Source organism: Bifidobacterium mongoliense DSM 21395, assembly GCF_000741285.1.
Classification (GTDB): domain Bacteria; phylum Actinomycetota; class Actinomycetes; order Actinomycetales; family Bifidobacteriaceae; genus Bifidobacterium; species Bifidobacterium mongoliense.
Map to the genome: position 1 here is coordinate 1 of NZ_JGZE01000026.1, position 57,671 is coordinate 57,671.

General features: G+C 64.7%; 45 protein-coding genes and 5 tRNA genes (1 of these 50 running past the window's edge). 44 read left to right on the forward strand and 6 right to left on the reverse strand.

Annotated features, from left to right (window positions below; all coding sequences use genetic code 11):
• The 7 genes from BMON_RS07790 to BMON_RS07820 form a co-directional block, all read left to right on the forward strand.
• On the forward strand, nucleotides 1–4,112 hold a 4,112-nt coding region (locus BMON_RS07790), incomplete at its 5' end, for a beta-ketoacyl synthase N-terminal-like domain-containing protein (protein ID WP_034885437.1).
• A 386-nt stretch (nucleotides 4,113–4,498) separates the two neighbouring features.
• Complete coding sequence (locus BMON_RS07795) at nucleotides 4,499–4,936, forward strand: holo-ACP synthase (protein WP_193345836.1); 438 nt, start codon at nucleotides 4,499–4,501, stop codon at nucleotides 4,934–4,936.
• A 378-nt stretch (nucleotides 4,937–5,314) separates the two neighbouring features.
• Nucleotides 5,315–5,388, forward strand: a tRNA-Gly gene (locus tag BMON_RS07800).
• 845 nt (nucleotides 5,389–6,233) lie between these two features.
• A complete protein-coding gene (locus tag BMON_RS07805) occupies nucleotides 6,234–6,596 on the forward strand; it encodes a TIGR02328 family protein (RefSeq protein ID WP_026647408.1) in 363 nt (120 codons plus the stop codon).
• A 417-nt stretch (nucleotides 6,597–7,013) separates the two neighbouring features.
• A complete protein-coding gene (locus BMON_RS07810) occupies nucleotides 7,014–7,658 on the forward strand; it encodes a hypothetical protein (RefSeq protein WP_033511799.1) in 645 nt (214 codons plus the stop codon).
• Between the two features lie 202 nt (nucleotides 7,659–7,860).
• Complete coding sequence (gene rpsO, locus BMON_RS07815; protein ID WP_033511494.1) at nucleotides 7,861–8,130, forward strand: 30S ribosomal protein S15; 270 nt, start codon at nucleotides 7,861–7,863, stop codon at nucleotides 8,128–8,130.
• 341 nt (nucleotides 8,131–8,471) lie between these two features.
• Complete coding sequence (locus tag BMON_RS07820; protein ID WP_034885440.1) at nucleotides 8,472–11,222, forward strand: polyribonucleotide nucleotidyltransferase; 2,751 nt, start codon at nucleotides 8,472–8,474, stop codon at nucleotides 11,220–11,222.
• A gap of 586 nt (nucleotides 11,223–11,808) precedes the next feature.
• On the opposite strand, the gene BMON_RS07825 is transcribed toward BMON_RS07820, so the two are convergent.
• On the reverse strand, nucleotides 11,809–12,939 hold the full coding sequence (locus BMON_RS07825; protein ID WP_156098635.1) for a sensor histidine kinase: 1,131 nt from the start codon (nucleotides 12,937–12,939) through the stop codon (nucleotides 11,809–11,811).
• A gap of 102 nt (nucleotides 12,940–13,041) precedes the next feature.
• Nucleotides 13,042–13,725 carry a response regulator transcription factor gene (locus tag BMON_RS07830; protein WP_033511500.1) on the reverse strand — a complete coding sequence of 228 codons (684 nt, stop codon included), beginning with the start codon at nucleotides 13,723–13,725 and terminating at the stop codon, nucleotides 13,042–13,044.
• A gap of 242 nt (nucleotides 13,726–13,967) precedes the next feature.
• On the opposite strand from BMON_RS07830, the gene BMON_RS07835 reads away from it, so the two are divergent.
• From BMON_RS07835 to BMON_RS07950, 24 genes are all read left to right on the forward strand, one after another.
• Nucleotides 13,968–14,543: a LemA family protein gene (locus tag BMON_RS07835; protein WP_033511502.1), complete on the forward strand. Its 576-nt coding sequence runs from the start codon at nucleotides 13,968–13,970 to the stop codon at nucleotides 14,541–14,543.
• Between the two features lie 242 nt (nucleotides 14,544–14,785).
• Entirely contained in the window at nucleotides 14,786–16,963 is a 2,178-nt protein-coding gene (locus tag BMON_RS07840; protein WP_033511800.1) for a DUF2207 domain-containing protein, read from the forward strand.
• Between the two features lie 245 nt (nucleotides 16,964–17,208).
• Nucleotides 17,209–18,072, forward strand: a complete 864-nt coding sequence (locus BMON_RS07845; RefSeq protein WP_033511503.1) for an aldo/keto reductase — start codon at nucleotides 17,209–17,211, stop codon at nucleotides 18,070–18,072.
• A 106-nt stretch (nucleotides 18,073–18,178) separates the two neighbouring features.
• Nucleotides 18,179–19,183, forward strand: a complete 1,005-nt coding sequence (locus tag BMON_RS07850; protein WP_033511505.1) for a purine nucleoside phosphorylase YfiH/LACC1 family protein — start codon at nucleotides 18,179–18,181, stop codon at nucleotides 19,181–19,183.
• A gap of 46 nt (nucleotides 19,184–19,229) precedes the next feature.
• Entirely contained in the window at nucleotides 19,230–19,910 is a 681-nt protein-coding gene (locus BMON_RS07855) for a pyroglutamyl-peptidase I (protein WP_033511507.1), read from the forward strand.
• 248 nt (nucleotides 19,911–20,158) lie between these two features.
• Complete coding sequence (locus BMON_RS07860) at nucleotides 20,159–21,811, forward strand: coiled-coil domain-containing protein (RefSeq protein ID WP_193345837.1); 1,653 nt, start codon at nucleotides 20,159–20,161, stop codon at nucleotides 21,809–21,811.
• A gap of 220 nt (nucleotides 21,812–22,031) precedes the next feature.
• Complete coding sequence (locus tag BMON_RS07865; RefSeq protein WP_034885449.1) at nucleotides 22,032–23,366, forward strand: C1 family peptidase; 1,335 nt, start codon at nucleotides 22,032–22,034, stop codon at nucleotides 23,364–23,366.
• A 119-nt stretch (nucleotides 23,367–23,485) separates the two neighbouring features.
• Entirely contained in the window at nucleotides 23,486–24,625 is a 1,140-nt protein-coding gene (locus BMON_RS07870) for a 3-deoxy-7-phosphoheptulonate synthase (RefSeq protein WP_033511511.1), read from the forward strand.
• A 130-nt stretch (nucleotides 24,626–24,755) separates the two neighbouring features.
• Complete coding sequence (locus BMON_RS07875) at nucleotides 24,756–26,027, forward strand: 3-deoxy-7-phosphoheptulonate synthase (protein ID WP_081883012.1); 1,272 nt, start codon at nucleotides 24,756–24,758, stop codon at nucleotides 26,025–26,027.
• Between the two features lie 17 nt (nucleotides 26,028–26,044).
• On the forward strand, nucleotides 26,045–26,737 hold the full coding sequence (mtnN, locus tag BMON_RS07880; protein ID WP_033511513.1) for a 5'-methylthioadenosine/S-adenosylhomocysteine nucleosidase: 693 nt from the start codon (nucleotides 26,045–26,047) through the stop codon (nucleotides 26,735–26,737).
• 12 nt (nucleotides 26,738–26,749) lie between these two features.
• Complete coding sequence (locus BMON_RS07885) at nucleotides 26,750–28,042, forward strand: sensor histidine kinase (protein WP_051918023.1); 1,293 nt, start codon at nucleotides 26,750–26,752, stop codon at nucleotides 28,040–28,042.
• Nucleotides 28,039–28,743, forward strand: coding sequence for a response regulator transcription factor (locus BMON_RS07890; protein ID WP_033511515.1), 705 nt, complete (start codon nucleotides 28,039–28,041; stop codon nucleotides 28,741–28,743). The genes BMON_RS07885 and BMON_RS07890 overlap by 4 nt, the downstream gene beginning before the upstream one ends.
• Before the next feature lie 216 nt (nucleotides 28,744–28,959).
• Nucleotides 28,960–30,090 carry a phosphate ABC transporter substrate-binding protein PstS gene (gene pstS / locus BMON_RS07895; RefSeq protein ID WP_033511517.1) on the forward strand — a complete coding sequence of 377 codons (1,131 nt, stop codon included), beginning with the start codon at nucleotides 28,960–28,962 and terminating at the stop codon, nucleotides 30,088–30,090.
• 150 nt (nucleotides 30,091–30,240) lie between these two features.
• Nucleotides 30,241–31,194 (forward strand): phosphate ABC transporter permease subunit PstC, encoded by a 954-nt coding sequence (gene pstC / locus BMON_RS07900; protein WP_051918024.1) that lies wholly within the window; start codon nucleotides 30,241–30,243, stop codon nucleotides 31,192–31,194.
• Nucleotides 31,191–32,183 (forward strand): phosphate ABC transporter permease PstA, encoded by a 993-nt coding sequence (gene pstA / locus BMON_RS07905; protein WP_033511521.1) that lies wholly within the window; start codon nucleotides 31,191–31,193, stop codon nucleotides 32,181–32,183. Before pstC ends, pstA begins: the two co-directional genes overlap by 4 nt.
• A 117-nt stretch (nucleotides 32,184–32,300) precedes the next feature.
• Entirely contained in the window at nucleotides 32,301–33,080 is a 780-nt protein-coding gene (gene pstB / locus BMON_RS07910; protein WP_033511523.1) for a phosphate ABC transporter ATP-binding protein PstB, read from the forward strand.
• Between the two features lie 301 nt (nucleotides 33,081–33,381).
• Nucleotides 33,382–34,776, forward strand: coding sequence for an NCS2 family permease (locus BMON_RS07915; RefSeq protein WP_033511524.1), 1,395 nt, complete (start codon nucleotides 33,382–33,384; stop codon nucleotides 34,774–34,776).
• A gap of 248 nt (nucleotides 34,777–35,024) precedes the next feature.
• Nucleotides 35,025–35,414, forward strand: coding sequence for a VOC family protein (locus BMON_RS07920; RefSeq protein WP_033511525.1), 390 nt, complete (start codon nucleotides 35,025–35,027; stop codon nucleotides 35,412–35,414).
• 292 nt (nucleotides 35,415–35,706) lie between these two features.
• Complete coding sequence (fucP, locus tag BMON_RS07925) at nucleotides 35,707–37,008, forward strand: L-fucose:H+ symporter permease (RefSeq protein WP_237745386.1); 1,302 nt, start codon at nucleotides 35,707–35,709, stop codon at nucleotides 37,006–37,008.
• A 386-nt stretch (nucleotides 37,009–37,394) separates the two neighbouring features.
• Complete coding sequence (gene rplJ / locus BMON_RS07930; protein WP_033511526.1) at nucleotides 37,395–37,916, forward strand: 50S ribosomal protein L10; 522 nt, start codon at nucleotides 37,395–37,397, stop codon at nucleotides 37,914–37,916.
• A gap of 109 nt (nucleotides 37,917–38,025) precedes the next feature.
• On the forward strand, nucleotides 38,026–38,406 hold the full coding sequence (gene rplL, locus BMON_RS07935; RefSeq protein ID WP_033511528.1) for a 50S ribosomal protein L7/L12: 381 nt from the start codon (nucleotides 38,026–38,028) through the stop codon (nucleotides 38,404–38,406).
• A gap of 214 nt (nucleotides 38,407–38,620) precedes the next feature.
• Nucleotides 38,621–39,946 carry an MATE family efflux transporter gene (locus BMON_RS07940; RefSeq protein WP_051918025.1) on the forward strand — a complete coding sequence of 442 codons (1,326 nt, stop codon included), beginning with the start codon at nucleotides 38,621–38,623 and terminating at the stop codon, nucleotides 39,944–39,946.
• A gap of 146 nt (nucleotides 39,947–40,092) precedes the next feature.
• Nucleotides 40,093–41,766, forward strand: a complete 1,674-nt coding sequence (locus tag BMON_RS10460) for a variant leucine-rich repeat-containing protein (RefSeq protein ID WP_237745387.1) — start codon at nucleotides 40,093–40,095, stop codon at nucleotides 41,764–41,766.
• A 5-nt stretch (nucleotides 41,767–41,771) separates the two neighbouring features.
• Nucleotides 41,772–45,392: a helicase gene (locus tag BMON_RS07950; RefSeq protein ID WP_033511809.1), complete on the forward strand. Its 3,621-nt coding sequence runs from the start codon at nucleotides 41,772–41,774 to the stop codon at nucleotides 45,390–45,392.
• Between the two features lie 203 nt (nucleotides 45,393–45,595).
• Here BMON_RS07950 and BMON_RS09335 read toward each other — a convergent pair whose 3' ends face one another.
• The 3 genes from BMON_RS09335 to BMON_RS07970 all read right to left on the reverse strand — a co-directional run bounded on the left by BMON_RS09335 (nucleotide 45,596) and on the right by BMON_RS07970 (nucleotide 47,488).
• A complete protein-coding gene (locus BMON_RS09335) occupies nucleotides 45,596–46,180 on the reverse strand; it encodes an SAF domain-containing protein (RefSeq protein ID WP_161786302.1) in 585 nt (194 codons plus the stop codon).
• 371 nt (nucleotides 46,181–46,551) lie between these two features.
• Nucleotides 46,552–46,743 carry an FmdB family zinc ribbon protein gene (locus BMON_RS07965; protein ID WP_033511534.1) on the reverse strand — a complete coding sequence of 64 codons (192 nt, stop codon included), beginning with the start codon at nucleotides 46,741–46,743 and terminating at the stop codon, nucleotides 46,552–46,554.
• Nucleotides 46,744–46,873: 130 nt separating this feature from the next.
• Nucleotides 46,874–47,488 carry a 5-formyltetrahydrofolate cyclo-ligase gene (locus tag BMON_RS07970; protein ID WP_033511813.1) on the reverse strand — a complete coding sequence of 205 codons (615 nt, stop codon included), beginning with the start codon at nucleotides 47,486–47,488 and terminating at the stop codon, nucleotides 46,874–46,876.
• A gap of 67 nt (nucleotides 47,489–47,555) precedes the next feature.
• Between BMON_RS07970 and BMON_RS07975 the strand changes: the two genes are divergently transcribed.
• From BMON_RS07975 to dapC, 11 genes are all read left to right on the forward strand, one after another.
• Nucleotides 47,556–48,221 (forward strand): GNAT family N-acetyltransferase, encoded by a 666-nt coding sequence (locus BMON_RS07975; RefSeq protein WP_420307863.1) that lies wholly within the window; start codon nucleotides 47,556–47,558, stop codon nucleotides 48,219–48,221.
• 40 nt (nucleotides 48,222–48,261) lie between these two features.
• Nucleotides 48,262–49,776, forward strand: a complete 1,515-nt coding sequence (locus tag BMON_RS07980; RefSeq protein ID WP_033511536.1) for a hypothetical protein — start codon at nucleotides 48,262–48,264, stop codon at nucleotides 49,774–49,776.
• Nucleotides 49,777–50,033: 257 nt separating this feature from the next.
• Nucleotides 50,034–50,327: a co-chaperone GroES gene (gene groES / locus BMON_RS07985; protein ID WP_033511537.1), complete on the forward strand. Its 294-nt coding sequence runs from the start codon at nucleotides 50,034–50,036 to the stop codon at nucleotides 50,325–50,327.
• A gap of 134 nt (nucleotides 50,328–50,461) precedes the next feature.
• Nucleotides 50,462–51,541 carry a histidinol-phosphate transaminase gene (locus BMON_RS07990; RefSeq protein ID WP_033511539.1) on the forward strand — a complete coding sequence of 360 codons (1,080 nt, stop codon included), beginning with the start codon at nucleotides 50,462–50,464 and terminating at the stop codon, nucleotides 51,539–51,541.
• A gap of 104 nt (nucleotides 51,542–51,645) precedes the next feature.
• Nucleotides 51,646–51,727, forward strand: a tRNA-Tyr gene (locus BMON_RS07995).
• A gap of 1 nt (nucleotide 51,728) precedes the next feature.
• Nucleotides 51,729–51,800, forward strand: a tRNA-Thr gene (locus BMON_RS08000).
• 4 nt (nucleotides 51,801–51,804) lie between these two features.
• Nucleotides 51,805–51,878: transfer RNA gene (locus BMON_RS08005), tRNA-Met, on the forward strand.
• A 45-nt stretch (nucleotides 51,879–51,923) separates the two neighbouring features.
• Nucleotides 51,924–52,094 (forward strand): 50S ribosomal protein L33, encoded by a 171-nt coding sequence (rpmG, locus tag BMON_RS08010; protein ID WP_033511541.1) that lies wholly within the window; start codon nucleotides 51,924–51,926, stop codon nucleotides 52,092–52,094.
• Nucleotides 52,095–52,159: 65 nt separating this feature from the next.
• Nucleotides 52,160–53,518 carry an FAD-binding protein gene (locus BMON_RS08015; protein WP_474843079.1) on the forward strand — a complete coding sequence of 453 codons (1,359 nt, stop codon included), beginning with the start codon at nucleotides 52,160–52,162 and terminating at the stop codon, nucleotides 53,516–53,518.
• Between the two features lie 31 nt (nucleotides 53,519–53,549).
• A complete protein-coding gene (gene fdxA, locus BMON_RS08020; protein WP_033511545.1) occupies nucleotides 53,550–53,873 on the forward strand; it encodes a ferredoxin in 324 nt (107 codons plus the stop codon).
• Nucleotides 53,874–53,885: 12 nt separating this feature from the next.
• The gene (gene dapC / locus BMON_RS08025; protein ID WP_051918028.1) at nucleotides 53,886–55,034 is read left to right on the forward strand and encodes a succinyldiaminopimelate transaminase; all 1,149 of its coding nucleotides are present in this window, start codon (nucleotides 53,886–53,888) and stop codon (nucleotides 55,032–55,034) included.
• On the opposite strand, the gene dinB is transcribed toward dapC, so the two are convergent.
• Nucleotides 55,010–56,347 (reverse strand): DNA polymerase IV, encoded by a 1,338-nt coding sequence (gene dinB / locus BMON_RS08030; protein WP_033511547.1) that lies wholly within the window; start codon nucleotides 56,345–56,347, stop codon nucleotides 55,010–55,012. The two genes, dapC and dinB, sit on opposite strands and share 25 nt — an antisense overlap.
• A gap of 129 nt (nucleotides 56,348–56,476) precedes the next feature.
• Between dinB and BMON_RS08035 the strand changes: the two genes are divergently transcribed.
• Nucleotides 56,477–56,563: transfer RNA gene (locus tag BMON_RS08035), tRNA-Ser, on the forward strand.
• 951 nt (nucleotides 56,564–57,514) lie between these two features.
• On the forward strand, nucleotides 57,515–57,671 hold the 5' portion of the coding sequence (locus BMON_RS09340) for an IMPACT family protein (RefSeq protein ID WP_081883009.1). Its footprint extends 689 nt past the window's final position; 157 of the gene's 846 nt are visible here — the first part of the coding sequence; its start codon is at nucleotides 57,515–57,517; the stop codon falls past the right edge of the window.

Below are 57,671 nucleotides of genomic sequence, written 5' to 3' on the forward strand. Positions count from 1 at the left end.
CCACCTCTGCCCCTGCGCCGACCGAGGTCGCCGCACCGTCGGCTCCCGCCGGCGACGGATCGCGTCCGGCCGACCTGCCGTACCAGGCTTCCGACGCCATCGGCACGCTGCTGGCCTATGCGGCCAAGGTGCGCCCCGACCAGATCGGCGACGGCGATACCACGGACACGCTGACCAACGGCGTCTCCTCCCGTCGCAACCAGCTGCTCATGGATATCAGCGCCGAACTCGGCGTGGCCAGCGTCGACGGGGCGGCGGAAGCCCCCATCGCCGACCTTGGTGCGCTGGTGAACAAGGCCGCGCCCCACTACAAGGCCTTCGGGCCGGTGCTCGGCGACATCGTGCGCGATCGCATCCGCTCGCTGTTCGGCGCCTCGGGCGTCAAGCTGGCGCAGATCGAGCAACGCGTCACCCAGACGTGGCAGCTCGAGCACGGCTGGTTCGCCAACGTCGTGGCGGCTCTGGTGCTCGAAACCCGCGAGGGCGTCTCCGCACGCGGCGGCGACCTGGCCGGATTGAGTGCCGATCCGGTCTCCACCGTGAGCGCCGCCAACGCGCTCATCGACGGTGCGGTCCAGTCGGCGGCGCAGGCCCACGGCGTGAGCGTCGCTCTGCCCATCTCCGGTGCCGCCGGCGGCGCGGTCGTCGATTCCGCGGCGTTGAACGCATTCGCGCAGAGCGTCACGGGTTCCGAGGGCGTGCTCGCCGCCACGGCCCGCTTCGTGCTCGGTCGTCTCGGTGTCGACAAGCCGCAGGATGCCCCGGACGATAATGACGACGCGGCCGTCGTGGCCGCCGTCCAGGCCGAACTTGGTTCGGACTGGGTCGATCGCGTCACGCCGAAGTTCGACGAGCGGCGCGCACTGCTGCTGGATGATCGCTGGGCCTCCGCCCGTGAGGATCTGGCGCGGCTCTTCTACGACCGCGATCAGAGCGTCGCTGAACTGCACTTCGATGGTGCGGGCAGCGCCGTGGCCGAGCAGGCGACATGGTTCGCCGACAAGGCGCAGGAGCGCGGCGACGAGACGCTCGCCTCCACGTTCCGTCGCATCGCCGACGAGGCCGTGGCCGATGAGCGCGAGGATCCGCAGGCTTTCCGCTTCGCCGGGGACGTCGCCGTGGTCACCGGGGTCTCCCCGCACGCCATCGCCGGCCAGGTGGTCCAGGGGCTGCTCGCGGGCGGCGCGACGGTCATCGCGACCTCGCATCGCTTCGACACCTCCGTCAAGGAATGGGCGAAGCTCGCCTATCGCACCCATGCGGTGCGCGGTGCGAAGCTGTGGTTGGTCCCGGCCAACCTGTCGAGCTTCCGCGACGTCGACGCGTTGAGCGAGTGGATCGGCACGGTGAGCAAGAAGACCACCGGCGCCACGACTACGATCCTCAAGCCGGCCTACGAGCCATCGCTGTTCTTCCCGTTCGCGGCCCCGCCCGTGCACGGCACGATGGCCGATTCAGGGGAGCTGTTCGAATCCCAGGCGCGTCTCATGCTCTGGGGCGTCGAGCGCTCCATCACCAAGCTCAGCGCCATCGGCGCCGACACCGACGTGCAGCACCGGCTCCATGTGGTGCTGCCTGGGTCGCCCAACCGCGGCGTCTTCGGCGGGGACGGAGCCTACGGCGAGGTCAAGAGCTCCTTCGACGCCATCGTCACGCGTGCCCACGCCGAACGCGACTGGTCATCGCGCGTGACCTTCGCGCACCCCAAGATCGGCTGGGTGCGAGGCACCGGGCTGATGGGCGGCAACGATCCGCTGGTCGAGGTGGTCGAGCGCCATGGCGTGCACACCTATTCGACCGAGCAGATCGCCGTCTCGCTGCTCGACTTGGCCACCGACGACGCACGCCAGCGCGCCACCAAGGCCCCGCTCGACGTGGACCTGACCGGTGGTTTGGGCAACGTCGAACTCAACATCTCGGCGCTCAGGGCCGAGGCGGCCCAGGATGCCGAGAACGGCGCCGCAATGGGTGGACAAGCAATGGGTGGACAGGCGTCGGGTGGACAGGCGTCGGGCGATCAGGCTGTGGATCGGAACGCGACGACCTCCACGTCGATCCACGTGGGCCGACATGCCGGCAAGCGCGCCGCATCCGTGAGGATCAAGGCGCTGCCCACGCCGCATATCGCCCACCAGGCGGCCGTCGATTTGGCCGATTGGCAGGACGTGAGCGCCAAGCCCGAGGATGAGATCGTCGTCGTGTCCGTCGGCGAGCTTGGTCCGTGGGGCACGGGGCGCACCCGTCGTGAGGCCGAACTCGGCATCCATCAGGACGGCACCGTCGATCTGTCGGCCGGAGCCGTGCTCGAGCTCGCTTGGAACATGGGCCTGCTCACCTGGCAGGACAGCCCCAAGCCGGGCTGGTACGACGCCGACGGCAACCTGGTGCCCGAGGAGGACATCGCCGAGCGCTACCACGACGAGGTCGTGGCCCGTTCCGGCATCCGTCCCTTCGACGAAGGCATGGGTCAGGACTACCGCGACGGCACCGACGAGGAGGAGGCCGAGGTCTTCCTGGACCACGACGTCGTCTTCTCCGTGCCCAGCGAGGCCATCGCCAAGGAGTACGTCGCCCTGGACCCGGAGCACACCTCCGTGGCCGAGGACGTTGAGGCCGGCGAATGGGCCGTCACACGTCACGCCGGATCCATGGTTCGCGTGCCGCGCCGCGCCGCCATGACCCGCACGGTCGGCGGACAGTTCCCCAAGGGCTTCGATCCGCTCAAGTGGGGCATCCCCGCCTCGATGGTCGGCGACGTGGATCAGATCGCGCTGTGGAACATCGTGACCACGGTGGACGCCTACCTGTCGGCCGGCTTCACCCCGGTCGAGATCCTGCAGTCCATCCACCCCTCGATGGTGGCGTCGACCCAAGGTACCGGGTTCGGTGGCATGAGTTCGATGCGCAAGCTATACCTGGACCGCTTCCTCAACCACGAGATCCCCACCGACATCCTGCAGGAAGCCCTGCCGAACGTCGTGGCGGCCCACGTCATGCAGTCCTACATCGGCGGCTACGGCGATATGATCCAGCCGGTCTCCGCCTGCGCCACCGCGGCGGTCTCCCTCGAGGAGGGCGCCGACAAGATCGCGCTCGGCAAGGCCGACTTCGTGGTCACGGGCGCCATCGACGACATCGGTGTGGAATCGGTGATCGGCTTCGGCAACATGAACGCGACCGCCGACTCCCAGGAGATGTACAACAAGGGCATCGCGCCCCGCTTCTTCTCCCGGGCCAACGATCGGCGCCGCGGCGGGTTCCTTGAATCGCAGGGCGGCGGCACCGTGCTGCTGACCCGTGGTGACCTGGCGCTCAAGCTCGGTCTGCCGGTGGCGGGCGTGGTCGGTTTCGTCCACAGCTACGCCGACGGCGCGCACACCTCGATCCCGGCGCCCGGCCTTGGCGCCCTCGCGGCCGGTCGCGGCGGCAAGGACGCGAAGCTGGTGCACGACCTGGCGGCCTTGGGCGTCACGCCCGATGACATCGCGGTGGTGTCCAAGCACGACACCTCCACGAACGCCAACGATCCCAACGAGTCGGAGCTGCACAACACACTGGCGCACGCCATCGGTCGTACCGACGGCAACCCGCTGTTCGTCATCTCGCAGAAGACGATCACCGGCCACGCCAAGGGCGGTGCGTGCATCTTCCAGCTCAACGGGTTGACGCAGCTCTTCGGATCCGGCACCATTCCGGGCAACATCTCGCTGGACTGCGTGGATCCGAAGCTGGCCCGCGACGACCACATGGTCTGGCTCACCAAGCCGTTGCATGTGGGGCTCGTCAAGGCAGCGCTAGCCACCTCGCTCGGCTTCGGCCACGTCAGCGGCTTCGTCGCCATGGTGCATCCGGGGGCCTTCGAGGCGTCGGTCGCACATACCGCCGGCGTCGATGCGCTCGAGGAGTGGAGGCAGCGGGCCGACCGTCGCCTCGCCCGCGGACAGCGCAGGCTGCTGGAGGGCATGATGGGTTGCGCCCCGCTGTACGAGCCGATCGACAATCGCCGCTTCCATGAGGACCACGGCGATTACGATGCGCACGAGGTCGAGAAGGCCATGCTCCTCGACACCGACGCGCGTCTGGGCAAGAGCGGCTATTACGAGGCCCGCTGATCGGTGATCGGTGATTGCTGATCGCCATGCCGGCGCCCGCGTTCGATCCCTACCGAGCGCGGCGCCGGCATGTGTGTATTCGGGGTGTGATGCGGTGCGGGCGTCGTGTGTATCGTGCGTGCGTCGTGTCTCCTCCGTCGTGCGGCTTGGTGCGAGCGGCACATCTCGTACGTCGTTCGGCTTGCCGTGTGTGGCGTACGTGGTGTGTGGCGTACGTCGTGCGGTGCGTGTGGCTTGCGGTGCCCGTCGAGGGTGCCGAGGGTGTCGGAATATGTGTTGGCGTGTCGGCGCGGTGCCCGGCTTGCGTCGTGCACCATGTCTTCGGGCGTGGTATACGTGTATGCATCGCAAAGACATGCGGCCGGTGTCGATGAGAGGAGTCGATCATGACGGTGTTGGGATTGGGCCATGACGTCGTGGACGTGGTGGCATTCAACGATCTCCTGGTCGAACCCGGCTCTCGTATGACCCGGGCCTTTTCGACGCGGGAACGACGTCAGTGCGCGATGCGCGCGCAGGGCAAACACGATGCCGAGAGCGTGCATCTCGCCGCCCGATGGGCCGGTAAGGAAGCGGCGTTCAAGGCTTGGTGCGAGGCTTTGGGGACGCGGCCGTACCCCTATGGTCTCGATGACGTCCCGTGGGCGGGCATCGAGGTTCTCGACGATTCCCGCGGGTGCCCCCATATCGTGCTCGCACGTGAAGTCGAGGAGGCATGGCGTACTTCGATGGGCGGGGGAGCGGGGCCGGGCGAGGCCCGCTGGCACGTCTCGCTGAGTCACGACGGCCCCGTCGCCTCGGCCGTGGTGGTGATTGACGGCTGATCGTCGGGTGGTCAGTCGGCTGGTCGACGGTGGTCTTCGGTGGTCGACGGGTGTGTGTTTGCCTGATGCTCGTCGACTGCTCGTCGGGTGAGCATCGGGTGATTGCACGCATGATTGTCCCCCGACCGCGCGGTTGAGCGCAGGCTGAGTGCAGATTGAGCACGCGGTGGCCAGGTCATGGCGGGTGGTGGGGCCATATGGGTGGTGGGGGCCTTATGGGTGGTGGGGCCTTACGGGCAGTGAGGCTTGCCGTCCGCTTCCGGCGCACCAGGTTGCCCTCGCCGTGAGGTCATGTATAATGGCTCAGGTTGTTTGTTGTGCACTCGGCGTGGAAAGCCGGCGCTGCGGTTGTCCGTCGATGCACACGAGCAGTCATATGCGGATGTAGCTCAATGGTAGAGCCTCAGTCTTCCAAACTGATTACGCGGGTTCGATTCCCGTCATCCGCTCCACTTTTTCTTCTCAACACTCGTTGTAAACCCTGATGATTTCTAGGGCTTCACGTTATCGACGCTGCCGTGCAACGGACCCCGGGCGTTGTCATATTTTCCAGTGCGCATACGGTTGAGGGGCACAAGGGTGTTGACAATCACAAGCGTGTCAGCAATATGGTGTGTCGAGTTCTTGGCCGGTGCGGTGGCGAATGGTCGGATAGGTATCGATAATGGAATGTTCCCTCTCATATTCGTCAGGCAACTGGGGGGATAGCAAAAAACAACCGCGGAATATGGCCGCTCGATTTTTGTATCACCCGACTTGTCTATGTGAATCGTTGACTTGCGTCAGTGAATCGTCGACTCTTGTCATCCAATCTGCGACTAGCGTTGCTGAATCGTCGACTCTTGTCGGGCAATCGTCGATCTGGGTGTGCGAATCTGTGACTCGTGCCATCCAATCGTTGACTTGTGCCATCCAAACGTCGACCCGCGTTGCCGAATCGTTGACTTGTGCGCGTACATCGCCCGTATGGGTGCCGCAACGTCTGCACGGCCCAAGTCGACGGTTGGATAATCCTTGTTGGACCGATAATCGGTACTTAGTCCCCTTACATGCCCCTCTCAAGCCGCATACGGTAACGGGGTACCATGAACATCGTGAAATCGCTGCACACCGGATCCGAACATAGGCGGTGCGTGTGGTGCGTGATGGTGCTGCGTGATGGTGTTGCGTGACGTCTTGCGTGATGACGTGATGACGTGATGATCTGATACGTGGCGATGATGCGTGGCGATGATGGCGTTGTGTGAGGGTGTCATGAGATGGCTCCGCGCGATAACGCCAAAGGTTGGAGATGGTCATGAGACTATGGCATGAATCGTTGATCCCGCGGTTGCCCCGGGCCCAGTTGCTGGGCCAGCACCGCGAGATCGCCGCCTTGCGCGGCAATGGGTGGGGACGTCGCCACGCGACCGTCAATTACGTGTTCACCCACTCGCCGTATCTTCTGTATCGATTCCATGTCCTGGTGATGGACGAGATGCACGCACGGGGATACCGGCCCAACGAACGTTGGTACGATCCGCTGTATCGTGGCACGTCCTGCGAGCCGTATGTGGAGCTCACCCCTTGCGACATCTCCACCCCGATTTATCCGGAGCACGATGACCGTTATCTGCGTGAATGCCTTGACAACCTGGCGGGCAAGGGCATCGTGTTGTGATGCCGGTCGGGCCGCCGGCTCAACGGTTGTCGAAGCTTGGTTCGTGATAGCATCGTCGACGGAATGTGGCGGGATTCGTGGCGTAGGAAGGTGAGCCATATGGTCGAGCGCGGTGCGGTCGGTGGTGCGGCCGGGTCGGATAACCGTAGGCGTGCGGCTGGAAACGATGGACGCGTTGATGGAGCTGCCAACGGTGGCCCTGCCAACGGTGGTCAAGCTCACGCTGACCATATCAACGGTGTCCCAATAGACGGTAACCAAGCCGACGGCAATGCGGGTCGTAACAGTGCGACCGAGATCGATGGTGATGCGGGGAGCGATGCAGGTAGCAACAGCGCGACCGAGGTCGACGGCGACGCAGGTAGCGACGCAGGTAGCGACGCAGGTAGCAATGCGAGTAGCAACACCGCGACTGAACTGGTCGGCGATCGACTGGAGACGGTCGACGTCTCGAAGCACCCCGACCCCACGATCCCGCCTTCCGATCTGTCACTGGCCGACATCGAGCGTCGGCACTTCAGGCCGATGTTGTGGTCGGTGTTCATCACGGTGCTGCTGGTCGTCCTGGTCGCTCCGTATTGGGTGGGTCGTTTCCTCGCGGTGCATCGCACCGAGGCGGTAGTTCGCCATCTGAGCGCCTATTCGTTGCAGGGGGTCGCCTTCTCCTCATGGGCGGTGACCGTGGTCATGGTCACCTGTCTGGCGATGTCCATCGTGGTGACCCGACGGATGGTCTGGACCGTGTTGTTCCTGCTCGCGCTCGCCGTGGAGCAGTTCATCGGCGGCGTGGCCCTGCTCCGGTTCGATTTCTGGTATTCCACCTACGTGGTCTACGGTCCCTCGGCCGGCCTGCTCAACGCCGTGAACCTGGGCATCGTCTCGGCCATGCTCGGGGTGGCCGTCTTCGCCGTCCTGTTCGTCGGGCTGTTGGTCATCATCCGCAAGGAATCACCCCTTAATGTGCTGACGCAGGGGTGGGCGTCGATGATCCTGTTCTTCGTGATCGAAGTCATCGCTTTGCTCATCGTGCTGATGGGTGGTCTGCTCGCGCCGACGGTCTAGGGTGCCGTGCGCCGCCGTCAACGGTCGTGTCGATACAGGTCGCGGCGGCGTGGCGTGAAGCCCGTGGCTCCGCGGCCGGTATTCCGGGCCCGCGCAATCCATGGGGATGTGTACACTGATGTCTCGGCGTGTTTCGCCCGCGGATAGAGAGCGCTTCGACATCGTGTCGTTGGCACCGCGCAGTAACCCCAAGGAGGATGCCGTGGCACTTACGGCTGATGAGAAGCAGGAAATCATTACGAAGTACGCGACGCACGAAGGCGACACGGGATCTCCCGAGGTACAGATCGCCCTGCTGACGAAGCGTGTGAACGATCTGACCGAGCACCTGAAGTCGCACCAGCACGACCACCATTCGCGTCGTGGCCTGCTGCTGATGGTCGGCGATCGTCGTCGTCTGCTTGACTATCTCAAGCGGGTCGACATCAATCGGTACCGTACCCTGATCGATCAGCTTGGTCTGCGTCGATAAGAGTTGAGCTTTCTGCCCGAGCATATCTGCTCGGGCACTTTTGCATGGGTGGGGTCCGGCAAGGACCCGAGCCGGGTGTGATGTCCGGGTGGCTGTGCACGAAAGGACAAGTCGTGCACGAAGCCGCACCGGAATGTGGTGGTGCGGCCGTGTCCGCCCTCGGGTGAGGGCGGTCCATGATATGGGTGCCGTGACGGCTAGAATTCGTATCGAGGGGAACGCGGCCGGGTTTGCCGCGTCAGGGCAGCGGGGAACCGCGAGATCGGGCCGGACAGGCCTGTTGTGATGTGCAGTTGCATATATGTAGTTGTTGGTATTGGAAGTAGACAAAGGAGGAACCCTTGGAGGGTCCCGAAATCAAGGCCGCAGAGGCCGTAATTGACAATGGTTCATTTGGTAAGCGCACGTTGCGCTTCGAGACGGGTCGTCTGGCCCAGCAGGCCGACGGTGCCGTAGCCGCTTATCTCGATGACGATTCGATGGTCCTGTCGACCACCACGGCTGGTTCGAGCCCCAAGGAGAACTACGACTTCTTCCCGCTCACCGTCGACGTCGAGGAGAAGATGTACGCGGCCGGCAAGATCCCCGGCTCGTTCTTCCGTCGCGAAGGCCGTCCGTCCTCGCAGGCGATCCTCGCCTGCCGCATCATCGACCGCCCGCTGCGCCCCCTGTTCCCGCACACGCTGCGCAACGAGGTTCAGGTCGTCGAGACCGTGCTGTCCATCGATCCGGAGGACGCCTACGACATGATCGCGCTCAACGCGGCATCCGCGTCGACGATGATCTCCGGTCTGCCCTTCGAAGGCCCGGTCTCCGGTGTCCGCCTCGCGCTCATCGACGGCCAGTGGGTTGCGTTCCCTCGTTGGAGCGAACGCGAACGCGCCGTCTTCGAGCTCGTCGTCGCCGGCCGTGTGGTCGACAACGGTGACGTCGCGATCGCCATGATCGAGGCCGGTGCCGGTGTGAACGCCTGGAAGCTCATCTACGATGAGGGCCAGACCAAGCCCGATGAGGCCGTCGTCGCCGAAGGCCTCGAGGCCGCCAAGCCGTTCATCAAGGTGATTTGCGAGGCCCAGAACGAACTCAAGTCCGTGGCCGAGAAGAAGACCAAGGAATTCACGCTGTTCCCGGAGTACACCGATGCGCTCTACCAGCGCATCGACGAGATCGCCCATGCCGACCTCGACGAGGCCCTCTCCATCGCGGAGAAGCTGCCCCGCCAGGAGCGCATCCACGAGATCAAGAACAAGGTCCGCGAGCAGATCGCCGGCGAGTTCACCGACATGACCGACGCGGAGAAGGACAAGGAGCTCGGCAACGCCTTCAAAGAGTTGCAGCGCCAGATCGTCCGTCGTCGTATCCTCACGCAGGACTACCGCATCGACGGTCGTGGCCTGCGCGATATCCGCACCCTGTCAGCCGAGGTCGACATCGTGCCGCGCGTGCACGGATCCGCCCTTTTCCAGCGTGGTGAGACCCAGATTCTGGGCGTGAGCACCCTGAACATGCTCAAGATGGAGCAGACGATCGACGCGATCTCCGGACCGCAGACCAAGCGCTACATGCACAACTACGAGATGCCGCCGTATTCGACCGGTGAGACGGGCCGCGTGGGTTCGCCCAAGCGTCGCGAGATCGGTCACGGTGCGCTCGCCGAGCGTGCCCTAGTGCCGGTGCTGCCGAGCCGTGAGGACTTCCCCTACGCGATTCGCCAGGTCTCCGAGGCCATCGGATCCAACGGTTCGACCTCCATGGGTTCGGTCTGCGCCTCCACGATGTCCCTGCTGGCTGCGGGCGTACCGCTCAAAGCTCCGGTCGCCGGCATCGCCATGGGCCTGGTCTCCGGTGACGTCGATGGACGCCACGTCTTCAAGACCCTGACCGATATTCTGGGAGCCGAGGATGCCTTCGGCGACATGGACTTCAAGGTCGCGGGCACGTCCGAATTCATCACCGCACTGCAACTCGACACCAAGCTCGACGGCATTCCCGCCGATGTGCTGGCCGCCGCTCTGCAGCAGGCCAAGGAAGCACGCACGACGATCCTCGAGGTCATCAACGAGTGCATCGATTCCCCGGCCGAGATGAGCCCGTACGCTCCTCGCATCATTACGACCACGGTACCCGTCGAGAAGATCGGCGAGGTCATCGGGCCCAAGGGCAAGATGATCAACCAGATCCAGGAGGACACCGGCGCCAACGTCACCATCGAGGACGACGGCACCGTATACATTTCCTCCGAGGGTGGCGAGGCCGCCGAGAAGGCCAAGGGCATCATCGACGCCATCGCCAACCCGCACGTGCCCCAGCCGGGTGAGACCTTCAACGGCAAGGTCGTGAAGACCACGAGCTTCGGCGCCTTCGTGAACCTCACGCCGGGCACCGACGGTCTGCTGCACATCTCGCAGATCCGTAACCTGACCAACGGCGAGCGCATCGACGCCGTCGAGGACGTGCTCAAGGAGGGCGATACCGTCGAGGTCATCGTCCAGAGCGTCGACGACCGCGGCAAGATCTCGCTGGCCATCCCCGGTTTCGAGGACCAGCAGTCCTCCGCTCCGCGCGGCGGACGTGACCGTGGCGATCGCGACGACCGTCGTGGTGGCCGAGACCGTCGCGACGATCGCGGATACCGCGGGCGTCGCGATCACGGCGATCGGGATTACGATGACCGCCGTGGAGGCCACGGCCGTCGTGACGACCGTGATGATTCCTATGGCGAGCGCCATGAGAGCCGTACCAACGACGGTAGCGACGACCGCAATGCCAGCCGCAACGACAGTCGTGATTACGAGGATCGTCCGCGCCGCAGCCATGAGGATGACCGCTCGGATGATCGTCGTGGTGATCGTGATGACCGGCGCGGCGAGCGTCGTGATGACCGTCGTGAGGATCGTGGTGGCGAGCGTCGCGAAGGTGGTCGTGGTGGTCGCGGTGGGTACCGTGGACGTCGCGATGACCGCAATCCACGCTATGCCACGGATGACAACTACGACGAGTATCGCGCCGATCGCGAAGAGCGTTCGGAGCGTCCGCGCCGCCGTGTGCGTCGCGACTTCGACCCTTTCGAGGCTGATCTGATGCTGTGCTAGGCACGGCAAGTCGGTATGTGGGGGATGCGCCTATGGCGGTCCCCCACATGCATATGTCGTTATACGTCGGTCACCGGGACGGGTCTGGGGGTGACGTGCGACACGTCTGCAGTTTCCTGCAGAAGGCCTTGCATCGAGTGTTCGAAACTTTTAGAACTAGTGACCGTGTGTGCTAGTTGGAGGATATGAGATCGACAGCGTGGTCTGATTTCACCCAAGGGAGGGAAGGCAATGAACGGTATCATCGCCATGATGGCGCGGGGTGCAGCGGTAGTCGCCGCGGTTGGTGCGACGATGGCTCCTGCCATACCAGTGGGAGCGGTGCAGAAGGTCGACGCGCCCCGCGCCGCCGTCGAACATGCACTCGCGGCATCTAAACGTGGGCAATCGTTGACCGACCCCGCATGTCCGCCGTGGTTGCAATGGGCGTGCGGTCCGCGTGTCGCGGGGGACGCGGCGCGTCGGACCGACTGAATAACCGCGCTGGTGATGGACGTGTCAGAAATGGGCGCTACGTTACGGCAGGGAGTATGGCGTTACGTCTGGTACCGTCGGACTCCACGGTATCGACGCATGGAGTGACCAACTACGCGGTTGGGCATGGACCTCCCATTCCCCCCCGCCTTGCGGTGATGGCGGCGGCGTAACGGCGCAGTCCGGACCCCAGGCCTGTCGGTGAGACGCCGGGCGACGGTGGATCGACGGGGGTGTCGGCGAGGCTGACGTCCAGCGCCTCGACATCCGCGCAGAGTGCCAGCGTGTAGCCCTGTGAAGGATCCGCATGGTGTGCCACGTTGCCCAGCAGCTCACGCACCAGCCCCACGATCAGGTCCGTGTTGTCCTCACCGGCGGGGGGCAGCGTGTTCGGCAACAGCACCGTGCCTTGGAATCCGAGTGACTGCAGGATGTCCTGTTGTTCGTCCAGCAGCGCGCAGACCTGTTGGTGCAGCGCCGAACGGCCCGACGTACCGGGCTGACGTCGCACGGTCGGTGCGCCGGCGTCTTCCGGTGCATCAACGTACTCGAGTGCGACGATGGCCTTTCTGGTCTGCGTGAGGGCGTTCACCGCACCGGTGCGGATTCGCTTGAGCGCTCGTCGCTCCGGTATGTCGGCATGTCGAGAGATGGCCTCGTCGAGGAGCATGATGACGTCGTTCATGTCGTTCATGGCGTAGTCGTGCAGCTGCTGGGTGATCGCGGTGTTGCGCCGTATCTCTCGGTTGCGTTTCTCCTGATCATGACGCCAGGTCGCCGTGCGCGTCGCCGTGCCGACGACCGTTGCGGCCAGCACCAAAGCGGCGTAGGAGACGATACCGCCGTCGTTCATGAAGGACGTGTCCCGCGACACCAGATTGCCCGCGGCTCCGGCGACGAGGATGAAGGCGACGCCCGCGCCGACCCGACGACGCAGGAAACCGGTGATGCCGGTCGCCAACAATCCCATGAACAACATGCTGATGGGCGTCGACCAAGGGCTGAGAAAATCCATGACCTGCGCGCACGCCACCGCGATGCCTCCGATGCCGGGGTCCAGAATGAACCACGCGATGGCGATGAGACGGATGGTGAACGTCGCGCCCCGCGCCCACGTCCACGGGGACGTGGTCATCCAATAGACGCTCTCCGTCACGGTCAGCAGCCCGGCGGCCATGGCCAAGAGCGACACGGTTGTATTACGGGTGTTCCACAGGCGTGCCAACTGTGCGCGTAGCTTCATAGAACATGGTCCCTTCCGGTGGGTGTCGTGCGTCCGACCAACACAATGTAACGCTAGACGATGTCACGGAATGTGAATCAGGCGATGTGACGGCAGCGTGAATCAGGCGATGTGCATGGATCGGCACAGATCCATGACGTCATACCAGGTGTTCGAATGCAGTTTGTTCTTGATGTTCCTGCGGTGCGAGAACACCGTGTCCGCGGATACGTGCAGGGTTTGGGCTATCTCGCGGGTGTTCATCGAGGACATGCTCAACGACAGCACCCGTCGTTCAGTGACGGTCAGCCAGACGACCTGTCGTTTCGCCGTCTCGTCGCTTGCGGCCATGCGAGACTGCACCACGGAATCGAACCCGCCGTCGGCGGGGTATGCCAGACCACGGCTCACCGCGTCGAGAGCCAGAGGCAACGTCTTTCTCAGCGTACTCTTGTCGAGCAGGGCTTGGGCCCCCGCGGCGTGGAGCTGTTCACGGTAGAGTTCGGGCTGATATGCCGTCATGCCGATGATGCCGATATCGGGTACGTCACGGCGAAGGCGGGCCGCGATCTGGGCGCCGGTCAAGCCGTTCAAGGCCATGTCGACGAGTATGACGTTGGTGCGTCGCACGCCGAAACGGCATTCCTGTATGGCTTGGGCCGGGTTGTTACTGGCCCAGGCGTCGATCTGACGGTTCGGGGTGTTCAGGCGAGCCAGTAATGCGACGATGCACTCCAAGGCGCAAATGTCGTTATCCAATACGCCCACACGAACCGGTGAGTACGGCGTTGTGGTGGATTCGCTCATGCCTTCCATGGTACATGGCCGCGTTTGAGGGTGTTCCCGGACGATCAGACAGCGGGCCGTGCCCCGCCGGGTCGGCATGGTCCGCTGGAGTGTCCGTGTGGCGCATTCAGCATTTGGTCAGCACGGGATGGTTGCCCTGTGCGACAATGGTGGGTAGTGGATATCCACGGCCGTCGCCCAATTGTTGGGTATGAAGGGCGTGGATGTCGCGAAATCAAGGACCATCATTGAAGGAGGAAGTCATGGGTGCTCTTATCGCTCTCGTGGTCGTCATCGTGATCATCGTCATCCTGTTGGTGTGGGGCATGGGTGCGTACAACGCCTTGGTCGCGTTGCGCAACCGCGTCGCCAACGGCTGGGCGCAGATCGATGTACAGCTCAAGCAGCGGGCCGATCTCATCCCCAATCTCGTGGAGACCGTCAAGGGGTACGCGAGCCATGAATCCGAGGTCTTCACCCAGGTCACCCAGGCACGGGCCCACGCCGTGTCGGCCGCGAGCGATCCGAACGCCACCATGGCGCAGCGCTCGCAGGCGGAGAACGAGTTGTCGCGTTCGCTCATCAATCTGCAGGCCACTGCCGAGAACTATCCCCAGTTGCAGGCCAATCAGAACTTCATGGATTTGCAGGACCAGCTGGCCCAATTGGAGCAGAAGATCGCGTATGCCCGCCAGTTCTACAACGACGTGGTCCTCAAGTTCAACACCAGGATCGAGACGGTGCCGAGCAACATCATCGCCGGAATGTTTCATTTCGCGCAGGCGCAGTATTTCGAGGCCGAGGAAGCGGCCAAGCAGGCTCCGCAGGTCAAGTTCTGATCAAGTTCTGATCGAGTGCCGTCCCCGGGTTCGGAGTATCTGCCGGTTCGGCGCATCACGGCGCGTCTGGGCGGCATACCATGCTTGGCCGGGACGCGACGTTCGGACGCAACCTGACGGTCCGACGTGGTCGTGATGGTTGGGCGCAGTCGGTCGGGCTGGATCGAGACGGGTCGATATGCCACCGGTGAGCGCGGCGTCGCCGTCGGGCCGTGGTGGGCAACGACAGGGAAGAGGTCGTGATGATACGAAGATGGGTACGTGCCGCGTGCATCTCCGCGGTGATCGTTGCGCTGGCGTTGTTCGCCGGTGTCCTCGCCACGGCGTTGAGGGGCGATGATGCCGATCTGAGCTACCGGCGTGCTGATTATGACGTGACCATCGCCGCGAACGGCGATATGAGGGTCGTGCAGCACCTCGACATCAGGCTCAAGGACCGCGACAACGACCGGCCGTGGCGTCAGCTGTTCCAGCAGTATCGCATCGATCCCTCGAATCTCACCGACATCAAGGACGTCAGCGTGACCAACGCCACGACGGGTGAGCGGTATGCCCGCATCGCACCGCGTTCGCCCTCTTCGGTGCCCTCGAGTCAGTGGGACGGCGAGTTCGCCCGACACTGGTATATCGCCGATGTCACGGATGGCGTCGATGACCCGCCGGAGTACGTGTCGCCCGCCTCACCCCACGATGATGTGCCGTCGAAACGGGTGGAGATCGGGTGGAATATCCCAGCCACCACCAAAGCCGATCATCTGCGTTTCGACATCGCCATGACCTTCGTCGGCACGGCGACCGCCTACGATGACGTCGCCGCGCTGCAGTGGGAGCCCGTCGGTGAGGACAACCAGATCCCTGTCGGGGAGTTCAGTGCGATGGTGCGTTTCCCGCAGGGGGTGACCCGCTCGAATTCATGGGCGTGGCTGCATTACACGGGTCGTTCGACCACGTCGCGTTCGGCCAACGGTGATCTGCACTTCACCGCCTCCGACATCCGCAACGGCCAATACCTCAATCTCGTCACCATCTTCGACGTCACCCATGCCTTGGGCGTGGTCCGTCATGGTGAGGGTGGGGCGAAGGACCGGATCATGCGTCAGGAGGCCCAGCAGGAGCAGGCCTGGCGCGAGCGTCAGCAGCGTAGGGCCCGCGTGCTGCTCATCTCGGCCGTCGTCGTGGCGGGCATCGGGCTCCTCCTGATCGCGTTGGGTGTCGCCGCCTCCGTGCGCAGCAATCGTGAGGTCAGATATCACGGCGACATCGAGTATTGGCGCGATCCGCCCGCGATGAGCCCGGCCAGCGCCGCGGCGTTGCTTGCGGTCATGGAGCCCGTGGGCTCATCGAAGCTCACATCGCGGCAGATGGCCGCCACGGTGCTGTCGTTGGCCTCGAAGAGGGCGATCGCCATCTATCCCGGATCCTCCGCGCGGTACCGGGGTTTCGACGCCGCGCCGTACGACCCTTCGGTGGTCGCCAACGCATTACGCGCCGATCCTTCGGACAGGCGAGAGGCCACGAACACCATCCTGCTGCTGCCTGCGATCAGGGAGCACCGCGCGGACCTGCGTCTGAGTGCCAGCGAGGACGCCGCCCTGCGGCTGCTCGAGAAAGCCGGGGAACGATCGGGGTCGACGGTCTTCGATCTCAATGAGATGCGTGAGGCCTTCAAGGGGTGGAGCGGCGGCTACCAGGTGCAGGAACGCTACCAGACCGCCGTCGGCACCGAGTTCGCCCGGCTCGGCGCGACCTCGTCGACCGGGGTGTGGGCCCGGGTCTGCGGCTTCATCGCCCTGACCGGGGCGCTGGTGATGGGCTTGGCCTACATCGGTCTCGGCGAGCTCGCCCTGGCTTGCCTGGTCGCCGGCCCGGTCCTGTTCGGATCGTGCCTGGTGATCTTCAGCGCCCGTTCGACTGGATTGAGCGCCACCGGCCAGGAACTGGCCGGCCAGGTGCTGGGGCTGAGGCGGTATCTTCAACATTTCAGCGATTTCAAGGACCGTGGCGCCGAGGACCTGGTGCTGTGGGACCGGTATCTGGTGTATGCCGCGGCCTTCGGCATATCCGAGACCGCCATGCGTCAACTGGCCAAGGTCTATCCCCAACTCACCGATCCACAGTGGCTCGACGCGCATGCCGGAGGAGCCATGCTCTATCCGCTGTACAGGCCGTATCTGCCGGCCATGTACGGAGGCGTGGTGGGATCTCAGGGCCTTGATGCGATGCAGGCGGCGCCTGGTACCCTCAGTGCGGGATTCGGCGACATCGGAGCCCAGTTGAGCTCCAGCTTCGCCGATCTGAGCAACACCATACAGTTGGCCGCCCCGTCCACTTCGTCCGGTTCGAGCGGGGGTTCGTTCTCCGGCGGTGGGTTCGGCGGTATGTCCGGCGGTTCGGGCGGCGGTTCCTTCGGCGGGCGCTGAGTCGGGCGACCACGGGTTCGGCATGGCATGGGTTCGCCGTGACACCGGTTCGGCAGGTGTCGACCGACCGCTTTCGTGCCGGCCCTGAGGCGACTGCCGGTGACGGCGATTCCTTCGGCCCGGGCCCCGCTCGCCCATGCCGTTCTTCCCGGTCGCCTACGCCGGGCGCATAGGACGGTCGTATATCATGGGTGCTGCATCTGTGAGACGGAATCGGCTGCGATCATCGACGAAAAGGAGTGCACATGATACTGCATCGTCATCTGGGACCCTACGACACCACGGCGGTGGGTCTGGGCGAGATGCCCCTGACCCTGGAGAACAATCTCGGCGAGGCGACCGGAATCGACACCATTCACGCCGCCCTCGACGCCGGGTGCCGGCACATCGACACCGCGTGGGCCTACTACCAATCGGGTGGCACCGAGCAGGCCGGCGAGCGGCTGGTCCGCAAGGCGCTCGATACGTGGGATGGACCGCATGATGAGGTCACGGTGGCGACCAAGGTCGGCCATTTCCGCAACTTCACCGATGGCGTCCCCACGTGGGACGTCGACGGCCGACCCGAACGGCTCATCCACGACGCCAAACAGTCGGCGCAGGCGTTGGGCGGGCACGCGATCGATCTGCTGTACTTCCACCGTCCGGATCCAAAAGTGCCGTACAACGAGTCGATCGAGGCCATCAAGCAGCTCGTCGACGAGGGTGTGGCGCGGTACGCGGGCATTTCCAACGCTTCGGTCGAACAGATCGACATCGCGCTCGGCATCCTCGGCGACCGTCTCATCGCGGTGCAGAACCAGTTCTCGCCCATCTACCGGCAGAGCGCCGACACCTTGGCCTATACGGCGAAACGAGGATTGTCCTTTGTGTGCTGGAGTCCGCTCGGCGGATACCGCAAAAAGAAGGACGCCCATAAGTTCGATCCATTCCGTGCAGTGGCGCAACGGCGGGGCGTGAGCTACCAGCAGGTGGTGCTGGCATGGGAACTCGCGCAGGGCGATCATGTCTTCGTGATTCCCGGCGCGCATCGTCCCGCCACCATCCTCGACAGTCTGCACGCAGGGGAACTCGAACTCAGCGCCGAGGATCTGGCCGGACTGCGATAGCCCGGCACCTGTTCCGGTGAGTCCGGAGGTTGGTCGTGCGGTGACCTCCGACGGTAGTCATATCCGCACGGTGAGCGTCGCATTCGGCGCGGAAGGACGGTGAGCCATGACCGGGTACGACCAGAATCCCGAAGCAGGGCAGCAGGATCGCGAGATCATCGACAGCAGCGCGATGTCGCCGGTGGATCGGGACGGCAATCCCATCCCCGTGACCATTCCCATCGAGATGGCGCCCGGAGTCAAGGCCATCTACACGACGCGCTTGGGCGGCGTGAGCGAGGGAGGGTTCGCCGACTGCAACCTCGGCGGCAAGGGCGGTGAGGATCCCGAACGGACCCTGCGCAACCGCATGGCCCTGTCGCGTACGGTCGGCGGGGCGCTGTCGATCGTGAGCCAGGTGCATTCCGCGGTGGTCGCCGATATGGACGAGGCGTACGAGCGCAATGCGCCCTTCGGGTGCGATCTGTCGGGTTCGGGGGATGCGCCGGCGTTGGAGGCCGACTCCCAGATCATCTCGAGACCGGGCGTGGCCCTGGGCGTGTTCGCGGCCGACTGCCTGCCCGTCCTGTTCGCCGATACGTGCTCCGGCATGATCGCCGCCGCGCACTGCGGCCGCAAGGGCTTGCAGCGGGGGGTCATCGAGGCCACCGTTGCGGCCATGGTCGCCAAGGGTGCGTCCCCGGTCTCGATCGTGGCCACGCTGGGACCGTGCATCTGCGGCGACTGCTACGAGGTCGGTGGCGCAATCGCCGATGACTTCGATGCGCAGTTCCCGGGGACGTACACGCTCACGCGTTTCTCCGGACCGGGCGTCGACATCGCCGCCGCAGCCCTGCAATGTCTGGGTCGGGCCGGCATTCCACGCGACAACATCATCGACTCGCGCCGGCGGGTGACCGCCGCTACCCAGTATCTGTCGGAGGACGAGGAGCTGGTCGATCTGTGCCGCCGGGATGACGAGGGTGCCCCCCAACTGGCGGAACGTCTCGCCGTGCTGCGGCATCCGTTGTGCACCTTCGAGAATCCGCTGTGGTATTCGCATCGGCGGGCGGTCCAGTCCAACAAGGCCGAGGAGGGACGTCTGCTCGCGCTGGTGATCCGGGAACGCTGATCCGGGACGGCGTCCGACCGAGCCATGGGCGGCTAGACTGAATGCCATGGAACAGATTACCGTCGTCATCTCCGGGTTCGGACCCTATGAGGGGGTCGAGGTCAACCCCGCCCATGAGGTCCCCGAGATCCTCGCCCGTGAGGGGCTCGAGGAACCCGACGTCGCATCGGATATCGACCTCGACGACGTGCGGGTGAGCATTCACGCCGTACCGCTGCCGATCAGCTTCACCAAGGCATGGCCGACGCTGCTTTCGACCATCGAGCAGACCCATCCCCACGTCGTCATCGCCACCGGCCTCAAACGGGCGGCGCGCGGCATGCTCCTCGAGCGGTGCGCCACGAATCTCATGGACGCCGATCGGCCCGACGCCGACAACGTGCTGCCCGACCGCGAACCCATCGACCCGCAGGGTCCGGCGGCGTATTGGACGGGACTGCCCTTGCGCTCGATCATCGGGGAGTTCACCAAACGCGACATCCCCGCATCCCTGAGTTCGGACGCGGGCACCTATGTGTGCAATTCGTTGTTCTACCGGCTGCAGCATTGGGCGACCGGCCAGGACCGCGTCCTCGCCGGATTCGTGAACTTCCCGACGGTGACCAACTCCGCCCACTCGCAGCACGGCCTGTCGCTGCGGCAACAGGTCGCCGCGGGGCGCAGCATCATCCGCCAAAGCATCAGGTATTATCTGCAGCCCGCGTCGAGCGACCTCCTGCGTCCCTGACTCCCGCCGGATCGCCATGACCCGTGACGGTCGCCGCCCGCCCGGGTGATGGCCGTGGTGCGGGCCTACCGCGGTCTTGGTGCGATTCGCTCGTCCGCCGGCGCGGCATGGTGCCGTGCACGTGCGTATTTCGGGGTATCTGTGAGGATTGCGCGAGTCGTGCGCCATAGACCACATGCATGATATACAGTGCAATCGGTTGTGTTATCGAGCGCTGGTTGTGGTGCCTGCGGTGAAAGGAAAACGACATGGTCGAGGGGTTCCCGGTGGTATTGAGGGGCTATGACAAGGACAGGGTTGACGAGGCCTTTGCCCAGTCCCGTGAGACGCTGAATCGTATGCGTGAGCAGGTCAAATCCAGCGACGATACGATCTTGCAGCTGCAGGCGCAGCTCCAGGAGGAGAAGAACAACGCGAAGAAGGCCTCGCAGGGCAATTCCTTCGCGTCCTTGGGCGCCAACGCGCAGCAGATGCTGGCCTCCGCCGAACAGACGAGCGGGGAATTGCTCAGCCGCGCGAAGCAGGATGCCGCCGCCACCCGGGCCAGCGCCCAAGATCAGGCGCAGACGTTGCTGAACAACGCCAAGCTCGACGCCAAACACATCGTCGACGACGCCAGCGCGAAGGCCAAGACGCTGTTGACCAGCGCCCGGAACGAAGCCGATACGGCGTTGACGGCAGCGCGTCAGGAGACCGAACAGCAGCGGTCCTCGACCGCGAAGGCCGTGGCGGAGCAGCGCGACACCGTCGAGATCGAGCTGAGCAACGCCCGTGAAGAGCACAACAAGCGGCTTGCCGCCGAGCGCTCCTCCCAGGAGCGTGAGATCGCCGAGATGAAGGCGCAGACCGCCGAGCAGATCGCCGCACAGCGCAAGGCGGCCAACGAGGAGATCACGAGGCTCAAGAGCGAGGCGAACGACCAGATCGAGAAGGCCTTGGCGGAGGCGAACAAGAAGCTCGCCGATGTACGCGAGCAGGTCGCGCGCATGATGACCGAGGCGAAGCGCCAGGCGGGCGAGATCGTCGATGCCGCCAACGGCAAGGCTCAGGAGATCAAGGACGAGGCCGAGGTCTACCGCACCAAGGCGCGCAGCCAGGTCAACGCCGAATCCGAGCAGATCCGCAAGGACATCACGGCCCAGCAGGATGAGGCGACCGCGAAGGTCAACGCGTTGCTCGACCATCTTGAGCAGCGTCGCAACGAGGCCAAGAAGGAGGCCGAGGAGCTCATCGAACAGGCGAAGACCGTCCGTGAGGAGGCCGACGCCTATGCCGTCAAGAAGCGTCAGGATGCCGACGATCAGGCGGCCCAGGTGATCGCCAAGGCCGGATACGACGCCGATCACCAGCTCGAGCAGCGTCGGCAGGCGGCCCAGAGCGAGCTCGACGGCCTCAACCGGCACATCGCGCAGCTGCAGGACCGGGAGTCGGCCATCACCCAACGCGTCACCGAACTGCGTTCGCTGTTCGCGAACGCCTTCTCGGGCATCAACCTGACCCCCGAGGCGGCATCCTCACACGACGCCGCCGACGTGCCGGTCGTCAATGCTGTGGCTCAGGACCACCCCGATGAATCCGACGCCGATGACGATCGTCACGACGATGGGCATGATGGCGACGATCACGCCGTCGATGACCATCATGACGGCGCCGACGATACCGAGCATGCCGCGGGTCCGGGTCGGTCCGATGACGCCGGTGAGGCCGGCGACGCCTCCGCTGCAACGCCGGTCGACGCGAGCGCGGACGAGGATACCGCCGACGGACTCGCGACATCCGATGGCGGCGACGTACCCGTCTCCCCGGCGCCCGCCGCGCCCGCATCCGATACCGGCGATGACGCGATGCCCGTATCCTTCGCGCCGCAGCAGCATCGCTACGATGACGGTCGCCAGGCCTGAATCCCTCGGATGGGACCCTGTTCGAGGCCCCCGACCCGCAACATGCCGGGTCGGGGGCCTCGTCGTTCCGACATCCATACCCCGTGACTAGACTCGGCAACGACTGTCCCGTGGCGCCGACACCCCAACCGGTGTCGGCGCCACGCCATACCGGGCCGCATCGGCGGTCCATGCCGACGATCGCGTGGCCGTGCCCGCATCGTCATGACGAAGGAGCTGTATGACTGCATTAGCACCGCTGGATGCCCGCACGCTGGGCACGTTGGACGAACACTTCAAGGCGGGCGATGCCCACCGTCTGGCCATGAACGCCGTCACGGCGTCCGGCATCGCCAACGTCGCGCGCAATTACGATCGCTCGCGGCTGCTCCAGCGTCGGTTCTCCGTCACCGTCGACAACGGCGAGGTCACCAACCAGCGCCGCTCCGGGCGTTGCTGGCTGTTCAGCTCGCTCAACGTTGCCCGGTTCGTCGCGAAGCGTTCGCTCAACCTCAAGGAGTTCGAGTTCTCGCAGAACTACGCGATGTACTACGACAAGCTCGAACGCATCAACTACTTCCTGCACGACGTGGCCGGCCTGGTGCGCGCCGGTGAGCCGAACGACTCACGGCTCATGCAGCACCTGCTCGCCGACGCGATGGGCGACGGCGGCCAGTGGACCATGGCCATGAACGTCTACCGCAAGTACGGTGCCGTGCCCAAGGACCTCTTCCCCGAGACCGAATCCTCGAAGAACACCGGTGAGATGAACATCCAGCTGCGCTCGATGCTGCACACCGCCGTGGCGCATATGTACGAAGACGGCGCCGACCTCGAGTCGGTCGTGGCCGAGGCTCTCGAGGCCGGCCATCGCATGCTCACGATCCACTTGGGCGAGCCCCCGAAGAGCTTCGACTGGGAGTGGACCGACAAGGACGACACGTTCCATCGCGTCGGCGAGATCACGCCCGTCGATTTCTGGAAACGCTACGTGGACGCCGGTCTGGAGGATTACGTCTGCCTGGTCGACGACCCGCGGCGTGAACACCCCAAAGGCAAGAAGATCGGCATCGAGCACCTGGCCAACGTCGCCGATGGTCAGGCGACCGAATATCTCAACGTCCCCAACGCCTTCATGAAGGAGTGCGCCCGCGAGATCCTCTCCGAGCAGGGCATTCCGGTCTGGTTCGGTTGCGATTGCCATCCGATGATGGACCGCCAGAACGGTGCGTGGGCCACGGATCTGTTCGAATACGGACGGGTCTACGATGTGGACTTCGATCTCGATAAGGAGCAGCGGGTGCGTTTCGGCGATTCCGCGATGAACCATGCCATGGCCTTCGTCGGCGTGGACGTCGCCGATGACCAGAAAACGACCCGTCGTTGGCGCGTCGAGAACTCGTGGGGCGACGCCGTCGCCGACAAGGGGTATTTCACCATGAGCGACGACTGGTTCACCCAATACGTCTACGAGGTGGCCGTGCCCAAGTCGATGCTGCCGGAGGAGTACCGCAAGGCCCTGGACGAACCGGCCATCATGCTGCCGGCGTGGGATCCGATGGGCGCATTGGCCTGAGGCCGATCGCACCACCGTCCGGCGGAGGCGACTGGACGGTGGTGGGGGATAATACGAGGCGGGGTGTCGATCGGCGAACGATGCGACGCTCCACCGATGAGGACGCAGGGAGTGTGGATATGAGCGAATACCGTGGTCCGAACAGCGCGGAGGATGCCCGCCGCCTCGACACGGGGGCGGTGTTGCCCGAGACCGTGGACGTCAACATCCGTCTGCTCGATCCCATCCCCGCGCCGCGTACCTTCCTGCGTGAGCTGCCGCCGACCGACGCCATGCGCGACGTTGTCCTCGCATTGCGCGAGGCGATACGAGACGTACTGGCGGGGCGGGACGACCGGCTGCTGGTCATCGTCGGCCCGTGCTCGGTGCATGACCCCCGTGCGGCGTTGGAGTACGCGAAGCGCCTCCTCGCCCTCAGGGATGAGCTGGACGATGAGCTGCTCATCGTGATGCGGGTGTATTTCGAGAAGCCGCGCACGACGATCGGCTGGAAGGGTCTGATCAACGACCCCGATCTCGACGGCCACGCCGACATCCGCAAAGGGATGTGGATGGCCCGCAAGATCCTCACCGACATCGTGTCGGCCGGGCTGCCGACCGCGACCGAATGGCTCGACCCCATCACGCCGCAGTATCTGTGCGATCTCATCAGTTGGGGCGCCATCGGGGCCCGCAACACCGAAAGCCAGGTCCACCGCGAGCTGGCCAGCGGCCTGTCGATGCCGGTGGGCTTCAAGAACTCCACCGACGGCTCGGTCAAGGCGGCCGTCGATTCCTGTTACGCCGCGTCCTTCGGGCAGCACTTCCTGTCCATCAATCTGGACGGACGGGTGATTTCGGCGCAGACCACCGGCAACCCCTACTGCCATCTGGTGCTGCGTGGGTCAAGCTCGGGTCCCAATTACGATGCCCATTCCGTCGCCGATGCGCTGGCGTCGTTCCGGCATGCCGGCTTCGATACGCCGGTGACCGGGTTGATCGTCGATGCGGCCCACGGCAACAGCGCCAAGAACGAGGTGCGCGAGGCTGAGGTCGTCGAGGAGATCGCCGACAGATTGGCCGGTGGCGAGCGCGGGATCCTGGGCGTGATGATGGAGAGCTTCCTGTTGGCCGGTCGGCAGGACCCCGCACCGCTGGATGAGCTCGTGTATGGCCGATCCATCACCGATCCTTGCATCGCGTGGCCGCGCACGGAGGCACTGTTGCGCACGCTTGCCGCGGCGGTCACCTCGCGCAGAACGGCCGGTTCCGACCGCTGAATAGCACCGTGTGCGGTCCGTGGTGACGCGGCCTCGGCCCCGACCGTGTCGGTGCCGTTATGAACCTCTGGTTTATCCTTGGGACAGGAACATGGCCAAGGAGCAGATGATGCAGGATCGCAGACCTATGATGCATGACGTTCGCCGTCGCGAGGACGTGGGGCCCGCAGGCCATCCTTCGCCGGATGAGGTGCCGCTCAACACCCCCGAGGACATCAGGGCGATCCACGACGCGGTGAACAGCGGCCGCAATCCGCTCACCGACATGGGCATCCCCCGATGGGAGGATGAGGTGGGTGTCAACCGCATCATCAACCGGCGCGTGCTGGAACTCGAGCCGCTGCCGACCCCCGCCCAGGTGCTGGCCGATCTGCCGATGTCCCGGCGTGCCCAGGATCTGGTGGCCTCGTCGCGCGACGATATCCGCGCGTGCCTCCACGGCGAGGACGATCGCCTGCTGGTCATCGTCGGGCCGTGTTCGGTGCACGACCCGAACGCGGCGTTGGATTACGCGAGTCGCCTGGCGCAACTCAAGGACGAGTTGGATGGCGAGTTGCTCATCGTGATGCGGGTGTATTTCGAAAAGCCGCGCACCACGATCGGTTGGAAGGGCCTGATCAACGACCCCGACATCGACGGCAGCCACCGGATTCGCAAGGGTCTGTTGGTCGCCCGACGGACGCTGCTGGGGGTGCTGGAGGCGGGGCTGCCCGCCGCGACCGAATTCCTCGAGCCCACATCCCCCCAGTACATCGCGGATGCGGTGAGTTGGGGCGCCATCGGGGCCAGGAACACCGAATCGCAGATCCACCGGCAGCTGGCCAGCGGCCTGTCCATGCCCGTGGGTTTCAAGAACGCCACCGACGGCTCGGTCAAACCCGCGGTCAACGGTTGTTTCGCCGCGGCGCAGCACCACACGTTCTTCGGCATCGATCATCTGGGCCGCGCCTGCGCGGTGGAGACCTTGGGCAATCCCGATTGCCATGTCGTGCTCCGCGGATCGATCCACGGGCCGAACTACGACGCGGAATCGGTGTGCCAGGCCATGGGCGAAGTGCGCGAGGAGATGCCCGACGAGTCCGCCGCGGCGCATGGCCTGGTCATCGACTGCTCGCACGGCAACAGCGGCAAGGACGAGCATCGTCAGGCCGGCGTCGTCGAGGATCTGGCCCGGCGCATCGCCTCGGGTGAGCCCGACATCACCGGGTTGATGATGGAGAGCTTCATCGAAGGCGGCAATCAGCCCGCCGCGCCGTTGGCGCAGCTCGTGTACGGCAAATCGATCACCGACCGCTGCATATCCTGGCCGGATACCGCCGCGTTGCTGCGCACCCTGGCCGGTGCCGTGGCTGTGCGGCGCCGGCATGAGGCCGGGTCGCCATCCGAAAGGGCCACATCGTGACGGGAAAGGACACATCTATGCGAACCGTAGCCGTGATCGGCGCATTGGACGAGGAGGTCGCCGGCATCGCATCCGCGCTGCATGGCGTGGAGCATCGTGACGAGGCAGGGCTGGATATCGTGCACGGTGCGCTGGCCACGAGGCAAGGGCCGGACATCGCCGTGGCGGCCACCGTCGGGGGCATGGGGCTGGTCAATGCCGCCGCGACCACGCAGCATCTCATCGACGCCTTCCACCCCGAGGCCGTGATCTTCTCCGGCATCGCCGGAAGCCTCAACCCTGCGCTGCATATCAACGACGTCGTGCTCGGCGGCACCCTGCGTTATCTGGACAGCGACATGCGACTCATCGCACAGTGGAAGCCCGGGACCGAGGAGTTCCACAGCGATCCGCATCTGCTGGATCTGGCCGATGCCACGCTCAACGACCTGGACGTCATCCACATCGTGGGCATCATCGCCTCGGGCAACACCTTCGTCGACACCCCCGAGCGCATCGACCAGGTCAAACGCCAGACAGGCGCCGACGCCGTGGAGATGGAGGGCGCCGCCGTGGCCCACGTTGCCGCCCGCAACGACGTCCCGGCGCTGGTGATCCGGGCGCTGAGCGACAACGCGGACACCGAATACGAGGTGTTCAAGGAGTTCGACATCTCCGCGTACGCCGATACGGCGGCCCGGATCACCCTCGGCATCGTCGAGCGGATGTAGACGGTCGTGGACATGTGGTGGCGATACGCACTATCGATCGGTGTGTTCCTCGCCGTGGTCCTCACCATCGCCGTTCGGGTCGGGCTGGTGTTGGGCAGGCGTTCGGCGCGTGAACACGGCGGGTCGCCGGCCGCACGGGCCGGCGTCCTCGTTGGCGAAGGCTGGTCGGATGACGCCGAGCGCCGTCTGATCGCCCTCATGCCGTACGCGATGCTGGTACTCACCGGACAGGGGCTGGTGCGCTATCAGAGCCCCGACGCCCGCGATCTGGGCATCGTCGAGAACGATCGACTGACCGATCCCGGCATCGAGGCCGTCCTGCGCCGGGTCGTCGCCGACGAGCGTGTCCGCGAGCTTGAGATCCACGTCAGGCAGTCGTCCCCGCGCTCTGTGGACGGCGGCGGCGAGGGGCAGGACCAGGATGTCGACGGCGAATACCTGCGGGTGCGCGCCGGTGCCGTCGGACCGAATCTGTACGCCGTGTTCCTCAGCGACATCACCGAACAGCGCCGATTCGCCTCGATGCGCCGTGACTTCGTCACCAACGTGTCCCACGAACTCAAAACCCCCGCCGGCGCGATCTCCCTCTTGGCCGAGACGATCTCCGACGCGTCGGACGACGCCACGGCCGTGCGGTACTTCGCGCAGCGCATCATCAAGGAATCCCAACGCCTGACCCAACTCGTGCATCGGCTCATCGACCTGCAGCGGGTCCAGGACCCGCAGGTCGTGAGGAATCCGGAGGTGCTGGACGTGGTGGCGCTCGCCCGCGACGCCATCGGCATGAACCTCACCCTGGCGCAGACGGGAGGGGTGGGTCTGCTGCTGGACCTGGAAGGCCGCCGCATCGCCGACGGGGACGTGGTGGCGCACGGGCCGTCGGTCCGCGCCGACCGCACGTCGCTGACCACCGCCCTGAAGAACCTCATCGAAAACGCGATCCGCTATTCGCCCGACCGCACCGCCGTGACGATCGACGTGCGGTCGCGGGGCGAACGGGCGCTGATCCGTGTCATCGACCGGGGCGAGGGCATTCCCAAGGAGGCGTTGGGGCGCATCTTCGAGCGCTTCTACCGCGTCGATGAGGCCCGTTCCCGCGCGACGGGCGGCTCGGGGCTCGGGTTGGCGATCGCCAAGCACGGCGTGGAGGAATGCGGCGGCACCCTGAGTGTATGGTCCCACGAGGGATTGGGGTCCACGTTTACCGTCAGTCTTCCCCTCGTCGCCGGTGATGACCGGCAGGGGGCCGATGCGGTCGGCGGCGGACCCGCCACTGCGATACAGGAGGAAGGACATCGATCATGACCAGACTGCTCATCGTCGAGGACGAGGAGTCCTACCGGGAGCCCTTGGTCTATCAACTCACCCGCGAAGGCTACGCCGTGAGCGCCGCGGCGACGGGGGAGGAGGCCTGGGAGATCTTCACCCGGGGCGGCATCGATCTGGTGCTGCTCGACGTGATGCTGCCGGGCATCGGCGGCATCGAACTGTGCCGTCGCATGCGTGAACAGAGCCGGTTGCCCATCATCATGGTGACGGCGAAAAGCACCGAGATCGACACGGTCGTGGGACTGGAGATCGGCGCCGACGATTACGTGACCAAGCCGTACTCCTTCCGCGAACTGCTCGCCCGGATCCGGGCGGTGTTGCGGCGCAATCCCGGTGCCGAGTCGCGCGATGCCGGCGACACGCACGAGGATCCGCTGCTGCGGTGCGGCGAGGTCATCATGAACGTCGCCGAACACGAAGTGAGCGTGAGGGGCGAGCAGGTGTTCTTCCCCCTCAAGGAGTTCGAACTGCTCGAATACCTGCTGCGCAACAAGGGCCGGGTGATGACCCGGCACCAGCTTATTAATCATGTGTGGGGTTCCGATTACGTGGGTGACACCAAGACCCTGGACGTCCATGTCAAACGGCTGCGCGCCAAGATCGAAGCCGATGCGGCGGTGCACCGGTATCTCACGACGGTGCGTGGGTTGGGTTACAAGATCGACGACCCGCGCTGACGAGCCGCTACCCTCGACTGTGTGCCAGGGGTGACATGCTGCGGTTGCGCAGAATTCATCTGCTGTTCATCCTGCGTCGGGAGTGGCCCTGCGCCGCTGCCTTAGGCTGGAGATGTCATGAACACCATGCGCCTCGGATCATCGGGGCCATCGATTGCGGCTCCGCCGTGGTGCACGACGACAGCAGTCGTCCGAATGATAAGAGGATAGGACAATATGCGTAAGAATACGCTCATCCGTTCCATCGCCGCAGTGTGCGGCATCACCATGCTGGCCGGCTTCGCGGCGTGCGGCGACAACACCGCGGCCACGAACGGCTCCGATGCCGGCGCGACGCAGAAGGGCGCCGCCAAGATCTCCGGCGAGTTCCAGGGCGCCGGCGCCAGTTCCCAGCAGACCGCCGTCGAGGCGTGGATCGCGAGCTACACCCAGCAGAACCCCGACGCCAAGATCTCCTACAACCCCACCGGCTCCGGCGCGGGCGTGACCACCTTCCTGACCGGTGCCACGGCATGGGCCGGGTCCGACGCATCGCTGAGCGCCGACGAGGTCAAGCAGTCCGCGAGCGTGTGCGCGTCGGGCAACGCCTTCGACGTGCCCGTCTACATCTCGCCGATCGCTATCGTGTTCAACCTCAAGGGGGTCTCCGGCAAGGACAAGCACGTGAACATGGACGGTTCGACCATCGCCAAGATCTTCGACGGCAAGATCACGAAGTGGAACGATCCGGCCATCGCCGAGCAGAACCCGAAGGCGACCCTGCCCGACACGCCCATCACGGTCGTGCACCGCTCCGACAAGTCCGGTACGACCAAGAACTTCCTGAGCTACGTCAAGGACGTCGCCGGTTCCGACTGGAACTACGAGGTCGGTGAGAACTGGCCCAACCAGATCGGTCAGGGCGGCAAGGGCACCGACGGCGTGATCAACACCGTGTCCCAGGCCGACGGCACCATCGGCTACGCCGACGCCTCCAAGGCCGGCGAGCTCGGCACCGTCGCCGTCAAGGTCGGTGAGGACTACGTGCCGTATTCGGCCGAAGCCGCGGCCAAGGTCGTGGACGCCTCGCCGGTCGACGCCGACGCCACGGGTGAGAACCGCGTGGTCATCGCCCTCAACCACAAGATCGACAGCGGCAACGCTTACCCGGTCGTGCTGGTCTCCTACGACGTGGCCTGCCCCGCCTACAAGGACGCCAAAACCGGTGAGTTCGTGAAGTCCTGGCTGAATTATGTGGTCAGCAAGGAGGGTCAGCAGACCGCCGCCGACGCCTCTGGTTCCGCTCCGATGAGCGACAGCCTTCGTCAGAAGGTCGTCAAGTCCATCGAGGCCATCAAGACCAAGTAGTCGCCCACCATCCCGCTTCGCCGTCAAGGGGAGCGGGCGGCCACCAGGATGGCGTTGCGACTGTGTCCAAAGAGTAAACTCGGGACCGGAAGCGGTGCGCACGGGATGCCCGTGCCCTGGTGGTCGAGGTCGTCAGCGGTAAGGAGAACCGTGAGTTTGCACAGTACAGCTACTGAGTCCCGTGGAGCGGACCGGCGAGGTGACGCGATATTCAAGGGCGTGGCCTACGGTTGCGGAATCCTCATCCTTATCGTGCTCGCCGCCGTGACCCTGTTTCTGCTGTTCCGGGCCTGGCCGCTCATCGGCGGCGACGGCAAGGCCAACGCGGCCACCGTCGAATCCTTCACCGGTGGCTTGGCCCATAACTTCTGGCAATACGTCGGCCCGCTCGTCTTCGGCACGGTGCTGGTGGCGGCCCTCGCCCTCGGCATCGCCTTCTTCATCGCCGTCGGGATCGCCCTGTTCATCTCCCACTATGCGCCCCGGCGTCTCGCCGCCGTGCTCAACTACATCGTCGATCTGCTGGCGGCCATCCCCTCGGTGATCTACGGCCTCTGGGGTGGTCTGGTACTGGTTCCCGCCATCCACCCGTTCTGGGATTGGGTGGCCCGATACTTCGGGTGGATTCCGATCTTCTCCGGTCCGGCGGCGAATCCGTCCCGTACCGTGGCCACGGTGGCGGTCGTGCTCGCCGTCATGATTCTGCCGATCATCACCTCTATGTCGCGCGACATCTTCGTGCAGACACCGAGGCTCCAGGAGGAGGCCGCCCTGGCCCTGGGCGCCACCAAGTGGGAGATGATCAAGCTCGCGGTCCTGCCGTTCGGCCGTTCAGGCATCGTCTCGGCCTCCATGCTGGGACTCGGTCGTGCGCTCGGTGAGACCATGGCCGTGCTCATGATCCTGTCGCCTGGGCTGCGGTACTCGTTCAAGCTGCTGCAGGCCTCGCAGAGCCAGACGATCGCCGCCAACATCGCGGCGCAGTATCCCGAGGCGAACAACCTCGGTGTCTCCACGCTCATCGGCACCGGTCTGGTGCTGTTCCTGATCACGTTCCTCGTCAATTTTCTGGCCCGTAAGATTACCAGAAAGATAGGTGCATGATGGCTTCTTCGTCGGATTCCCCCATGGACGGGGCGCCGGTCATCGATTTCGACCGCTTTGTACCCACCCGGTCGGCCATCGCGGCGCGCAAACGCAAGGACCTGCTCATGCGCGTCCTGGTGGCGGCGGCGTTCGTCATCGCGCTCGTGCCGCTCGTGTCGGTTCTGTGGACCACGATTGCGAGCGGCGTGCGACGGCTCAACCTCAACTTCCTGTCCTATAACATGTCGGGTGTGATCGGCGGTCGCCCCACGCCCTCGGGCGGCTACGGCGGCATCCTCCACGCGGTGATCGGCACCCTCGAGATCACCTTGGGCGCGGTGGCCATCTCGGTCCCCATCGGCATCATGTGCGCCGTGTATCTCGTCGAGTACGCCCATGGCGGCCCCCTGTCCCGGATCATCGCGATCCTCGTGGACGTCATGAGTGGCATCCCCTCGATCGTGGCGGGCCTCTTCGCGTTCTCCATGTTCAGCATCGTCTTCGGGCCGGGCACCATCAACGGCATCTCCGGTTCGGTCGCCCTCTCCCTGCTCATGCTGCCCACCGTGGTGAAATCGAGCGAGGAGATGCTCAAGATCGTCCCGGACGATCTGCGCGAGGCCTCGCTCGCGCTGGGTGTGACGAAACAACGGACCATCACCAAGATCGTCCTGCGCACTTCACTGCCGGGCATCGTCTCCGGCGTCATCCTGGCCATCGCCCGCGTGATCGGCGAGACGGCGCCTCTGCTCATGACGGCCGGTTACATCGCCACGACGAACTTCAATCTGTTCTCCGGACAGATGACGACGCTGCCCGTCTATGTCTATCAGGAGTACAGCAAGCTGTCGGTCACCTGCCCCGCGTCGGCGGGCGCCGACTGCATCACCTCGATACCGATGCAACGGTCCTGGGCCGCGGCGCTTACGCTCATCATCCTGGTGCTCATCCTCAACCTCGTCGGGCGACTCGTGGCACGGGTGTTCGCCGTGAAGACGGAGCGGTGAGCGGCATATGAGCGACCGAGCCGCGGCGTCGATGGCACCCATCACCAGGGACCGGTACCGTTCCCACACCATCCATCAACTTGAACACACGATCTGAAGGGAACCGAAGACCATATCATGGGACAACGCATCGATGTGAACCATCTCAACATCTACTACAGTGATTTTCTCGCCGTGGAGGATGTCAACATCGCCATACAACCCAATAAGGTGACCGCCTTCATCGGTCCTTCCGGTTGCGGCAAATCGACCGTGCTGCGCACCCTGGATCGTATGCACGAGATCATCCCCGGCGCCCACGTCAAGGGCGAGGTACTGCTCGAGGGCCGCGACCTGTACGCGAAGGGCGTCGATCCGGTCGCCGTGCGGCGAGACATTGGCATGGTCTTCCAGCGCGCGAACCCGTTCCCGACCATGTCGATCAGGGAGAATGTCCTGGCAGGCATCCGGCTCAACAACCGGCGCATCGCCAAAAGCGACGCCGACGATCTGGTCGAATGGGCGCTGCGTGGCGCCAATCTGTGGAACGAGGTCAAGGACCGCCTCGACAATCCCGGCATCGGACTCTCCGGCGGGCAGCAGCAGCGTCTGTGCATCGCCAGAGCCGTGGCCGTCCACCCCCAGGTGCTGCTCATGGACGAGCCCTGCTCCGCGCTGGACCCGATCTCGACCCTCGCCGTCGAGGACCTCATCAACGAGCTCAAGCACGACTACACGATCGTCATCGTGACGCACAACATGCAGCAGGCCGCCCGCATCGCCGATTACACCGGGTTCTTCAACCTCAAGGCCGTGGGCCAGCCCGGGCACCTCGAGTATTTCGCCGACACCACCACGATGTTCAACAACCCCCAGAACGAGGAGGCCGAGCGCTACATCTCCGGTCGCTTCGGCTGATTCCCGACAGCTCCACGAGCCCCGCCACCGCTTCGGACCATCGCCATGCGAGCCGTTGCGGTGACGGGGCTCGTCGCGTTGGAACGGTGCACATCGCGGTGCCTCCCATACGACGACCGGCCCGCATCTCGGTGCCGAGCGGTGGCATCCGGCGGCGGGTCGAAGGGCGCAGCGGCCCCATGTGAGCATGACATCTTCATGACGCATACCGGTGCTATGGTCGCTCTTGTCCGCTTGCGGACGAGTCGCAGTAACCTCGGCACGAGGCAATCGTGCACAAACCAAGGAGAGAAAAGAAGGAATGGAACATTTTTTCCATTTGAAGGAGAACGGCACCAGCGTACCCACTGAGATCGCCGCCGGACTGACCACATTCTTCGCGATGTCCTACATCATCGTCGTCAACCCCCAGATCCTGAGCCAGACCGGCATGCCGTGGGGTGGCGTCTTCCTCGCCACGATCATCGCCGCCGTCATCGGCACTTTGGTCATGGGTCTGTTCGCCAACGTGCCCTACGCGCAGGCCGCCGGCATGGGCCTCAATGCGTTCTTCACCTACACCGTCTGTTTCGGGCTGGGCTTCCCCTGGCAGCAGACGCTGTGCATGGTGTTCCTGTGCGGCCTGATCAACATCATCATCACGGTCACCAAAATCCGTAAGATGATCATCACCGCCATTCCGCCGGTCCTGCAACACGCCATCGGCGGCGGCATCGGCCTGTTCGTCGCCTACGTCGGCATGCTCAACGTGGGTCTCATCACCTTCACTCCGAAGGACACCAAGGCCGCGGGCAAGGGCCTGCCGACCGAGGCCGTCCCCGGGCTGGCCGTGCTCGACAAGCCCGTGCTGTGGGTCTTCCTCATCGGCCTGCTGCTCGCCATCGTCTTCACCCTGCTCAACGTCAAGGCCGGTCTGCTGCTGACCATCGTCATCACGGCCCTCATCGGCATCCCGCTCGGCGTGACCACGATGTCCAACTCCGTCTCGATCGGCCAGACCTTCTCGCAGCTGCCCACCACCATGGGCGCCATCTTCACCGCGAAGGGCTTCCCGGCGCTGTTCTCCGACGTCTCGCGCCTCCCGATCGTGCTGGTGACGATCTTCGCGTTCTCGATGTCCGACACCTTTGACACCATCGGCACCTTCATCGGCACCGGTCGGCGCACCGGCATCTTCTCCAAGAAGGATGAAGAGGACATGGCCAACGGCTCCGGCTTCAGCTCCAAGATGGACCGCGCCCTGTTCGCCGACTCCATCGCCACGTCGATCGGCGCCATCTTCGGCACCTCGAACACCACCACCTACGTCGAGTCCGCAGCGGGCATCGGCGCGGGCGGCCGTACCGGACTGACCTCCGTGGTCGTTTCCATCTGCTTCATCCTGTCGATCTTCTTCGCCCCGATCATCTCCGCGGTTCCCGCCGCGGCGACCGCCGGCGTGCTCGTCGTCGTCGGATGCATGATGGCCGCGAGCCTCAAGGAAGTCAACTGGAACGAGATCACCGAGGCGATTCCCGCGTTCTTCGCCGCCGTGTTCATGGCGTTCTCCTACTCCATCTCCTACGGCATCGCGACCGGTTTCATCGCGTACTGCCTGGTGATGGCGTGCAAGAAGAAGGCCAACAAGGTGCACCCCATCGTGTGGGTCGTCGCCGTGCTGTTCGCGATCGATTTCGCCCTGCAGGCGGTGCTCTGACCTTCGTGTCCGCCCACGGGTGCCCTCACTCGTCATCGTTCGACTCGGCGGTGGCGCGGGGAGTGGTGCCCCAGTGAACACATGGGTGTTCGTCATGCCCCCGACGCTTGCCGCCGGGGGCATGACGCGTTCTCGGGGTTCGTGTTGGTCGAGCCCCGCGCCCATACTGGAGGGGAGAAGGTTTCGGTCTCGTCCCCGCGCCCGGCGGTGGTCTGAGCGACGTTACACGCAGGACCAAGAAGGTTAGCATGGCGATCGCATCGTATATCAACGGCATCCAGCACGTCGGGATTCCCACCACGGATCTGGAGGGAACGATCGACTACTACCGTCGCCTGGGCTTCGAGGTCGCGGGCATCTTCCCCAACGGGGAGAGCAGGTGTGCCTTCCTGAGGTTCGGCAATCTCACGCTTGAGGTGTGGACGGTCGACAAGGCCGCCGGCGTCACCGGTGCGGTCAATCACTTCGCACTCGACATCACCGACATCGAGCAGGCGTTCGCGGAGGCCCAGCAACTCGGCCTGGACTTCGTCGAGGGCTCCATCCAGTACATACCGACGTTCTGGAAGAAGGGCATCCGGTACTTCAACGTCCTGGGCCCCAACCACGAGACCATCGAGTTCTGCCAGATCCTCTGATTCAATACGGACGGCGGATCGTCCCCGTCGGATCCACGGCCGGTGGCAGGCGTAACGGGTCGCTGCAGCCCCGGGGCCCGTCCCTGACTGTGACACTCCCGGTGTCGATCTCCCGTTCGATCGGTGCCCCTAATCTTCGTCACCATATGCTTCACCTCAATCACCACATCATTCACGACACCATCCCTGGGGCAGCCCGGCGGACCGCGTCACGTTCGTAAAGGAGCGACATCATGAGCGCATCACACACCGCATGGAAGGAGCAGTCGGATGGATATCTCGACCGCACCCCATGCTGCAATTCGTGCTCGTTTCCATTCTCTTCGCCATGTGGGCCATCTCATCGAGCCTCAATGACATCCTGATCACCCAGTTCAAGGCGGTCTTCCAGCTGAGCGATCTGGCCACGGCCTTTGTGCAGAGCGCATTCTATGGCGGGTATTTCGTCATCGCCATCCCCGCTTCCCTGTTCATCAAGAAGTCGAGCTACAAGATGGGCATCGTCGCCGGCCTGGCGTTGTTCGCCGTCGGATGCTTCCTCTTCTTCCCCGCCTCGACCCTGGCCACCTATTCGATGTTCCTCTTCGCGATTTTCGTCGAGGCCATCGGACTGAGCTTCCTGGAGACCTCCTCCGAGACCTTCACCACGCTGATGGGCCCGAAGCGTCTCGCCACCGTGCGGTTGAACATCTCGCAGACCATGAACGCCGTCGGTCTGATCGTCGGCATCCTGCTGGGCAAATACTTCGTCTTCCAGAACTCGAATCTCAAGACCGAGATGGAGAAGATGTCGCCTGAGCAGGCCCGTCTGCACGGCGTCGAACAGCTCTCGCGCACCTTGGTGCCTTATCGCTATCTGCTCATCGTGCTGGTCGTCCTTATCCTCGCCTTCGCCGTGACCCGGTTCCCCTCCGGCCGTGCCCGGACCGCGACCGGCAGCGTCAAGTCGGCCTCGCTGGGTGAGACGTTGGGGTATCTCGTGCGCAACCGCCGGTATCTCAAGGGCATCGGCGCACAGTTCGTTTACATTGGTGCGCAGACTGGTATCTGGTCGTTCACCATGCGTTTGGCGCTGACGATGTTCCCACACTACACCGATAGGGACGCCTCCGACTTCATGCTCTGGAGCTACGCGGTCTTCTTCGTCGGTCGTTTCCTGGGCAGCTATCTGCTTTCCAGGTTCCGCGAGACGCGGGTGCTCACCGTATATATGGGTCTCGCGGTCGTCGTGCTTATCGGCACGATCGCCCTGTACAGCGTCGCGGCGGTGTGGATGGCCGTTATCGTGAGCCTCTTCCTCGGACCGGGCTGGCCCACCATCTATTCCCGTACGCTCGAAACGGTGGGGGACCGCCGGTACACCGAAACCGCCGGTGCCGTCATCGTCATGTCCATCGTGGGCGGTGCGGTGCTCCCGGCATTGCAGGGCGCGCTGTCCGACGCCATGGGGATGCAGTTCTCGTTCATCCTGCCGGCAATCGAGCTGTGCATCGTGGCCGTGTATTTCGTCTCCGAAATGCGTTACGACCGTTTGACCCCGAAGCAGATGAAGGAGCTGTCCACCACGGAGGGCGCCGAGTCCGCCCAGGCCTGACGCCAGACCGGTTCCCTTGCGCCCTGCGGCGCCGAGTCGATTGTTCGGCCCGGCGCCGCACGTCGTTTCGGACGGTGGGATGTTGTGCACAGCACGGCATGTCATTCGTCCCGGGGGGGCTTCGGCCCAACACCGCGTGAGTCCGGCGTGTCGGATGCGGGGACGTCCACCCACCTGCGTATGCTTCTTGACTTGTACACCACAGACCGTTGGTTGGAGGCGCAAGTCTCCCGAAGTTTGGTTCGCCAAGCCAGCGCAGGTAAGGGAACGCCCGTGAGGGAAGGCTGCATGCGGCCGACAGATGCTCTGCCTGTGTTGCAGGGCTTTTTTCATGCCCGGCGAGGGGAGCCGGCTTCACGTCAATGGTCGACTTAGGAAGGAACGCCATGAAAAGGCCCGAAAAGGAAGCGGTGATCGCCGCGCTTACGGAGCAGTTCCGTAACGCCGACGCGATTTACCTGACCGAGTACCGCGGGCTTACCGTTCCGCAGATCTCCGATCTGCGTGAAAAGCTAGGCCGCGATACTTCCTATGCCGTGGCTAAGAACACGTTGGCTCGCATCGCCGCCAATGAGGCCGGGGTCGAGGGGCTTGATGCCACTCTCGCCGGTCCCACCGCCATCACCTTCGTCAAGGGTGATTACGTTGAGGCTGCGAAGACGCTGCGTGACTTCGCCAAGACAAACAAGGCCCTCGTCCTCAAGGCCGGTTTCGCCGATGGAACCGTCTACGACGCCGAGGGTGTGCAGAAGCTTGCGGATCTGGAATCCCGCGAGGTCCTGCTCTCCAAGATGGCTGGCGCGCTCAAGGGCACGATGGCCAAGGCCGCTTATGCCTTCGTTGCACTGCCCACCAAGGTCGTGCGTACGATCGACGCCCTGCGCGACAAGCAGGACAAGGCCGCCTGATTGCCTGAGGCCCATGCCGCGGACGATTTGCCGATTAACCACAACCCAAAGATTTGGCGATGAGACGGTTACCCCCGCTCGTCATCGCCCATAAAGAAAGGAAGCCATTATGGCTAAGCTCTCCAAAGAGGAGCTCCTCGACTCGTTCAAGGAAATGACCCTGGTCGAACTCTCCGATTTCGTGAAGGCGTTCGAGGATGAATTCGACGTCGAGGCCGCCGCTCCGGTCGCCGCCGTTGCCGCCGCCCCCGGTGCCGCCGCTCCGGCCGAAGAAGAGAAGGATGAGTTCGACGTCATCCTCGCTTCCGTTGGCGACAAGAAGATCCAGGTCATCAAGGCCGTCCGCGCCATCACCTCCCTCGGCCTGGCCGATGCGAAGGGTCTCGTGGATAGCGCCCCCAAGGCCGTCCTGGAGAAGGCCAAGAAGGACGACGCCGAGAAGGCCAAGTCCCAGCTCGAAGAGGCAGGCGCCACCGTCGAACTCAAGTAGTTCGTCGGTCCGTGCGCGTGACGCACGGGCTTCGTTTCTCGTGATGCCCCGGCATCCCATCGAACCCACGATATGTGGTCGTTCATGCGGATGGCGGGGTTTCGCATATTCGGATAGGTCGGGCGTTGCCCGTGGGGGTTACACTGTGCGTGTGTCGAGTAGAGCGCACCTTGCCGGCTTCCAGAAAGCGACCGCCGCCGCACAATACCTGCGGATGACCAGAAGGCCGGTGCCCGCTCTCATCCTTTCGTTGTGTTTCCCGGCGGTGGTCTCCAACCTGGTCACGACCGCGTACAACCTGACCGACACCTATTTCATCGGCCGGTTGGGCACCGCGCAATCGGGTGCCATCGGCATTGCATTCTCCATCATGACGGTCATGCAGGCCTTCGGGTTCTTCTTCGGCAACGGTTCGGGGAATTCGATGAGCCGAGAGCTGGGCAAACAGCATAACGACCGCGCCGCAAGGCTGCTCGCGGTGGGTTTGGCGGGCGCCGTGCTCGCGGGTCTGACGATCGCACTGCTCGGGCTGGTCACGCTGCCCCGGTTGGTGTTCGTGCTCGGCTCGACGCCGACGATCGCGCCCTATGCGATTTCGTACCTGACGCCCGTCCTGTGCGCGGCCCCCATGGTCTGCGGGTCCTTCGCCCTCAACGGACTGCTGCGGTATGAAGGCCAGTCGGTCTTCGGCATGATCGGGCTCGTGACCGGGGCATTGCTCAACTTTCTGCTGGCGCCCCTCTTCATCTTCATCCTCCATATGGGTATCTTCGGCGCTGGGCTGGCGACCGCGGTGTGTCAGACCATCAGTTTCGTGATTCTGGTGACGTTGAGCGCTCGCCTGGGGGTCATCCGGCTGGATCTGCGTCGATGCCGACCCGACGCACTGCTCAATCGCGAGATCCTCGGAGGAGGATTGCCGTCGCTGATCCGACAGTCCGCCGGATCGTTCGCGGCGACCTGCGTCAATCTCGCGGCGAATCCCTTCGGCGATGCGGTGATCGCGAGCATGGCGATCGTCATGCGCGTCATGCTGGGGGCCAACTCGGTCATCATCGGGTTGGGGCAGGGATTCCAGCCCGTATGCGGATACAATTACGGCGCCGGTCGCTTCGATCGGGTCAGGCGAGGCTATTGGTTCTGCGTGCGACTGGCCACCGCGACGCTGCTGGCGCTCGCCGTGGGGATTGGGGTGTTCGCCCCGGACCTGGTGGAGCTCTTCCGCTCCGACCCCGCCGTCGTGAAGGTCGGCTCGGCGGCGTTGCGCATCCAGTGTGTGACGATGGCCCTCGGCGGGTTCAACATGATGTCGAACATGATGCAGCAGACCATGGGCAAGACCGTGATCGCCTCGTTCCTGGCACTGAGCCGGTTGGGGCTGTTTTTGGCTCCCGCGGTGCTGATTCTGCCGCACGTGTTCGGGGTGACGGGCGTCGAGATGGCCCAGTCGGTCTCCGATGTCCTGACGTTCGTGGTCACGATTCCGTTGCAGCGGCGGGTCCTCATGGGGTTGCGTTCGGGTAGGATCACCCGGCATTGATGGGGGTTGGTCACGCGGTGACGGGCGGGGTTCGTATGGTGGAATGCGCGAAAGTTGTCAATTCCTAGGCGCAAACCGCACCCGGTGGCGGAAAACATGACAGAATGGCAGATAGTGTGTGTGGTGGCGAAGGAAAGGCCGGTACGGTGACAGAGCGAATCGAGCGATATTGGATGGTGAAGACCAATGGTGCCGAGCAGATCAGCGTCAGACCGGGCTCCAGTGTCGAGATCGGTCGGCGGCCGTTGCGACCCATGGCCGATGACGGTTTCGTGCGATGGGAAGTGACGGACGAGACCCGCTCCATGTCGAAACGCCACGCGATATTCGCCGTGGACGATGAGGGTGCGGCCCTGGTCCGTGATCTTGGTTCCACGAACGGCAGTTACCTCGTCGGTTCCGACGGTACGCTCAAGCGCCTTGAAGCTGGCACTGATCTGCGGTTGTCCGGTTCTCCGGTGCGCATGCAGTTCGGGGACGTGCCGGTCGATTGCATTCGCATCGACGAGCCGGTCGTCGAGCAGCCCGAACCGGAACCCAAGGTCCCCAACCTCTTTGAGTACGCCGCTTCCGATGAGGTGAGGCAGGAGCCCGACGCTTCGGACATGTCGGTGGACGACATCCTCAACCTGCGTGCGGGCGAGCCGACCACGGCCCTGCGCCAGAGTGCGGTCGCGCACCGACTCGAGGAGGTCGCCGCCGCGGCCGCACGCAGCTTCCCGCCGCAGGACGGCGACGGCGGAGCGGATGCGGATGACGCGGTTCACGATGACGTCGGGCACGCGGGCACTGCTGTCGATGGCAGTGCGGTGACTGATTCCGGCGCAGCGGCGCCCAATATGTCCGCTCACGATGGTGACCACGGTGACGGGGCTTCCAACGCTGAGGATCATGGCGACGGCGCGAGGCCGACTGGTGTGACCGGTGCGGGTGCCTCACGGGAGGACAAAGCGTCCTCCGCCGAATCTTCCGAACAGCAGGTGGATCAGTCTGAACAGCAGGTGGAACAATCGGAAGAACGGGTAGAGCTGTCCGAACAACGGGTTGAACAGTCCGAACGACAGATAGAACAGTCCGAACAGTCTTCCGAACAGCCGGCGGAGCAGCAACTGTCCTTTGCCATCATCCCCGACCGGGACGCGGGTGAGCGCGAAGAACGTGACCTCTTCGTCGACGCGCTCCGTGAGTCCGACGATGATAGAACCGATGGTCCGGGGTCCCAGGTCGCCGACGACGCTGCAGGCGCAGGCGAGGGCGATGCCGAATCCGTCGCCGCACATGCGGCGCGATTGGCCTCCGACGCATCTCATGCCGCTCATTCCGGGAACATCCCGGTACGTGAGGTGTTCGGCGCGCAGGCCTCGGCGTCGCACACCGAAGCCGGGAATGACGAGGATACGAACACGCCGGATGCAGACGTCACGGACACCGGTGCGGCCGCGCCCGCCGACACCTCCGCGCAGGAGGATGCCTCAGCATCGAGGGATGCGTCGGACTTCCCAAGCGACGCCACCGTGGTGTTCACGCCGGCGTTCGAACCGGGGTCGGTGTTCGACCGGGTCACGCACGGGCAATTCGGTCCTCGGGAACCGGCGGTGCAGGTCAATGGCCTGACGTCGGATCAAGCCAAGAGCACTACTGATTTCACGGAGCAATTCGAGATCGCGCGGCACCCGCAGTTGCTGCCGTTCCTGGCCATGAACCCTTCGTTATACGACGATCTGTACGCGTGGCTGTCGGCGCAGGGCAATGCGGATATCGATACGGCGTTGTCCAAGAACGCGGGGTATAGCGAATACCGCACTGCGGTAGGGAAGTGAAGACCATGACTGAAACCATGCAGGTCAATGCCGGTTTGGAACGGATTCGTCGATGGAGCGACGACTATCGCAATGACATGAATCCCTCTCCGTTAGAGGATGTCAGTCAGCTGTCGGCCCAACTCGACATGACCCATGCCCATCCTTCCGGCATCGCCCAGCTGTTTGCGAGCGGGCGGGTGTTGCTCGAGGCGCTGTTCCGCGATGCGGGCATGCTCCGCGCCGCGGGGCGCCGGTTGGAGCGGGTGTTGGACGATCAGGCCGCCAAGCGTCGGATCACCGGGGTGGCGGAGCTCTCGCTCATCGTCGGCATCGCCAGCTGGAAGGGCAACGCCATGCCCGTGCTCATCTATCCGGTATCCGTTTCACGCAAAGAACACGGACGGGAGACCGACGCCACCATACGGTTCACGGGTCACGTCGGGCTGAATCAGAACTTCGTGGCGGCGATGCGCGAACAGGGCATCACGTTGAAAGAGCAGGAGCTGTTCGACGGTTCCCGATACGAGAGCGGTACGCCCGAGACCTCGGCGGTGTTCAAGGCCATCATCGAACAGGGACGAGAGGCGTTCCCCGATTTCGATATCGAACGTGACATCATACTCGGCTGCTTCATCGACCCCGCATCGCAGATTCTGCTGGAGTCGCGAACCTTGGTCGATCGTTTGCAACATGGCCCCAGCGACAACACTGTGCTCGATGCGCTGGTGGGCTACGGCCCGGCCTTGGAGACGCTCAAGGGTGAGACCCTCGAGGAGTACAGCCCGTTCGACGGCGACCCCCATGGGGAATTCGAAGTCGGTGACGTCGACAACAGCGTGCGGTACGCCGCGGCGATGGCCGCCGAAGGCCACAATCTTTTCGTCGATGCGGCCGCGGGTTCGGACACCGCGGCCCAAAGCGCGGCGATCGCCTCACGGTGCATGATGAACGGCCGTTCGGTGTTGTACGTGCCCTGCATCGCGCAGCAACGCCGCAGATTCATGACGGTGATGTCCGCCAACGAATTGTCGGGGCAGGTCCTCGACGTCGCCGACGTCCATGCCGGCACCGGTCTGGACCGCCAACTGATCGAGGCCGTGGGCTTCCAACCGGGCGTGGCCTCCTCGCGCTACGATCAGCTTTCCGACGAGTTGGTCGGCGTGCGTTCGCGGTTGACGCGGTATCTCGGCGATCTGCACGGCGTCAATGCCCAGTGGGGCGTCTCCGCCTATCAGACGATGCAGAACCTCGCCACGATCGCGGCGACGCCGACGCATCCGGCCACCCATGTGCGGTTGAGCGATTCGACCGCCCATGCGCTCATCGGCCACCTGGACGAGTGGGTCGACAAGCTCAAGAAGGCCGGCGAGCTCGGCGAGTATGTGGTGGGGCCGGAGGACACGGCCTGGTACCACGCCTCCATATCCTCCGAACAGGAGGCCGTGCGGTCCTACCAACGGGTCGTCGACGTGTTGCGGAAGCTGCTTCCCGCCACGCGCGAGCAGGTGGCGCTCACGGTCAAGACCTGCGGTTTCCCCATTCCGACGACGGTGCAGGAATGGGGCCGTCAGGTCATCGTCCTGCGCAACCTGCGCCGTGTGCTCGACGTGTTCCAGCCCGAGATCTTCGAGCGCGACCTGGATGCGATGATCGAGGCCAGCAAGCCGAAGGCCGAGCGCAAAGCCGAGGGCACCTCGATGGGCTTCTGGGAGCGGCGCCGGCATGTCAAGGAGGCCAAGAGCCTGCTGCGTGTGGGTGCGCAGGTCGAGGACCTGCATGAAGCGCTCAAAGTCGTGGCGAAGCAGGGCGAGCAGTGGCGCGTCTTCGTGCCGCATGGCGGCTGGCCGGTGCTGCCGGCGAAACTCGACGCGATCCTCGCCACGCAGGAATCCCTCGTCGACAACATCACCGCATTGGATACCGTGCTGGCCACCACGCCGCATGGCGATGGTCTCGAGGCACTCGATTTCAATACGCTGGAGTTGCGGCTCAAGGCGTTGTACGACGACCATCTGGCACTGGATACGGTGCCGGGGCGTTTCCGGCTGGAGCAGGAGTTCCGGTCCGCCGGTCTCGAGGAACTGGTCGATGACCTGCGCAATCGGCATGTGGACATCGACGCGGTCGAAGGCGAGTTGCACCTGTCGTGGTGGACGACGGTTTTCGACGACATCGTCCGTTCGTCGGCGATCATATCCAACCAGGACGGTTTGGCCATGCAGGCGGCGGCCGACCGATTCGCCCAAGTGGATGTCGAGCATGTGCGCTCGATCGGGCCCATGCTCAGGCAGGAGGCCATGCGCCATCTGTCCGATCTGCTGTTCTCCAGAACCCAGGAGGCGAACCAGCTGCATACGGCGCTGGCCGGCTCCTCGAGGATCGCGCTCAACCGCATCGCCCGCGATCATCCGCAGATACTCAAGGCCGCCAAACCGATCGTCGTCGCCACACCCTCGACGCTCGCGGCGCTGACCGACCCGCAGCCGCTGTGCGATGTGGCGATCATCGATGCCGGTGCGCACCTTCCCGCGATACAGTTGCTCTCGATCGTCAGCCGCGCCCGTCAGGTCGTCGTCATCGCCCACCGCAACACCGTGACATCCGACAGCGTGGACGCCCTGATCGGGCTGCTGCCGCGGGTCGAGACCGCCGGCACGCCCTCGGCGCGTTGCCCCGGTCTCAACGCCTTCCTGACCAGCTATGGGTACGGTGAGTTGGCCAACGATGTGGCCGTTGAATCCATGCAGGGCACGGTGCGGATGCATCATGTCGAAGCGACCGGAGCCCCCGTGCTGACCACCGGGTTGGTGGAGAGCAGCCAGCAGGAGATCGATGCGGTCATCGCCATCATCACGGACCGCGCCAAGCAGTTCACCGTGGTTCCCTCCGGGTACATGCTTACGGTCGTGACCTTGACCGCGGTCTTCCGTACGAGATTGGGCGCGGAGCTCAAATCGTTGGCGACGCGCCATGCCGCCATGGGCAAGTTCCTGCGTCACGTCCGGCTGATCGGCATCAACGAGGTCGCGGGCGCGCGTGGCGACGATGTGATTCTCTCGCTGTGCTACGCCAAGACCTCCCATGGTCGTCTGCTGCAGCAGTTCGGTCATCTCGAGACGGCCGGGGGCAAGGGCATGCTGCTCGACGCCTTGGCCCTCGCCCGCCATAACGTCGACATCGTCGCCGCGTTCGGTTCCGAGGATATGGATGATGACCGGCTGCACCAGCCCGGCACCCGGTTGCTCAAGGCGCTCCTGCAGTGGGCCGAGGCCGCCGATGACGATCGTGACCGGCGGCCCGCCGCCGACGCGACGTCGGAGAACGTGCTGTTCAACGACATCGCGGATCGTGTGCGTGCACGCGGCCTCGAGGCGGCCGTGAACTATGGGTTCGACGACGGTCTGCACGTCCCGCTCGTCGTCGGGCTCAAGGACAAGCCCTTCGCCCTAGCGGTGTTCACTGACGATGCGCCCCTGATGGGCATCCAATCGACCAGGTGCCGCCACCGGCTGCTGTTGGAGCATATGGAGGTGCTCGGGTGGTCCGTGATGAGCGTCTGGAGCGTTGGTGCCTTCGTCAATCCCGACAAAGAGGTCGACCGCATCGTTGACCGCATCAGCGAGATCTATCGGGGCGTGCAGTGAGTGGATACGATCCGCGACGACGTCACCCGCGCGGTCACCGCAGGGTTGACCGTGGGGGCTCCGAGCGTTTCGAGGCCGACGGCGCGGACGCGCAGGAGTGCGACCAGCGACCGCAGGCCAACCGGGATCGTGACGACGATCAGCGTATCCTCTCCGAGCTGCCACCCCATTGGGGTGTGTTCAGCGAACGGGCGTAGCGATGCTCACCCGTTTCCGGCATCGGCCCTCAGGCGCGTAACCACGATGACGGTGGCCGATTCCCGTGCGGTGAGCACGCGGCCCGCCGACTCCTGGTCGACGGCGAAGGGCATGGAGGTCATTCCGTCGCCGGCGTTGATTCGTGAGGGGCCCATGACCACGGCCCTGCCCGCCAGCATGTGGCGCTCGTCCGCGCAGCCCTCCCGCACACACGCCTTCGGATCGGTCAGGGCGACCTCATCGCCCGGTCGCAGGTCGGCCACGCTGCCGGATATGGGGATGTCGAGCACGGTGAAGTGTTGCGGCACTTCCGGTACGGAACCCACCAGGCTATGGAACAGCGGTGTTCCGGCGCCGATATCGATTTGGGCCACCCGTCCGACGACCTGCGTGATGGCGCCGAAGGTGCTGCCTTGGCCCATATACACCGGCATCTCGCGTATGACGAGATCACGTGCCGTGATGGTGCGACCCCGCCGCAGATCGTGCGCCGTCATGACCACCGGTCGCGTAGCGACGCCTGACGTTACCGCGGCGAGCGTGAAGAACACGGCCATGCCGGTGCACAGCGCGATCGCGATACGCCGCATCGTGCGCACCATCCTGCGCTGGCGGAGTGTGGGCGACCGCCATACTGCGATCCAGGAATCGGGAATGGGCGAGCGAGTTCCGGCTGGGCCGCGTCGACGTCCGGAGCCTCGGCGCCTCGGGGTGGTGATGATCGTTGCATGCCCTCATCATGGATGACGATGGGGGTTCATCGGGCGCCGGATGGGCGCTGTGGTCGAAGGGATGGCCGCATGCCGCTCCTGGTGTCGTGTCCCGACTCGGGCCGCACCCCTCTGTCTGGGAGTAGGGCTCTGCGGTCGATGGCCTCAGTGACGCAGGCCTCAGTGACGCAGGTAGATCGTGTCCGTCGAGCGGCGGACATCATCCGCGCGTTCGCCGACCTGCGCCGGTGTCAGTCCTTGCCGCCGGAGCGGTCCGTGCGGTAGAAGCCGTGGCCTTTGAACTCTATCGGCACGGCCGAAAACACCTTGCGTACCTGCTCCTGGTGGCATTGGGGGCACACGGTGATGGGGTCGTCGTCGAAGCTCTGATACTGGCTGAAATCGTATCCGCAGTTCTTACAACGATAATGGTAGCTGGGCAAGGCTCTTCCTCCACGCACGGTCAATGACCCGTTGACAATGACATCCGTTCATATCCTAACCCGGGAGGCGACAGCGCCGTTCACCGGGCGCGAAGGGCGCAGTTCGCAGCGTATCGGCTCAGCCCCTCCGTCACAGCCGTATCACATGGTCGACCGGCACGTCGTGACCTTCGCAGGGCACTGCCGCGACGACGATTTCCCAGGGCCAGCACACCGCGACGGTGGTGGCCTCGGGGGAGCGGTGCAGCAGGGCGCGGTCGTACCATCCGGCCCCTCTGCCCAGGCGCAATCCGCGTCCATCGACGGCCAGGGCCGGGATGAGGATCGTGCGTGCGCGGCGCAGGGCCTGCGGTCCGCGATCATCGCCACGCGGTTCATCGGGGCGCAGTCCCCCCGAGGCCATGCGGGGCATGGCCTCCAGATCGCCTGAGCCGGTGTATTCACCCCAGCGGATCTCGCGACCTGTGCCGAGCCGTGGCACGAGCACGGTCAGTCCCCGGGCCAGCCAATCGTCCAAGGTCGGCGTGGTCGGAATCTCGTGCCCCATGGCGATGTAGCCCGCCACCACCGTGCCCGGCCGCAACGCCTCGACATAGCGCGCGGCTCGCCGCGCCAACATGAGGCCGGCCCGCTCGAGCTGGTCCGGGGTGATGTCCCTTCGGCGTCTGAGCGCCGCCGACCTCCAGCGGCGTTTGCGCCGGGCGGTCGTGGAGGGGTCGGTATCCGGATCGTGGTTGCTGCTCATGGTGCCATGGTAAACCGTGGAGGTCGTGTCGGCGCTTTCCCCGGATAAACGTGCCACAATGGGGGCCATGTCGTTCCTGCATCGCCTGCACACCGTCATGGTCCATGCCCCGGTCCGACCCATCGTGATGCCGTCCGTGTTGGCGGCGCCCCCGGGGGCCGTCGGCATTACGCTGCGGCCGATGTCGGATCGTGACCTCCCCGAATGGAACGCCGTGCGCCAGGGCAATCGCGAGTGGCTCGAGCCGTGGGAATCGGGGGATCCGGAACGGGCCGCCGGGATGACCTTCGCCGAGTGGATCGAACGACAGCGGCAGGATGAGCGACAGGGAGCGGCCGCCCAGTTCCTCATCGAATATCAGATGCGGATCGTCGGGCAGATATCCGTGGGCGCCATCAGCTATGGCGCCATGCGGTCGGGAATCGTGGGGTACTGGGTGTCCCGCGATGCAATCGGGCACGGCATCGCCCCCATGGCGGTGGCCCTGTTGGCCGATTGGGCCCTGCTCGACGAAGCGGGACCGCGGCTGCACCGCATCGAGATCGCGATACTGCCCGAAAACCGACGGTCGTTGCGTGTCGCGCAGAAGCTGGAATCGCATCACGAGGGGCTCAGGACGAAGTATATGTTCGTACGTGGCGCTTGGCGCGACCATGAGACCTACAGCCTGCTCGCCGATGATGCTCCTGAGGGGTTCGCGGTGCGACTCATGCGTCGACACGCCCGGGAGTAATTCACCCCAATGGTCGTGCGTTCTTCTATTCTTGGGGATTATGGATTATGAGTCGGTCAGCGGTATCGCGCTTGTCGCCATGCTCGGTATCGCCATGGTCGGCTGGCTGCCGAGACGAACGGTCGACAGCATGAAGCGGGTCATCGAGCACCGTGAGGACAGATTCTCGTCATCGTTGCATCTGGTCGACGAGAATACGGGCACGCGCTTTTCCGATGTGCGTGGCCATGAAGGGGAAGGGGCTGCGATGCAGCATACGCAATCACGGGATTCTGGAATGGCCGTACAGCACGTCGTGAGGATCAGGCGCATGCGGCGGGATGCGGCGCGGCGTCGGCGGATCATCGTGGTGTCGCTGATCGCACTCGCCGTCGTCGTGGCGGTTGCGGCGGTGCTGACGCCGTTCAGCCTGTGGTTCGTGCTCATACCGTGCGCCATGCTCGTCATCGTGCTGGCGTTGGGCGTGCGCGCCTCCCGGCATGCGAGGCAATGGGAGGCTCGTGTCGCGGCCCGTACACGCACGCAGCACCCGAATACCGGCCAGCGGGAGGCGACCGAGGCGTCGGCGCGCGAGGTTGAACGTCGCCGGAGGGCCGCGCTCGCCGGCGGTCGGCCCACTGACGCCGATTCGACCGAAGCGTCTTCCGCGGGTGCGGCCGCTGCCGATGAGGCTCGCCATCGGGGCGTCAAGCACGACGGCGCATCGGTGCATCGTGCCGACGGCGTGGACGCCGCACGGGAACCGGTACGCGATGAGGTCCCGACCAGTGTGATGGGGCAGCGCGAGATCCGTCGTGCGCTTCGGCAGGCACGTGACCATCGGTCGGCGGCGACGGCTGCCGCCGCCCAGGCCGTGGCCGGGTCGGAGTCGCCCGAGTCGGCCACGGTTGCGGCGCAGGCCTGCAAGGCGGCTGCGGGCGTGGTGGGCACGCCGCAGTCGAAGCCCATCTCCGAACAGGGTGTTTCGGCGCGCTTCTTGCCTCATACTGTTGCCGTCCAGCCCCCGGCCGAACTGGTCGTGGAGGGTCCGGTGGCCGCGAACGAGGGGGAGGCCGCCGATGCCACCGACGAACTCGGCGCCGTGCATCCGGCACGCGCACTCAACGCCTTCGATATGGCCGCGCAGCAGGATCTCATCTCATTCTCGCTTGGCTCCGCCAAGGATGCTGCGCCGACGCCGAGCGCCGAGCCGGAGAGCCTCGAGATCAAATCCACGAAGCAGGTCGCAACGGCCCACGCCGTCGATGTCGATCCGGCATCGGCGCAGCCGCAGGCTGCCGACCGGTCCAAGGCTGATCATGCCCAGGCCGACCGGCCCGCAGCCGCGGCATCGTCGCACGCCGCATCGACGGATGCCGCATCGTCGGCCGATCAAGGGCCGTCGTCGGCGGCGGCGCCGGCTCGTTCCTCGGCGAGGACGCCCGCGAAGGCGGCTCCGCTGAATTCACGGGCGTTCCATCAGGGCGAGGTCGAATCCGCGGTCGACGTGCCGCAGGCCACCTCCGATTCCCTGGGGGCCGATCTCGAAGCCGTCCTCGCCCGTCGGGCCTCCTGAACCACGGTCAGGTGCCTGTCGCGCCGCCCGCACGTCGATCGTCGTCGTGCCGGCGGCGTTGGTTTTCGTGGACACCGGTGGTGCGGCGACGCTGTTCACTGAGAGCGTTAGCACTCGAGTTGGCAGAGTGCTAATTTTCGCGCTACCATGAGTCGGTAGCGCAACGGGATGATGCGGACAGTGATCGTCAGCCTCTGAACGCGGTGTCCCTGCGCGGGAATTATCGATTGATCTCTTATAGAAAGAGGAGGTCCACAGTGTCGATCTCACTCACACCGTTGGAAGACAAGATTATTGTCAAGCAGGCCGAGGCCGAGACCCAGACCGCTTCCGGTCTGTACATCCCGGATAACGCCAAGGAGAAGCCCCAGCAGGGCGAAGTCCTGGCCATCGGTCCGGGTCGCCGTGATGATGACGGCGAACGCGTGCCCATGGACGTCAAGGTCGGCGACAAGGTGCTGTACTCCAAGTACGGCGCCACCGAGGTCCACTACAAGGGTGAGGATTACCTCATCATCTCCTCGCGCGACGTGCTCGCCATCATGAACTGATTGCGGTGGGCCCCTGCATGGGGGCTTGCAGAGTCATGCATCACGCGCCATCCGGTCCTGCCGGGTGGCGTTCGTGCGTTCAGGGGTATGCGATCCTTGGCGCATGGGGCGGTCAAGGGTTTAGGATGAGGGGCATGAGCTATCGTCATCGTCCCATCGTCGACACCATTCCCGGATACCGTCAAGGCAAGCCCGCACCGGCGCTTCCCGGTGTGCACAGCTACAAGGTGTCCAGCAACGAGAATCCCTTCGGTCCCCTGCCCAGTGTGACCAAGGCCATCGCGGAACACGCGCTGGAACGCATCAACCGGTATCCCGACATGAGGGGCTGGGAGGTCGTCTCGCGCATCGCCGACCGGTATGGTCTGGCGCCCGAGCAGGTCCAGCTCGGATGCGGGTCCACCGAGATCATCACCCAGCTGGTGTCGCTCGTGGCCGGGCCGGGGGATGAGGTCGTCTACCCGTGGCGCAGCTTCGAGGCCTATCCCATCATCGTCGCCGGCGCGGGTGCCACGAGCGTGCAGGTCCCCAACCGGCCCGATGGGTCGCACGACGTCGATGCCATGATCGCGGCGGTCACCGACCGCACCCGGCTCGTCATCCTCAACAATCCGAACAACCCCACGTCGGCGTCGCTTGCGGACGAGGACGCCCGCCGTGTCGTGGCCGCAGTGCCTGCCGACGTGATCGTGCTCTTCGACGAAGCGTACTTCCAGTTCAACACCGATCCCGATACGAGCGTCGCGAAGGATCTCATGCATGACCATCCCAACATCGTCATCGCCCACACCTTCTCCAAGGCCTATGGCCTGGCGGGGCTGCGCATCGGCTACGCGATGGGCGCCGCCGACGTGATCGAGGGCATGCAGAAGGTCGCGTTGCCGTTCGGCGTCAGTGATGTGGCGCAGCAGGCCGCACTCGCCTCGATGGACGTGCGGGACGAACTGATGCGCCGTGTCGACGACATCGTCGTGGAACGCGGTCGCATGGTGGCGGCGCTGCGCGAGCAGGGGTGGACCCTACCCGAGCCGTACGGCAATTTCTTCTGGCTGGAGCTGGGCAAACGCACCGCTGAGGCCGCCGACCGGTTCACGGCCGTTGGTCTGTCGGTCAGGGCGTTCCCCGACGAGGGAATCCGCATCAGCATCGGCGAGCGATTCGCCAACGACCGGGTGCTCGAGGTATGCGCCGCCTTGCGGGACGAGGGCTTCTGACGTCGGATTTCACGACACGGCGTGTCACAGACTTGCGGATGTCGTGAAGTCGTGCCATTATAACCAAGTTGCCATTCCACGGCTTTGGTCGCGGGAAATGGCATGCCGGATTTCCCAAGCGGTCAAAGGGAGCTGACTGTAAATCAGCCGTCAACGACTTCAGTGGTTCGAATCCACTATCCGGCACGCCTCGATAGCTCAGTGGTAGAGCACTTCCTTGGTAAGGAAGAGGTCGTGAGTCCGATTCTCACTCGAGGCTCTCTGGCGGGGTAGCTCAGCTGGCTAGAGCGTACGACTCATAATCGTAAGGTCAAGAGTTCGAGTCTCTTCCTCGCTACAAAGACCGGGACAACCGGTACCAACGAACACAGAGGTGAACGAAATGGCAAGCAAGAGTGCCGACATCCGTCCGGGTATCACGCTGGCATGCACCGTGTGCAAGGAGCGCAACTACATCACGACGAAGAACCGGCGCAACACGCCCGATCGTCTTGAGATCGAGAAGTTCTGCCCCCGCTGCGGCAAGCATACGCTGCATCGCGAGACCCGTTGATCTCTGAACCACACGTTTGTGAAGAAGCCTGACTCCGGTCAGGCTTCTTTCATATCATGGCACCTATGAGCAGCACCAACCCCTCCTTCAGCGACCTCACGACCATCGGCGTGGGCGGTCGCATCGCACGATTCGTCGAACCACGGTCACGAGAGGCGATGATCGACACCCTCCGGGAGGCCGATCGGATGGGCTCTCGGCTGTGCGTCCTGGGTGGCGGGTCGAATCTGCTGGTATCGGACGAAGCGTTCGACGGTGTGGTCGTGCGCGACGCTCGCCGGACCATCGAGGTACTGGAAACCCGGGTTTCGACCGCCGGGCCCGTGCATGACGACACCGTTCAGGTCCGTGCACAGGCCGGCTGTCATTGGGACGACTTCGTCAGCCGCTGCATTGCGATGGGCCTGGCCGGCGTCGAGGGCCTGTCCGGCATACCCGGCACTGTGGGCGCGAGCGTGGTGCAGAACATCGGGGCCTATGGCCAGGAGGTGTCCACCAGCGTCGACGAGGTCGAGGTCTGGGACCGTCTCGCAGGTCGCATCGCCCGCATGAGCCGTACGGATATGCGTTTCGGCTACCGCGTCTCGGCGTTGAAACGCAGCATGCTGGCCGGTGCGGCAACCCCCTCGCCGACCTCCACATCAGCTTCCGTGCCGGTTCCATCGTCGGCTTGCGCACCGGATGTGGCCGTTGGCGAGGCCGGGCATGCCGATTATGCCGGCCGGACCGGTCGCAACCGGTTCTTCCCCAGCCCGCGGTACATCGTGCTGAGCGTCACCTTCCTGCTGCGGCGTGACGTGCAAGGTGTTCTGGGATATGGCCAGCTTGCCTCCGCGTTGCACGCCGAGGTGGGGGACAGGATGCCCACCGCGGCCATACGCGCCGCCGTGCTGGCCGTACGCGCCGCCAAGGGGATGCTGGAGGATGCCCACCGCTACGAGCAGCCGTTCATGCGCGGTGTCGTCGACGAGTCGAATCTGCGGGCGGCGGTGTCGGCGCAGAGCGCCTGCACCGGTTCCGACGGGCCGGACTACGACCGACACAGCTGCGGCAGCTTCTTCATGAACCCCGTACTGACTCCCGACGAAGCGGCGACGTTGCCGCCTCAGGCCCCGCGGTTCCCGGCGCGCGACGATGCGGGGAGGGAAGCGGTCAAGACCTCCGCCGCCTGGCTCATCGACCATGCGGGGTTCCACAAAGGGTTCTCGGTGGGGAGCGGCGCGACCGCCAGCCTATCCACCCGGCCACACCCTGGCGCTGACCAACCGCGGCGGCGCGCGCGCGGCCGACGTGGAGCGCCTCGCCCGCGCGGTCCAGGAAGGTGTGCAGGCGAGGTTCGGCGTGCATCTGGTACCCGAACCCGTGGTCGTCGGACTCGCCCTCGCATGAGCCTCGCGCCTGTTCGGGTCGTCCATCGCGGGTAGGCTGGACCCAGTTCGAACCGAGGAGGTCGTCATGGCATATGTAATCGCTCAGCCCTGCGTGGACGTCAAGGACAAGGCCTGCGTCGACGAGTGCCCGGTCGACTGCATCTACGAAGGTGTGCGCTCGCTGTACATCAATCCGAACGAATGCGTGGATTGCGGTGCATGCGAGCCGGTATGCCCCGTCGAGGCCATCTTCTACGAGGATGATGTGCCCGAGGAGTGGGCTTGGTACAAGGACGCCGCGGTGAGCTATTTCGACGAGATCGGCGATCTGGGCGGTGCGGCCGATGCTGGTCCGTTGGGCAAGGATCCCGCCGGCGTGACGGCGCTGCCGCCCCAGAGCCGGGCCTAAGAGCCGAGCGCCATGGGTTTCCATCCATTCCATACCCCCTATGACTGGGGCAGGCTCGATCGGTATCGTGCCATTGCCGCCGAGACCGGTCTGCCGCTGCTTGATCTCTCGGTGGGCTCTCCCGTCGACCCCGTGCCGGACGCCGTGCGCCGGGCGCTCGCCGATGCATCCGACACTCCCGGATACCCTGCCACCAAGGGCAGCCCCGCGTTGCGCACCGCCATCGCGGATTGGTTCATTAGCTGTCGTGGCATCGACCTGCGGCCGTTGCACGCGGGCATCGTGCCGACGGTGGGGTCCAAGGAAGCAGTCTCGTTGATGGCCTCGCTGTTGCACTGCGGCCAAGGCGATGTGGTCGTCCAGCCACGCGTCTCCTATCCGACCTATGAGATTGGGACCCAGCTGGCTGGTGGCACCGTGCTCAAGGTCGATGACGTCGCCGACGTCGAATCGTGGCGGCATGTGCCCGGTGTGCGTGAGATCTGGGTGAATTCGCCGTGCAATCCCACAGGCGAGGTGCTTTCGGCGGCCCAGCTGACCACCATCGTCGCCTCGGCTCGCGAGATCGGCGCCACCGTGCTCAGCGACGAATGCTATGCGCTCATGGACTGGCGTGAGCCGGCCGCGCCGTGCGCCTTGGGTGCCGGTGTGTGCGCCGGATCGGCCGAGGGTGTCCTGGTGCTCTATTCGATGAGCAAACAGTCCAATATGGCCGGATATCGCGCCGCGTTCATCGTCGGCGACGAGCGGCTGGTCGCCGAGATGACCGTCGCGCGCAAGCAGATCGGCCAGATCATCCCCGCTCCGGTGCAGGCCGCCATGGTGGCCGCGTTGCGTGACGGGACCGCGGTCAATGAGCAACGTGAACGGTACCAGTGTCGCCTGGCCAAGCTGGTCCGGGCGCTGACGGCCTACGGGTATGAGGCCGCCATGCCTCGGGGCGGGCTGTACGTATGGATAGCGGCGCGTTCCGGCGGATGCTGGCAGGACATGGAGGATCTGTCTCGGCTGGGCATCATGGTCAGCCCGGGCGAGTTCTACGGTGCGCCCGGGTATCTGCGATGCTCGGCCACCGCGTCCGACGGCGTCATCGACGAAGTCGTGGCCCGGCTGGCGGCATCGGGCAACTCGGTCGCTCAGGCGCCGAGCGACGCGGCCTGATCGCCGTACCGATGCCTGATGGCATCCAAGGTCCGTTCGGCGTCGCGCAGACGGGCGGACGTGGTCGTCCCCGTCGAGGAGGCCTCCTCCTCCATGAGATCGTCGATTGAAGGCTGACTGACCGTCTTGGAGATCGGTTCCAGACCGCTGGCACTGACGCCCGCGAGGCGGATCGCACGGCTCAGCAACGGTTGCGGTGCCTCCGGTCGGTTCGGGGCGGCGGGGTTTGAGGATGCGCGTCGTCTCTCGGATGCATCGCCGTGACCTTCCCGACCCGATCCGAGCATGGCGTCCAGCAGCGAAGTGACCTGCGGATACAACGCGCTGGCCGTATCCACGGGCTGCTGCAGGGTGTGCGCCTTCGTGGCGTAATGCAGGTCGGGGAACCGCAGTTTCAGCGTCACCGTCCGCGCCATGAGATGCCGTCGACGCAGCGAGGCGGCGATGTCGTCGCAGCACCATCGCAGCAGTCCGCATACGCGGTCCCTGTCGCGGGTGTCCGTGTCGAACGTGCGTTCCGCCCCGATGGATTTCTCCGGTGCACGGGGCGTGACCTGGCGTTCGTCCAAACCGTGCGATGCGAGGCTCAGGTGCCGGGCGCTGAGCGCCGAACCGGTGGCACGAGCCAGCGTCTCCTCACTCATGTCCGCCAGATCGGCCACCGTATGGGCGCCCCATGCGTTGAGGCGCTGCTCGAGCGCAGGGCCGATGCCGGGTATGCCACGCAGGGGCATCATCTGGACGAAGCGCGCCTGGCTGGCCACCGGGATCAGCAGCATACCGTCGGGTTTCGCGTTGGTCGACGCGATCTTCGCGACGAGTTTGTTCGAGGCGATGCCCACCGAGCAGGTGATGGCGAAGCGCCGGTGAACCTGTTCGCGGATCCAGGCGCCGATCGCGCTCGGTTCGCCCCAACGCATCAGCGCGGAGGACACATCCATGTATCCCTCATCGACCGACACCTGCTCGATGGCGTCGGTGACCCGGCCGAACACCTCGGTGAAAATGCGCCGCGACATCCGCCGGTAATAATCGATGTCGACGGGGAGGAAGACGCCGTCGGGGCACAGGCGCCGGGCCCGGGCCGTGGCCATGGCCGAATTGACGCCGTATCGTCTGGCCTTATAATTCGCCGCGGATACCACCGAGCGGGTGCCCGTGCCGATGATCACCGGCTTACCGGCGAGTTCGGGGTGACGGGCGACCTCAAGTGAAGCGTAGAAGGCATCCATGTCGATGTGCAACACCGTGCAACCGGTCTCGTCGTGGCCCCAGTCGCGTTTCGCCGCCTTCAGTCTCGGTGTGCTGCTCATGCGACCATGATAGCCGCGTGCAGCCGTGGTTTCGGGGTGTTTTCCGGCGTGGCGGTATGGTGCGGCGATTCGGGTCCGCCATCACTGGTACAGTATGAACCTGTTGCTTGACGCAAGTGAAGTGACGTCGGAGTCATGCCTGAGTGGCCGATAGGGGCACCCTGCTAAGGTGTTAGTCGCTAACGCGGCTCGAGGGTTCGAATCCCTCTGACTCCGCGAATGACGGGAATCGTTGGTATACCAACGGTTCCCGTCGTCATATTCCACCTAGTTTGGCTCATTGGATGGATATGCTCTGACATCCGCGGACCGCGGTTTCATCGCCCGGTATCTCTGTGGACCTAGGGCCGCATTGTCCCGTAGTCCCGTTGCTTATGTGTCTGTGATCGCATAGTGGTGTTCGGTGTCGGTGTCGGTGTCGGTGTCGGTGCCGGTGCCGGTGTGGCCCGTGGCCGCATGGCCGCCCGCATATCCTCTAGGACGCATGGGCACCATGGTCTCCACCGTAGCCCTGCGCCATTGCGCGGAGGGAATGACCACAGCATGTAGAGAATGACGCATAGGGTTATAGACAAGTCGGGTGATAGCGAAATGGAGCCGCGGAAAATGGCCCCTCATTTTTTCTATCGGTCGACTTGTCTGCGGCAATCGGCGATCTTGGGTGCTGAACCGTCGACCTGGTGCACTCAATCGTCGACTTTGATCCGTGAATCGTCGACCTGGTGCACTGAACCGTCGACTTGTGCCATCCAATCGACGATCTTCGGCATTCAATCGACGACTTGGGGCGCTGAACCGACGATCCTGTGCGTTGAACCGACGAGTTGATGCATCCCAGCAGTGACTTGTCTACGGCAATCGTTGACGAGGATGCGTATATCCCCGGCCGATGTTCGTGCGTCGACGATCTCGGCGCATGAGCCGCTCGTATCCATCCCACTCAGCTTCCACCGCCTTCGGCGATGCCATCGGCAGTGTCGGGTAAGGCCTCGCATATGGCTGAGGTTAACGGAGTCGGAGGTACGCCATTGTCCGTCCGTCTCCTGGAATCCCATTGTATCCGTCTCACGCCGGTAAGTGAGGTGTCGGCCGATCGTCGACCCTGCACGGCGTGTCGTCGCCGTGCATCTCGACATCGCCCGTTAGCGTGGGTGCCGGGAGGCGAATATGCCACAGTCCGTCATGACCATTCTCGACCCGCCGGAGCGGCCCGCCCAGGGCAGGGTCGTTGATCGGAAATCAGAGTTCCTGGGCGAAGCATGCCATGTCGGATCGGTACGGGAGGCGCTTGCGGTCATCGAGGGCGTCCGGGGACGGAACCCTA

What these genes read in the sequence shown, in the direction of transcription:
- pstA (WP_033511521.1), top strand. Translation starts at nt 31,191, where the DNA reads ATGATGGCTTCTTCGTCGGATTCCCCCATGGACGGGGCGCCGGTCATC.
- BMON_RS07805 (WP_026647408.1), top strand. Translation starts at nt 6,234, where the DNA reads ATGAGACTATGGCATGAATCGTTGATCCCGCGGTTGCCCCGGGCCCAG.
- BMON_RS07940 (WP_051918025.1), top strand. Translation starts at nt 38,621, where the DNA reads ATGACCAGAAGGCCGGTGCCCGCTCTCATCCTTTCGTTGTGTTTCCCG.
- BMON_RS07865 (WP_034885449.1), top strand. Translation starts at nt 22,032, where the DNA reads ATGACTGCATTAGCACCGCTGGATGCCCGCACGCTGGGCACGTTGGAC.
- BMON_RS07825 (WP_156098635.1), bottom strand. Translation starts at nt 12,939, where the DNA reads ATGAAGCTACGCGCACAGTTGGCACGCCTGTGGAACACCCGTAATACA.
- BMON_RS07860 (WP_193345837.1), top strand. Translation starts at nt 20,159, where the DNA reads ATGGTCGAGGGGTTCCCGGTGGTATTGAGGGGCTATGACAAGGACAGG.
- BMON_RS07920 (WP_033511525.1), top strand. Translation starts at nt 35,025, where the DNA reads ATGGCGATCGCATCGTATATCAACGGCATCCAGCACGTCGGGATTCCC.
- BMON_RS07840 (WP_033511800.1), top strand. Translation starts at nt 14,786, where the DNA reads ATGATACGAAGATGGGTACGTGCCGCGTGCATCTCCGCGGTGATCGTT.
- dinB (WP_033511547.1), bottom strand. Translation starts at nt 56,347, where the DNA reads ATGAGCAGCACACCGAGACTGAAGGCGGCGAAACGCGACTGGGGCCAC.
- mtnN (WP_033511513.1), top strand. Translation starts at nt 26,045, where the DNA reads ATGCGAACCGTAGCCGTGATCGGCGCATTGGACGAGGAGGTCGCCGGC.
- BMON_RS07890 (WP_033511515.1), top strand. Translation starts at nt 28,039, where the DNA reads ATGACCAGACTGCTCATCGTCGAGGACGAGGAGTCCTACCGGGAGCCC.
- BMON_RS07980 (WP_033511536.1), top strand. Translation starts at nt 48,262, where the DNA reads ATGGATTATGAGTCGGTCAGCGGTATCGCGCTTGTCGCCATGCTCGGT.
- BMON_RS07990 (WP_033511539.1), top strand. Translation starts at nt 50,462, where the DNA reads ATGAGCTATCGTCATCGTCCCATCGTCGACACCATTCCCGGATACCGT.
- fdxA (WP_033511545.1), top strand. Translation starts at nt 53,550, where the DNA reads ATGGCATATGTAATCGCTCAGCCCTGCGTGGACGTCAAGGACAAGGCC.
- dapC (WP_051918028.1), top strand. Translation starts at nt 53,886, where the DNA reads ATGGGTTTCCATCCATTCCATACCCCCTATGACTGGGGCAGGCTCGAT.
- pstB (WP_033511523.1), top strand. Translation starts at nt 32,301, where the DNA reads ATGGGACAACGCATCGATGTGAACCATCTCAACATCTACTACAGTGAT.
- pstS (WP_033511517.1), top strand. Translation starts at nt 28,960, where the DNA reads ATGCGTAAGAATACGCTCATCCGTTCCATCGCCGCAGTGTGCGGCATC.
- BMON_RS07950 (WP_033511809.1), top strand. Translation starts at nt 41,772, where the DNA reads ATGACTGAAACCATGCAGGTCAATGCCGGTTTGGAACGGATTCGTCGA.
- BMON_RS07850 (WP_033511505.1), top strand. Translation starts at nt 18,179, where the DNA reads ATGACCGGGTACGACCAGAATCCCGAAGCAGGGCAGCAGGATCGCGAG.
- fucP (WP_237745386.1), top strand. Translation starts at nt 35,707, where the DNA reads ATGCTGCAATTCGTGCTCGTTTCCATTCTCTTCGCCATGTGGGCCATC.
- BMON_RS09335 (WP_161786302.1), bottom strand. Translation starts at nt 46,180, where the DNA reads ATGCGGCGTATCGCGATCGCGCTGTGCACCGGCATGGCCGTGTTCTTC.
- rpmG (WP_033511541.1), top strand. Translation starts at nt 51,924, where the DNA reads ATGGCAAGCAAGAGTGCCGACATCCGTCCGGGTATCACGCTGGCATGC.
- BMON_RS07855 (WP_033511507.1), top strand. Translation starts at nt 19,230, where the DNA reads ATGGAACAGATTACCGTCGTCATCTCCGGGTTCGGACCCTATGAGGGG.
- BMON_RS07835 (WP_033511502.1), top strand. Translation starts at nt 13,968, where the DNA reads ATGGGTGCTCTTATCGCTCTCGTGGTCGTCATCGTGATCATCGTCATC.
- BMON_RS07830 (WP_033511500.1), bottom strand. Translation starts at nt 13,725, where the DNA reads ATGAGCGAATCCACCACAACGCCGTACTCACCGGTTCGTGTGGGCGTA.
- BMON_RS08015 (WP_474843079.1), top strand. Translation starts at nt 52,160, where the DNA reads ATGAGCAGCACCAACCCCTCCTTCAGCGACCTCACGACCATCGGCGTG.
- rplJ (WP_033511526.1), top strand. Translation starts at nt 37,395, where the DNA reads ATGAAAAGGCCCGAAAAGGAAGCGGTGATCGCCGCGCTTACGGAGCAG.
- BMON_RS07875 (WP_081883012.1), top strand. Translation starts at nt 24,756, where the DNA reads ATGCATGACGTTCGCCGTCGCGAGGACGTGGGGCCCGCAGGCCATCCT.
- BMON_RS07885 (WP_051918023.1), top strand. Translation starts at nt 26,750, where the DNA reads ATGTGGTGGCGATACGCACTATCGATCGGTGTGTTCCTCGCCGTGGTC.
- BMON_RS07915 (WP_033511524.1), top strand. Translation starts at nt 33,382, where the DNA reads ATGGAACATTTTTTCCATTTGAAGGAGAACGGCACCAGCGTACCCACT.
- BMON_RS07845 (WP_033511503.1), top strand. Translation starts at nt 17,209, where the DNA reads ATGATACTGCATCGTCATCTGGGACCCTACGACACCACGGCGGTGGGT.
- BMON_RS07870 (WP_033511511.1), top strand. Translation starts at nt 23,486, where the DNA reads ATGAGCGAATACCGTGGTCCGAACAGCGCGGAGGATGCCCGCCGCCTC.
- BMON_RS07795 (WP_193345836.1), top strand. Translation starts at nt 4,499, where the DNA reads ATGACGGTGTTGGGATTGGGCCATGACGTCGTGGACGTGGTGGCATTC.
- rplL (WP_033511528.1), top strand. Translation starts at nt 38,026, where the DNA reads ATGGCTAAGCTCTCCAAAGAGGAGCTCCTCGACTCGTTCAAGGAAATG.
- BMON_RS07975 (WP_420307863.1), top strand. Translation starts at nt 47,556, where the DNA reads ATGTCGTTCCTGCATCGCCTGCACACCGTCATGGTCCATGCCCCGGTC.
- BMON_RS07970 (WP_033511813.1), bottom strand. Translation starts at nt 47,488, where the DNA reads ATGAGCAGCAACCACGATCCGGATACCGACCCCTCCACGACCGCCCGG.